At 74.4% G+C, this 54893-nt stretch carries 57 protein-coding genes (2 of these 57 cut by a window edge); 23 read left to right on the top strand and 34 right to left on the bottom strand.

Annotated features, from left to right (window positions below; translation table 11 throughout):
• A protein-coding gene (locus O2W16_RS07065) for a hypothetical protein (protein ID WP_269158101.1) crosses the window boundary here: on the top strand, nucleotides 1–955 show its 3' portion. 470 nt of this gene lie to the left of the window's left edge; only the last 955 of its 1425 coding nucleotides appear in the window; its start codon lies off the left edge, out of view; it ends in the stop codon at nucleotides 953–955.
• A 29-nt stretch (nucleotides 956–984) separates the two neighbouring features.
• Here O2W16_RS07065 and pcaC read toward each other — a convergent pair whose 3' ends face one another.
• The 5 genes from pcaC to pcaH are packed head-to-tail and all read right to left on the bottom strand — an operon-like array spanning nucleotide 985 to nucleotide 5014.
• Complete coding sequence (gene pcaC / locus O2W16_RS07060) at nucleotides 985–1401, bottom strand: 4-carboxymuconolactone decarboxylase (RefSeq protein ID WP_269158100.1); 417 nt, start codon at nucleotides 1399–1401, stop codon at nucleotides 985–987.
• Nucleotides 1398–2174, bottom strand: coding sequence for a 3-oxoadipate enol-lactonase (pcaD, locus tag O2W16_RS07055; RefSeq protein WP_269158099.1), 777 nt, complete (start codon nucleotides 2172–2174; stop codon nucleotides 1398–1400). The genes pcaC and pcaD overlap by 4 nt, the downstream gene beginning before the upstream one ends.
• Nucleotides 2171–3532, bottom strand: coding sequence for a lyase family protein (locus O2W16_RS07050; protein ID WP_269158098.1), 1362 nt, complete (start codon nucleotides 3530–3532; stop codon nucleotides 2171–2173). Before O2W16_RS07050 ends, pcaD begins: the two co-directional genes overlap by 4 nt.
• A 37-nt stretch (nucleotides 3533–3569) precedes the next feature.
• On the bottom strand, nucleotides 3570–4250 hold the full coding sequence (pcaG, locus tag O2W16_RS07045; protein WP_269158097.1) for a protocatechuate 3,4-dioxygenase subunit alpha: 681 nt from the start codon (nucleotides 4248–4250) through the stop codon (nucleotides 3570–3572).
• On the bottom strand, nucleotides 4247–5014 hold the full coding sequence (gene pcaH, locus O2W16_RS07040; RefSeq protein ID WP_269158096.1) for a protocatechuate 3,4-dioxygenase subunit beta: 768 nt from the start codon (nucleotides 5012–5014) through the stop codon (nucleotides 4247–4249). Before pcaH ends, pcaG begins: the two co-directional genes overlap by 4 nt.
• Nucleotides 5015–5117: 103 nt before the next feature.
• On the opposite strand from pcaH, the gene O2W16_RS07035 reads away from it, so the two are divergent.
• From O2W16_RS07035 to O2W16_RS07015, 5 genes are all read left to right on the top strand, one after another.
• On the top strand, nucleotides 5118–5861 hold the full coding sequence (locus O2W16_RS07035) for an IclR family transcriptional regulator (RefSeq protein ID WP_269158095.1): 744 nt from the start codon (nucleotides 5118–5120) through the stop codon (nucleotides 5859–5861).
• Nucleotides 5862–5923: 62 nt separating this feature from the next.
• Complete coding sequence (locus O2W16_RS07030; RefSeq protein ID WP_269158094.1) at nucleotides 5924–7096, top strand: 4-hydroxybenzoate 3-monooxygenase; 1173 nt, start codon at nucleotides 5924–5926, stop codon at nucleotides 7094–7096.
• 254 nt (nucleotides 7097–7350) lie between these two features.
• Nucleotides 7351–7560 carry a hypothetical protein gene (locus tag O2W16_RS07025; protein ID WP_269158093.1) on the top strand — a complete coding sequence of 70 codons (210 nt, stop codon included), beginning with the start codon at nucleotides 7351–7353 and terminating at the stop codon, nucleotides 7558–7560.
• 97 nt (nucleotides 7561–7657) lie between these two features.
• The gene (locus O2W16_RS07020) at nucleotides 7658–8278 is read left to right on the top strand and encodes a hypothetical protein (protein WP_269158092.1); all 621 of its coding nucleotides are present in this window, start codon (nucleotides 7658–7660) and stop codon (nucleotides 8276–8278) included.
• A complete protein-coding gene (locus O2W16_RS07015; RefSeq protein ID WP_269158091.1) occupies nucleotides 8278–8967 on the top strand; it encodes a hypothetical protein in 690 nt (229 codons plus the stop codon). The genes O2W16_RS07020 and O2W16_RS07015 overlap by 1 nt, the downstream gene beginning before the upstream one ends.
• Nucleotides 8968–8984: 17 nt before the next feature.
• Here the strand turns inward: O2W16_RS07015 and O2W16_RS07010 are convergent, their stop codons facing one another.
• Complete coding sequence (locus O2W16_RS07010; RefSeq protein ID WP_269158090.1) at nucleotides 8985–10601, bottom strand: GMC family oxidoreductase; 1617 nt, start codon at nucleotides 10599–10601, stop codon at nucleotides 8985–8987.
• Nucleotides 10602–10627: 26 nt separating this feature from the next.
• A complete protein-coding gene (locus O2W16_RS07005; RefSeq protein WP_269158089.1) occupies nucleotides 10628–11494 on the bottom strand; it encodes an MBL fold metallo-hydrolase in 867 nt (288 codons plus the stop codon).
• Between the two features lie 66 nt (nucleotides 11495–11560).
• On the opposite strand from O2W16_RS07005, the gene O2W16_RS07000 reads away from it, so the two are divergent.
• Nucleotides 11561–12031, top strand: coding sequence for a hypothetical protein (locus tag O2W16_RS07000; protein WP_269158088.1), 471 nt, complete (start codon nucleotides 11561–11563; stop codon nucleotides 12029–12031).
• A 75-nt stretch (nucleotides 12032–12106) separates the two neighbouring features.
• Here the strand turns inward: O2W16_RS07000 and O2W16_RS06995 are convergent, their stop codons facing one another.
• The 4 genes from O2W16_RS06995 to O2W16_RS06980 all read right to left on the bottom strand — a co-directional run bounded on the left by O2W16_RS06995 (nucleotide 12107) and on the right by O2W16_RS06980 (nucleotide 16442).
• On the bottom strand, nucleotides 12107–13426 hold the full coding sequence (locus tag O2W16_RS06995) for a M23 family metallopeptidase (RefSeq protein WP_269158087.1): 1320 nt from the start codon (nucleotides 13424–13426) through the stop codon (nucleotides 12107–12109).
• A gap of 159 nt (nucleotides 13427–13585) precedes the next feature.
• Nucleotides 13586–14404, bottom strand: coding sequence for an ATP-binding cassette domain-containing protein (locus O2W16_RS06990; protein ID WP_269158086.1), 819 nt, complete (start codon nucleotides 14402–14404; stop codon nucleotides 13586–13588).
• Nucleotides 14401–15285 (bottom strand): ABC transporter permease, encoded by an 885-nt coding sequence (locus O2W16_RS06985; RefSeq protein WP_269158085.1) that lies wholly within the window; start codon nucleotides 15283–15285, stop codon nucleotides 14401–14403. The genes O2W16_RS06990 and O2W16_RS06985 overlap by 4 nt, the downstream gene beginning before the upstream one ends.
• A gap of 173 nt (nucleotides 15286–15458) precedes the next feature.
• Nucleotides 15459–16442, bottom strand: a complete 984-nt coding sequence (locus O2W16_RS06980) for a sugar ABC transporter substrate-binding protein (protein ID WP_269158084.1) — start codon at nucleotides 16440–16442, stop codon at nucleotides 15459–15461.
• 279 nt (nucleotides 16443–16721) lie between these two features.
• Here O2W16_RS06980 and O2W16_RS06975 point away from each other — a divergent pair, with 279 nt between their 5' ends.
• Nucleotides 16722–17780 (top strand): Glu/Leu/Phe/Val family dehydrogenase, encoded by a 1059-nt coding sequence (locus tag O2W16_RS06975; RefSeq protein ID WP_269158122.1) that lies wholly within the window; start codon nucleotides 16722–16724, stop codon nucleotides 17778–17780.
• A gap of 249 nt (nucleotides 17781–18029) precedes the next feature.
• On the top strand, nucleotides 18030–18245 hold the full coding sequence (locus tag O2W16_RS06970) for a DUF3073 domain-containing protein (RefSeq protein WP_036336377.1): 216 nt from the start codon (nucleotides 18030–18032) through the stop codon (nucleotides 18243–18245).
• 162 nt (nucleotides 18246–18407) lie between these two features.
• On the opposite strand, the gene purM is transcribed toward O2W16_RS06970, so the two are convergent.
• From purM to O2W16_RS06950, 4 genes are all read right to left on the bottom strand, one after another.
• A complete protein-coding gene (gene purM, locus O2W16_RS06965) occupies nucleotides 18408–19472 on the bottom strand; it encodes a phosphoribosylformylglycinamidine cyclo-ligase (RefSeq protein WP_269158083.1) in 1065 nt (354 codons plus the stop codon).
• Nucleotides 19469–21028 carry an amidophosphoribosyltransferase gene (gene purF, locus O2W16_RS06960; protein ID WP_269158082.1) on the bottom strand — a complete coding sequence of 520 codons (1560 nt, stop codon included), beginning with the start codon at nucleotides 21026–21028 and terminating at the stop codon, nucleotides 19469–19471. Before purF ends, purM begins: the two co-directional genes overlap by 4 nt.
• Nucleotides 21029–21102: 74 nt before the next feature.
• Complete coding sequence (locus tag O2W16_RS06955; protein ID WP_269158081.1) at nucleotides 21103–21711, bottom strand: MBL fold metallo-hydrolase; 609 nt, start codon at nucleotides 21709–21711, stop codon at nucleotides 21103–21105.
• Nucleotides 21708–22808: an S-(hydroxymethyl)mycothiol dehydrogenase gene (locus O2W16_RS06950; protein WP_269158080.1), complete on the bottom strand. Its 1101-nt coding sequence runs from the start codon at nucleotides 22806–22808 to the stop codon at nucleotides 21708–21710. The genes O2W16_RS06955 and O2W16_RS06950 overlap by 4 nt, the downstream gene beginning before the upstream one ends.
• 237 nt (nucleotides 22809–23045) lie before the next feature.
• Here O2W16_RS06950 and O2W16_RS06945 point away from each other — a divergent pair, with 237 nt between their 5' ends.
• Together O2W16_RS06945 and O2W16_RS06940 are read left to right on the top strand one after the other, a co-directional pair.
• Entirely contained in the window at nucleotides 23046–24464 is a 1419-nt protein-coding gene (locus O2W16_RS06945) for an OFA family MFS transporter (protein WP_269158079.1), read from the top strand.
• The gene (locus O2W16_RS06940; RefSeq protein WP_269158078.1) at nucleotides 24461–24610 is read left to right on the top strand and encodes an MFS transporter small subunit; all 150 of its coding nucleotides are present in this window, start codon (nucleotides 24461–24463) and stop codon (nucleotides 24608–24610) included. The genes O2W16_RS06945 and O2W16_RS06940 overlap by 4 nt, the downstream gene beginning before the upstream one ends.
• Nucleotides 24611–24748: 138 nt before the next feature.
• Here the strand turns inward: O2W16_RS06940 and O2W16_RS06935 are convergent, their stop codons facing one another.
• The 4 genes from O2W16_RS06935 to purS are packed head-to-tail and all read right to left on the bottom strand — an operon-like array spanning nucleotide 24749 to nucleotide 28449.
• Entirely contained in the window at nucleotides 24749–25159 is a 411-nt protein-coding gene (locus tag O2W16_RS06935; RefSeq protein ID WP_269158077.1) for a sterol carrier family protein, read from the bottom strand.
• A 14-nt stretch (nucleotides 25160–25173) separates the two neighbouring features.
• The gene (gene purL, locus O2W16_RS06930; protein WP_269158076.1) at nucleotides 25174–27495 is read right to left on the bottom strand and encodes a phosphoribosylformylglycinamidine synthase subunit PurL; all 2322 of its coding nucleotides are present in this window, start codon (nucleotides 27493–27495) and stop codon (nucleotides 25174–25176) included.
• Nucleotides 27492–28190 (bottom strand): phosphoribosylformylglycinamidine synthase subunit PurQ, encoded by a 699-nt coding sequence (gene purQ / locus O2W16_RS06925; protein WP_269158075.1) that lies wholly within the window; start codon nucleotides 28188–28190, stop codon nucleotides 27492–27494. The genes purL and purQ overlap by 4 nt, the downstream gene beginning before the upstream one ends.
• Nucleotides 28191–28200: 10 nt before the next feature.
• The gene (gene purS, locus O2W16_RS06920) at nucleotides 28201–28449 is read right to left on the bottom strand and encodes a phosphoribosylformylglycinamidine synthase subunit PurS (protein ID WP_036336369.1); all 249 of its coding nucleotides are present in this window, start codon (nucleotides 28447–28449) and stop codon (nucleotides 28201–28203) included.
• Nucleotides 28450–28646: 197 nt separating this feature from the next.
• Between purS and O2W16_RS06915 the strand changes: the two genes are divergently transcribed.
• On the top strand, nucleotides 28647–29384 hold the full coding sequence (locus tag O2W16_RS06915; protein ID WP_269158074.1) for a PilZ domain-containing protein: 738 nt from the start codon (nucleotides 28647–28649) through the stop codon (nucleotides 29382–29384).
• A gap of 143 nt (nucleotides 29385–29527) precedes the next feature.
• Nucleotides 29528–30193, top strand: coding sequence for a PilZ domain-containing protein (locus tag O2W16_RS06910; RefSeq protein ID WP_269158073.1), 666 nt, complete (start codon nucleotides 29528–29530; stop codon nucleotides 30191–30193).
• Between the two features lie 25 nt (nucleotides 30194–30218).
• On the opposite strand, the gene O2W16_RS06905 is transcribed toward O2W16_RS06910, so the two are convergent.
• Together O2W16_RS06905 and purB are read right to left on the bottom strand one after the other, a co-directional pair.
• On the bottom strand, nucleotides 30219–31097 hold the full coding sequence (locus tag O2W16_RS06905) for a phosphoribosylaminoimidazolesuccinocarboxamide synthase (protein WP_269158072.1): 879 nt from the start codon (nucleotides 31095–31097) through the stop codon (nucleotides 30219–30221).
• Nucleotides 31094–32401: an adenylosuccinate lyase gene (purB, locus tag O2W16_RS06900; RefSeq protein WP_269158071.1), complete on the bottom strand. Its 1308-nt coding sequence runs from the start codon at nucleotides 32399–32401 to the stop codon at nucleotides 31094–31096. The genes O2W16_RS06905 and purB overlap by 4 nt, the downstream gene beginning before the upstream one ends.
• Nucleotides 32402–32494: 93 nt before the next feature.
• Between purB and O2W16_RS06895 the strand changes: the two genes are divergently transcribed.
• Nucleotides 32495–33943, top strand: a complete 1449-nt coding sequence (locus O2W16_RS06895) for an AI-2E family transporter (protein ID WP_269158070.1) — start codon at nucleotides 32495–32497, stop codon at nucleotides 33941–33943.
• A gap of 108 nt (nucleotides 33944–34051) precedes the next feature.
• On the opposite strand, the gene purD is transcribed toward O2W16_RS06895, so the two are convergent.
• On the bottom strand, nucleotides 34052–35305 hold the full coding sequence (gene purD, locus O2W16_RS06890) for a phosphoribosylamine--glycine ligase (protein WP_269158069.1): 1254 nt from the start codon (nucleotides 35303–35305) through the stop codon (nucleotides 34052–34054).
• Between the two features lie 56 nt (nucleotides 35306–35361).
• Nucleotides 35362–36384: a ribosome small subunit-dependent GTPase A gene (gene rsgA, locus O2W16_RS06885; RefSeq protein ID WP_269158068.1), complete on the bottom strand. Its 1023-nt coding sequence runs from the start codon at nucleotides 36382–36384 to the stop codon at nucleotides 35362–35364.
• A 95-nt stretch (nucleotides 36385–36479) separates the two neighbouring features.
• Between rsgA and O2W16_RS06880 the strand changes: the two genes are divergently transcribed.
• Together O2W16_RS06880 and O2W16_RS06875 are read left to right on the top strand one after the other, a co-directional pair.
• Nucleotides 36480–37526, top strand: a complete 1047-nt coding sequence (locus O2W16_RS06880) for a glycerophosphodiester phosphodiesterase family protein (RefSeq protein WP_269158067.1) — start codon at nucleotides 36480–36482, stop codon at nucleotides 37524–37526.
• Between the two features lie 72 nt (nucleotides 37527–37598).
• The gene (locus O2W16_RS06875) at nucleotides 37599–37766 is read left to right on the top strand and encodes a hypothetical protein (RefSeq protein WP_269158066.1); all 168 of its coding nucleotides are present in this window, start codon (nucleotides 37599–37601) and stop codon (nucleotides 37764–37766) included.
• Nucleotides 37767–38032: 266 nt separating this feature from the next.
• Here O2W16_RS06875 and O2W16_RS06870 read toward each other — a convergent pair whose 3' ends face one another.
• Nucleotides 38033–39319 (bottom strand): adenylosuccinate synthase, encoded by a 1287-nt coding sequence (locus O2W16_RS06870; protein WP_269158065.1) that lies wholly within the window; start codon nucleotides 39317–39319, stop codon nucleotides 38033–38035.
• Nucleotides 39320–39395: 76 nt separating this feature from the next.
• Between O2W16_RS06870 and O2W16_RS06865 the strand changes: the two genes are divergently transcribed.
• The 3 genes from O2W16_RS06865 to O2W16_RS06855 all read left to right on the top strand — a co-directional run bounded on the left by O2W16_RS06865 (nucleotide 39396) and on the right by O2W16_RS06855 (nucleotide 42029).
• Nucleotides 39396–40013 (top strand): hypothetical protein, encoded by a 618-nt coding sequence (locus O2W16_RS06865; RefSeq protein ID WP_269158064.1) that lies wholly within the window; start codon nucleotides 39396–39398, stop codon nucleotides 40011–40013.
• Between the two features lie 97 nt (nucleotides 40014–40110).
• A complete protein-coding gene (locus O2W16_RS06860; protein WP_269158063.1) occupies nucleotides 40111–41211 on the top strand; it encodes an ABC transporter permease in 1101 nt (366 codons plus the stop codon).
• Nucleotides 41208–42029, top strand: a complete 822-nt coding sequence (locus O2W16_RS06855; protein ID WP_269158062.1) for an ATP-binding cassette domain-containing protein — start codon at nucleotides 41208–41210, stop codon at nucleotides 42027–42029. Before O2W16_RS06860 ends, O2W16_RS06855 begins: the two co-directional genes overlap by 4 nt.
• Nucleotides 42030–42588: 559 nt before the next feature.
• Here O2W16_RS06855 and O2W16_RS06850 read toward each other — a convergent pair.
• The 7 genes from O2W16_RS06850 to O2W16_RS06820 all read right to left on the bottom strand — a co-directional run bounded on the left by O2W16_RS06850 (nucleotide 42589) and on the right by O2W16_RS06820 (nucleotide 48692).
• Nucleotides 42589–42735 carry a GPGG-motif small membrane protein gene (locus O2W16_RS06850; RefSeq protein WP_269158061.1) on the bottom strand — a complete coding sequence of 49 codons (147 nt, stop codon included), beginning with the start codon at nucleotides 42733–42735 and terminating at the stop codon, nucleotides 42589–42591.
• Between the two features lie 216 nt (nucleotides 42736–42951).
• Nucleotides 42952–43359, bottom strand: a complete 408-nt coding sequence (locus O2W16_RS06845) for a DUF3151 domain-containing protein (protein ID WP_269158060.1) — start codon at nucleotides 43357–43359, stop codon at nucleotides 42952–42954.
• A 3-nt stretch (nucleotides 43360–43362) separates the two neighbouring features.
• Nucleotides 43363–44397, bottom strand: coding sequence for a class II fructose-bisphosphate aldolase (gene fbaA, locus O2W16_RS06840; RefSeq protein WP_269158059.1), 1035 nt, complete (start codon nucleotides 44395–44397; stop codon nucleotides 43363–43365).
• 87 nt (nucleotides 44398–44484) lie between these two features.
• Entirely contained in the window at nucleotides 44485–45846 is a 1362-nt protein-coding gene (locus tag O2W16_RS06835; RefSeq protein ID WP_269158058.1) for an FAD-dependent oxidoreductase, read from the bottom strand.
• Nucleotides 45847–45874: 28 nt separating this feature from the next.
• Nucleotides 45875–47311, bottom strand: coding sequence for an FAD-binding oxidoreductase (locus tag O2W16_RS06830; RefSeq protein WP_269158057.1), 1437 nt, complete (start codon nucleotides 47309–47311; stop codon nucleotides 45875–45877).
• Between the two features lie 88 nt (nucleotides 47312–47399).
• Entirely contained in the window at nucleotides 47400–47957 is a 558-nt protein-coding gene (gene pyrE / locus O2W16_RS06825; protein ID WP_269158056.1) for an orotate phosphoribosyltransferase, read from the bottom strand.
• A gap of 48 nt (nucleotides 47958–48005) precedes the next feature.
• A complete protein-coding gene (locus tag O2W16_RS06820; protein ID WP_269158055.1) occupies nucleotides 48006–48692 on the bottom strand; it encodes a fasciclin domain-containing protein in 687 nt (228 codons plus the stop codon).
• A 127-nt stretch (nucleotides 48693–48819) separates the two neighbouring features.
• On the opposite strand from O2W16_RS06820, the gene O2W16_RS06815 reads away from it, so the two are divergent.
• On the top strand, nucleotides 48820–49293 hold the full coding sequence (locus O2W16_RS06815) for a hypothetical protein (RefSeq protein ID WP_269158054.1): 474 nt from the start codon (nucleotides 48820–48822) through the stop codon (nucleotides 49291–49293).
• A 6-nt stretch (nucleotides 49294–49299) separates the two neighbouring features.
• Here the strand turns inward: O2W16_RS06815 and O2W16_RS06810 are convergent, their stop codons facing one another.
• Nucleotides 49300–49941 (bottom strand): hypothetical protein, encoded by a 642-nt coding sequence (locus O2W16_RS06810; RefSeq protein WP_269158053.1) that lies wholly within the window; start codon nucleotides 49939–49941, stop codon nucleotides 49300–49302.
• Nucleotides 49942–50122: 181 nt separating this feature from the next.
• On the opposite strand from O2W16_RS06810, the gene O2W16_RS06805 reads away from it, so the two are divergent.
• Nucleotides 50123–50662 carry a DUF4190 domain-containing protein gene (locus tag O2W16_RS06805; RefSeq protein ID WP_269158052.1) on the top strand — a complete coding sequence of 180 codons (540 nt, stop codon included), beginning with the start codon at nucleotides 50123–50125 and terminating at the stop codon, nucleotides 50660–50662.
• Nucleotides 50663–50702: 40 nt separating this feature from the next.
• Here O2W16_RS06805 and clpB read toward each other — a convergent pair whose 3' ends face one another.
• A complete protein-coding gene (clpB, locus tag O2W16_RS06800) occupies nucleotides 50703–53375 on the bottom strand; it encodes an ATP-dependent chaperone ClpB (RefSeq protein ID WP_269158051.1) in 2673 nt (890 codons plus the stop codon).
• Between the two features lie 197 nt (nucleotides 53376–53572).
• Between clpB and O2W16_RS06795 the strand changes: the two genes are divergently transcribed.
• The gene (locus O2W16_RS06795) at nucleotides 53573–54034 is read left to right on the top strand and encodes a MarR family winged helix-turn-helix transcriptional regulator (protein WP_269158050.1); all 462 of its coding nucleotides are present in this window, start codon (nucleotides 53573–53575) and stop codon (nucleotides 54032–54034) included.
• A 138-nt stretch (nucleotides 54035–54172) separates the two neighbouring features.
• A complete protein-coding gene (locus tag O2W16_RS06790) occupies nucleotides 54173–54607 on the top strand; it encodes an OsmC family protein (protein WP_269158049.1) in 435 nt (144 codons plus the stop codon).
• Nucleotides 54608–54694: 87 nt separating this feature from the next.
• Here the strand turns inward: O2W16_RS06790 and O2W16_RS06785 are convergent, their stop codons facing one another.
• Nucleotides 54695–54893 carry the end of an MFS transporter gene (locus O2W16_RS06785; protein WP_269158048.1) on the bottom strand. 1475 nt of this gene lie beyond the right edge of the window, so the window shows 199 of its 1674 coding nt (coding positions 1476–1674); its start codon lies beyond the right edge, outside the window — the gene reads right to left on this strand; the stop codon is at nucleotides 54695–54697.

Below are 54893 nucleotides of genomic sequence, written 5' to 3'. Positions count from 1 at the left end.
GCCGCTGACCGACCGCGAGCTGCTCCGCCGGCCGGACCGGGAGGAGCCACCGCGGGGCACCGGCGGGCTGACCGCACCGGCGGTGCCGCAGGCCCCACCCGGCCACACCGCGGTCGGGCCGTTCCCCGACGTCACCTGGACCGAGCCGGCCGGCCCGGCCCGGCTCTCCGGTCCCGCCGCGGCGGTGACGGTGACCGGCCTGGCCCGGCCCGACCGGGTGGGCACCGGGGACGACGCCCGTCGCCCGGCCGAGGGTGAGGAGTTCCTCGCCGTGCGGTACCTGGTCGAGCAGGGCGAGGGCCGCTCCCCCACCCCGCCCGCGATCAGCTACCAGGTCCCCGGCCGGGAGCCGGTCGTCGTCGCCCCGGCGCTGACCGCCCCGGGCGCCACCGTCGAGGCGCTGCTGTCGGTGCCCGCGGACGCCGCCGTCGCCGACCTCGTGGTCGTCGACGCCGGGGTGGAGCAACGGCTGTCGCTGCTCACCGGCGCCCCCGACCCGGGCAACCTGCAGGTGCTGGCGCGCACCTCCCGGGAGGCCGACGTGGACGCCGTCCGGCAGCTGTCGGCGACGCTGAGCGCGCCCGGCCGGGTCTCCGCGTCCCTGCCGGTCACGATCGCGGTCGGCGGCGGCCGGCTCGAGTGGTTCGTCCAGGACGAGCGGCCGGCCGACCCGAGCCGCGCCCTGCTGCTGCTCGACGTGACGATGGCCCTGCCGGACGCCGCGCCCGGTGCGGTGCCGACCGGACTGCTGTCGCTGCGCCTGCCGGACGGGACCACGCTTCCGGCGCTGGACCTGGACGACTCCCCGACGCGGGTGATCACCGCGTTCGACGTGCCGGCCGGGTTCACCGAGGGGACGCTCGTCGTCGCCGGCTCCGCGAGCTTCCCCGACGGCGCCTCGGTCGACCTGGGCACCGGCCGGGCGAGCGTGCCGGTCACCGTCCCCGCCGGCTGACCCCCCCCGGGGCGTCAGCCCTGGGCGCCTCAGCCCTGGGCGCGGAGCTCGGCGAGGATCGGCTTGGCGACGGCCAGCGCGTGGTTGGCCGCCGGCACCCCGGCGTAGACCGCGGTGTGCAGGCACACCTCGGCGATCTCCTCGTCGGTCAGCCCGTTGTGCACCGCCGCCTTCACGTGCAGCGCGAACTCGTCCCAGTGCCGCAGCGACGCGGTGATCGCCAGGGTCAGCATGCTGCGCTCCCGGCGCGCCAGGCCCGGCCGCTGCCACAGGTCACCCCACGCGACCCGGGTGATGAAGTCCTGGAAGTCGGCGGTGAACGGGGTGACCTGGGCGACCGCCCGGTCCACGTGGGCGTCGCCGAGCACCTCCCGGCGCACCCGCATGCCGGCCGCCCGCCGCTGCTCGTCGGTCTCCAGCGGTCCGGTCTCCAGCGGTTCGGTCACGGCGTGCCTCCGGTGGCGTGCGCGATCAGGGCCCGGCTGACCTGCTCGGGCTGTTCCAGGTTGGCCAGGTGCGCGGCCGGGCTGAGGCTGAGCAGCCGAGCGCCGGGGACGCCGTCGGCGATCAGCTGCTGGTGCTCCGGCGGCACCGCCTGGTCCTCGGCGCCGGAGACCACCAGCGTGGGCGCGGTGATCCGGTGCAGGTCGGAGCGCTGGTCCATCGCCGCGATCGCGGCGCAACAGCCGGCGTAGCCCTCGTCGTCGGCAGCCGAGATCATCGCCTGCAGCCGGGCCACCAGCTCGGGGTGGGCGGCGGCGTACGGCGGGGTGAGCCACCGGCTGACCACCGGCTCGGCGATCGCGCCGGTGCCCTCGGCGCGCACCGTGCGCGCCCGGTCGGCCCAGCTGTCGGCGTTGCCGGTGTGCGCCGAGCTGCACAGCACCGCCAGGGTCAGCACCCGCTGCGGCTCGCGCACCGCCAGCCGCAGGCCGGTCATCCCGCCGATCGACACACCGGCGACGTGCGCCCGGGCCACCCCCAGCCGGTCCAGCAGCGCGACGACGTCGTCGGCCAGGTCGTCGATCGTGGCGTCGCCGGGACCCGACGGCGAGCGGCCGTGGCCGCGGGTGTCGTAGCGGACCACCCGGAACCGCTCGATCAGCGCCGGCACCTGCGGATCCCACATCGTCAGGTCCGAGCCGAGCGAGTTGGACAGCAGCAGCACCGGCCCATCGGCCGGGCCCTCGACGACGGCGTGCACCTCGACGGCGGTCATGCGGGTCCTCCTTCTCCTGCGGCGTGGACTGCTGCGGTGGGGTCGGACTGCACCGCGATGGTGTGGGCGGCGAGCGCGGCGTCCACCTGGGCACCGGCCTCCCCGACGTCCGGGGTGCCGTCGGCGACCAGCGCGGCGCCGTCGACGTCGGTGCGCTCGGCCACGAGGTCGGCCAGCGGGCGACCGGACGCAGCCGCCTCCCGCACCGCGGCGGCCGCGGCGTCGTGCGCCGCACCCGCGCCCAGCGCCGGGGTGAGCGCCTCGGCCAGCGCCCGGGCCAGCTGCGGATCACCGGCTGCGGCGACGGTCTGCGCCATCCGCCCGGTGTCCAGCCGCAGCGAGGACAGGCACTCGGCCAGCCAGGACGCCGCGGAGCCGACCGTGCCCAGCAGGTCGGTCAGCGTCGGCCACTCCGCGTGCCAGGTGCCCGCCCCGCGCTCGTGCTCCTGCTCCATCGCGGCGAAGAGGGTGGCGACCAGGCCGGGGGCGCGGCGGGCGCAGGCCCGGGCGGAGACCGCGGCCACCGGGTTGGCCTTGTGCGGCATGGCCGAGGAGCCGCCGCGGCCCTCGGCCACCTCGGCCACCTCGGCGACCTCGGTCTGGGTCAGCAGGACGACGTCCAGCGCGATCGTGGCCACCACCCCGGCCGCCGCACCCAGCACGCCCGCGACGTCGGCGATCGGCAGCCGCACGGTGAACCAGGGCACCTCGGTGGTGGCCAGCCCGAGCTCGGCGGCCAGCTCCCGGCGCAGGTCGACGCCGGAGCCCGAGCTGGCCGCCAGCGTGCCGACCGCCCCGCCGTACTGGACCGGCAGCGCCGCGGCGACCGCGGCGACCCGGGCGCGGGCACCGTCCAGCCCGGCCAGCCAGGTGGCGGCCTTGAGCCCGGCGGTGACCGGCAGCGCCTGCTGCAGCAGGGTGCGGCCCATCAGCACGTCGTCCCGGTGCGCCCGGGCCAGCCGGGCGCAGGTGTCCGCGGCCGCGGCGAGGTCGGTGTCGATCAGGTGCAGGCCGCGCCGGGCCAGCAGCACCGCCGCGGTGTCGACGACGTCCTGGCTGGTGGCGCCGACGTGCACCGCCCGGGCGGCGTGCGGCCCGACGGCGTCCTGCAGCGCCCGGACCAGCGGGGGCACCGGGTTGCCGGCGTCCCCGGCCCGGGCGTAGACCGCCGGCAGGTCCAGCGCGGACGGGTCAGCGCACACCCGGCTGACCTCCTCCGCGGCCGTGCCGGCCACCAGGCCGACCCGGGCGGCGGCGCGGGCCAGCGCACCCTCCACCTCCAGCAGGGCCACCAGCCACGCATCCCCGGCGGTGCCGGCCGAGACGGGGCCGCGGGCGAAGGTCGCGTCGAGGATCACGCGCCCATCCTGGCGGGTGCTCCCACGTGGCCGGTGCTCACACCGCGAAGAAGACGGTCTCGTCCATGCCCTGGGCCGCGCAGCCCTGCAGGTGGATGTCGAGCACGTAGCCGTCCTCGCTGGGCTGGGCGATCAGCGTGGCGCGCGAGGCGTCGTCCGGCAGGCTGCGCAGCACGGCGTCCTCGGTGTTGGCGGCGGCCTCGTCGGCGAAGTAGATGCGGGTGACGAGCCGGTCGAGCAGGCCGCGGGCGAAGACCGAGACGTCGACGTGCGGCGCCTGCAGCCCGCCGTCCCCGTCGGGCACCCGGCCCGGCTTGAGCGTGCGGACGGCGTAGGCACCGCCGTCGACCGTGTGCGACCGCCCCACGCCACGGAACCCGGGGGTGGTGACGGCGCCGCGCGGGTCGTCCGGGTGCGCGAAGCGGCCGTCGGGGTCGGCCTGCCAGGTCTCGATCATGCCGTCGGGCACGAGGTCGCCGTTGCCGTCGAAGACCCGGCCGCGCAGCCAGATGGCGCCGGGCGTCCCCTCGGCCACGACGTCCGGGCCGGCGGCCCAGGTCAGGCCGATCGCCAGGTACGGCCCGACCGTCGAACTGGGGGTCGTGCCCAGCCGGAAGGGCTCGGTCAGGAAGCCGGTGCCGCGTCGCGGCGTCCCCTGCCGGCGGTCGTTGGTCTCGTCGGCGGCCAGCACCAGGGGGGACAGTCGGTCGGCGCTCACGCGACATCTCCGTCGTCGTCGGTCTCGAAGGGGGTCTGCTCGCGGCCGCGCAGCACGATGTCCCACTGGAACGCCAACGCCCAGTTCGGCTGGCTGCGCTCCAGGTCGAACCGGCTGATCGCCCGGTGCCGTGCCGTGGTGGGCATGGAGTTGAAGATCGGGTCCTGCCCGAACAGCGGGTCGTCCGGGAAGTACATCTGGGTGACCAGTCGCTGGGTGAACGCCTGGCCGAAGAGGCTGAAGTGGATGTGCGCCGGCCGCCAGGCGTTGTGGTGGTTGCCCCACGGGTAGGCGCCGGGCTTGACGGTGGTGAACTCGTAGCGCCCCAGGTCGTCGGTCACCACCCGGCCCAGCCCGTCGAAGTGCGGGTCCAGCGGAGCGGGCCAGTTGTCGACCACGTGCCGGTAGCGGCCGGCGGCGTTGGCCTGCCAGATCTCCACGAGCGCGTGCGGCACCGGGCGGCCGTCGCTGTCGAGCACCCGGCCGTAGACGATGATCCGCTGGCCCTGGGCCTCGCCGCCCTCGCGCAGGGTCAGGTCGGCGTCGGCGGCGGCGACCATGTCCTCGCCGAGCACCGGGCCGGTGATCTCGGTCAGCCGGTGCGGCAGGTCGACCGGGGTGCGCAGCGGCGCCCGGGACGCCGTGCTCTTGTAGCCGGGGTAGGCCACCGGGGTGCGCCGTTCGGCGGGCTCCCGGAGGTAGCGGGGCAGCACCAGCGCACTGTCCGACGCCGGTCGCGGCTCGCGAGATGTGGTCCCGGTCATGCCCGGACCGTACGGCCCGGCAGTACGCTGCCGGAAGCAACTGCTTCCGCTGAGCAGAAGGTGGGACGACGTGGCCGGTGGTGCTGCCGCAACCGGTCGATCGGTGACCTCGCGGGCGCTCGGCGTCCTGGACGCCTTCGACGCCGCCCATCCCCGGCTCAGCCTCTCCGAGGTCGCCGAGCGCTCGGGCACCCCGTTGACCACCACCCACCGGCTGCTGGCCGAACTCGCCGCCTGGGGCGCCCTGGTCCGGCGCAGCGACGGCCGCTACGAGGTCGGCCGCAAGCTCTGGGACCTCGGGCTGCTCGCCCCGGTCGACCTGGAACTGCGCCAGGTCGCCTCCCCCTTCCTGCTCGACGTGCACACCGCCACCCGCGACACCGTGCACCTGGCGGTCCGCGAGGGCACCAAGGCGCTCTACGTCGAGCGGATCTCCGGCCGCGAGTCGGTGCCGGTGGTCAGCCAGGTCGGCAGCCGGCTGCCGCTGCACGCCACCGGGGTGGGCAAGGTGCTGCTCGCCTCCGCGCCGGACGACGTCCTGGAGCAGGTGCTCCGGCAGCCGACCCGGGAGACCCGGCACACCGTCGTCGACGCCGGGCTGCTGAGCCGGGAGCTCGCCGAGGTGCGCCGCCGCGGCTGGGCCCGGACCGCAGAGGAGATGAGCCTGGGCGCGGCCTCTGTGGCCGTCCCGGTGACCGTCGAGCGGCTGTCCGGGCCGGTGGTGGTCGCTGCGCTGGGCATCGTCGTCCCGGCCCACCGCCGCGACGTGGCCCGGCTCGCCCCGGTGCTGCAGGTGGCGGCCCGGGGCATCGGCCGGGCCCTGGCGCGCACCGAGCAGTTCCGTTGATCCTTCCGTCCAGCGGGAGGGAGGGGTCGCCCGCGGTCGGCGGCCCGGGTCACACTCGGCCGATGCGCACCCAGGTGGGGATCATCGGAGCCGGCCCGGCGGGACTGCTGCTGTCCCGCCTCCTGCAGCTGCAGGGCATCGACACCGTCGTCCTGGAGAACCGCTCCCGCGACTACGTCGAGGCCCGGATCCGCGCCGGCATCCTGGAGCAGCACACCGTCTCCACGCTGATCGACGCCGGCATGGGCGACCGGCTGCAGCGCGAGGGCCTGCCGCACGACGGCATCTTCCTGCAGTACCCGGGCACCCGGCACCACCTGGACTTCCCCGAGCTGTGCGGGCGCAAGGTCTGGGTCTACGGCCAGACCGAGGTGACCAAGGACCTCATCTCCGCCCAGCTCGCCGGCGGCCCGCCGCTGCTGTTCGAGGTCTCCGACGTGACCCCCGAGGACGTCGACACCGACCACCCGCGGATCCGGTTCACCGACGCCGACGGCGTGCCCCAGGTGCTCGAGTGCGACGCCATCGCCGGCACCGACGGCTTCCACGGCGTCTCCCGCCCGGTCGTCACCGCCGGCACCTCGGGCCGGCTGTGGGAGCGCACCTACCCCTACGCCTGGCTGGGCATCCTGGCCGACGTCGCCCCGTCGGAGGAGGAGCTGGTCTACGCCTGGCACCCCGACGGCTTCGCGCTGCTGTCGATGCGCTCGCCATCGGTGTCGCGGCTGTACCTGCAGGTCGACCCGGACGAGAAGATCGAGGACTGGTCCGACGACCGGATCTGGGACGGGCTGTCCACCCGCTTCGCCCTCGACGGCTGGGAGCTGGAGACCGGCCCGGTCACCGAGAAGTCGATCCTGCCGATGCGCTCCTTCGTCAGCGCGCCGATGCGCCGCGGCCGGCTCTTCCTGGCCGGCGACGCCGCACACATCGTCCCGCCGACCGGGGCCAAGGGCCTCAACCTCGCGGTCGCCGACGTCACCCTGCTCGCCACCGCGCTGGTCCGCCTGCTGGCCGAGGAGCAGACCGACCTGGTCGACAGCTACTCCGACCGGGCGCTCGCCCGGGTCTGGCGCTGCACCCACTTCTCCTGGTGGATGACCTCCATGCTGCACCGCGCGGGCGACGACTTCGACGCCGAGCTGCAGCTGTCCCAGCTCCGCCGGGTCTGCTCGTCGGAGGCCGCGGCCCGCGAGCTGGCCGAGAACTACACCGGCCTCCCCCTCGACACCTGAAGCCGCCCCCCGTCCGGCTCACTCCCCCCACCACCAAAATGGCCATTTTGGTGGTGGGAGTGACGGTCTGGGACGCTGGGCCGGGCTGTCGCGGGCTGGCGTGCACTGGCAGAATCTGCTGAGGCGGATCGTCCACCTCGGGTCGACAAGTCGACGTCAACTGTCAGACTTCCCGCATCGGGTGATCGACTTCGGCTACTTCTGCCCAGCGCAACGCCGGACACGGACCAGTCCCCACCACTAACTTCTCCAGCATGCTCTCGACGCTCCTGACCATCGCCGGCGTGCTCGTGGGGCTGTTCGTCCTGCTCTCCCTGATCGTGCACCTCAGTGCCCGCCCGGCCACCCGGGGCAGCACCACGGGCACCCGCGCACCGGGCTGGGTGAGCGACGCCGGGCAGCCGCACCCCGACCCGTGGGCCCCGCTCTCGACCACGAGCACCCAGATCCGCGCGGTCCGCTGAGCTGACCCACGCCTGACCCACGCCGCGACCTCGGCCGGGCCGGGCTGCCCCGCGGCGGTCCGGCGCAGGAGTTCCGGCCCCGGCTAGGCTCGCCGCGATGACCAGCGACTCGCCCGCGCTGCAGGTCTACCCGATCGGTCAGCTGATCGGTGTCCGCGCGGTCGTGGACCAGTTCGACGTCCGGGTCGGCGCGGCCCTGCACAGCCTCACCTCGGCCGAGTTCGGGGTCTGGGCGATGGCGCACGGGCCGGCCGACCACCAGCCGCGCCCGTGGACCCCCGACGCACTGGCCGCGCAGGCCGAGGCGGTGGGCCTGCCCGACTGCGCGCAGCGGCTGGCCCGACTGCAGGAGCAGGGGCTGGTCGCCCTCGCCGCGCCGGGCACCGACTCGGCCCGCGACCTGGCCCGCCGGGTCCGGATGGTGCCCCTGGTGCTGGGGCTCGGGAACAGCGCCGCCGCGCCGGACGCCTACGCGGTCGGGTTGCCCGGCCGTCCGCTCGCCGTGCTGTCGGCCGCCGCCTACGACCTGTTCGAGTGGGCGCACATGGAGACCAGCCTGTGGCGGGCCTGCGAGGGCGCCGCGGCCACCGCCGCACGGGTGGGCATCACCGACCCCTTTGCCACCGACCCGGACGCGCTGCTCACCTCGCTGCTGGAGGACCTGCACCGGCTCCTCACCCCCAACGCCGTCCACCTGGACACCTGGGCGGTGAGCTGATGGCCACCGCCGACCCGGTGCCCCCCGCGGAGGAGGCGCTCGTCTTCCCCGTCGGCCACCCCATGGGCGCCTTCCACCAGCACCGCGGGGAGCCGCCGAGCTACTGGGTGGTGCGACTGGGCTGGGACAGCCCGCTGCTGGGCGACCAGACCACCGCCGACGTGTGGACGCTGACGCACGGGGTGCCCAGCCGGGTGCAGGACGGCGTGCCGTGGACCCGCACCGCGGTCCGCCAGGCAGCCGAGGAGGCCGGGGTCCCCGACTGCGATCTCGTGCTCGACGCGCTCATCACGCGGGGGCTGGTGGCCGAGCTCGTCCCCGGCTCCGAGCCGGCCGCCGAGTTCGCCCGCACGCACCGGGTCCAGTCGCTGCTGCTCGGGCTGGGTGAGCCGCCCGGCCGGCCGGGCGTCGACGGGATCGGCCTGCTGGGCACCCCGCCATCGGCCCTGGTGGGGCCGGCCACCTACGAGTTCTGGCAGTGGGCCCACCTGTGGCCGACGCTGGCCGACGCGGCCGTCGGGCTGGCCGAGATGGCCGGCCAGGCGCCGGACCCGGACCCGGCCGACACCGACCCCGCCGCGGTGCTGGACCGGTCGTTCCGGGAGCTGCACCGGCTGCTGTCCGGCAACGCCGTCTACCTGGACCGGTCCCTGGCCGTGGCCGACGCGGCCCGCGACGCCGGCGGCTGAGCCGGCCGGGTGGTCCGTCAGCCGCCGCCGGTCATCAGCTCGGCGGCCCGCTCGCCGATCGCCACGGCCGTCGCCGCCGGACCGCGGGAGGGCACGACCGGCATCACCGAGGTGTCGACGACCCGCAGTCCCGCCACCCCTCGCACCCGCAGGTGCTGGTCGACCACCGCACCGGGGTCGGCGGCCGGCCCCATCCGGGCGCTGCCGGCCAGGTGCACCGCGGTCGCCAGGTGCGCCCGGGTCCACCGGTCCAGCTCCCGGTCGTCGGCCAGGACGTCGTCGGGCAGGCCGGTGCGCTCGGCGACCAGCGGCGCGAAGGCCGGGGTCCGCAGCAGCTCGGCGGCCAGCCGGACGCCGGCCCGCAGCTGTCGCCGGTCGGCGTCCTCGGTCAGGTAGCGGTACTGGATCCGTGGCTGCACCAGCGGGTCGGCGGTGGTCAGGCTGATCCGGCCGCGGCTCTCCTCCTGCTGCAGCGCGACGGCGAGGTAGAGGTCGTCCCGCCGGCGCGCGGAGTCCAGCAGCCGGGGCACGGAGGCCCCCCGCAGCGCCCGCAGCGTCGCCGCGGGCCGGCGCAGCACCTCGGCGACGCCGGACAGCGCCGAACCCGACGACCGCGACAGCATCACCTGCCGGAACGGCTTGAGCCAGGGCATGACCTCGAGGTGGTCGGCGGTGTTGAGCGCGGTCGCCAGCGGGAGCATCCCGCGGGGCATCGGGGTGCGCCGGGACGGCCGGTAGGTCACGTAGACGTCGGGGTGGTCGCTGAACCCCTGGCCCACCCCGGGCACGTCGGCGACGACGGCGACGCCGGCGGCCCGCAGGTGGTCGGCGGGGCCGATCCCGGACAGCAGGAGCAGGTGCGGGGAGCCGACGGCGCCGGCCGAGAGCACGACCTCCGCAGCGCGCACCGGGCCGCGGTCGGTCTGCACGCCCACCGCCCGACCGTGCTCCACCAGCACCCGGGTCGCCCGCACCCCGCCCCGCACGGTCAGCCCGGGCTGCCCCCGGCGCGGGGAGAGGTAGGCCATCGCGGTGTTGACCCGCACGCCGTCGGCGACGGTGAACGGCACCGGGCCGTGCCCGGGCGGGCCGTCGGCGTTCTTGTCCGGCTCGGCCGGGAAGCCCAGCGCGGCACAGGCGCCGGCGAAGGCATCGGTGACGGGGTGCGGCTCGTGCACCCGGGTGACCGGCAGCGGGCCGGTCGAGCCGTGCCCGGGCCGGTCGCCGTAGTCGGCGTCGCTCTCGCACCGGGCGAAGGCCGGGCGCAGCGCGTCGGCCGACCACAGGTCGTTGCCCGCGGCGGCCCAGCCGTCCAGGTCGGCGCGGGTGGCCCGGATGAAGTAGGTGCCGTTCAGCGAGCTGGACCCGCCCAGCACCCGGCCCCGCGGCACCGGCCAGCGCAGGTCGTCGGTGAGCTCACCGGTGAGCTCCCAGTTCGCGGGGTGGCCGGGCGTCGCGGCCCCCATCGTCGCGGCGTCCCGGATCGTCGCCGGGAAGTCCTCCGGCCGCGGGTGGTCGGCGCCGGCCTCCAGGACCAGCACCCGCCGTCCGGCGTCGACCAGCCGCGCCGCCAGCGCGCAGCCCGACGACCCGGCGCCGACGACCACGACGTCCCACTCCTCGGCCGGCTCCACCCCCGGAACAGTAGGACGGCGGCCGGTCAGGCCGGCCGCACCCGGTCAGCGGCGAGCTCCACCCGGCCCTCGGCGGCCAGCTTGGCCAGCGTGGCCCGGGTCGACTGGGCGGCGGCCGCCCAGACGGCCCTCGGCACGGCCGCGTAGACGACGGCGACCAGCTCCTGGACCGTCCGGGCGCCGGCCGCGAGGGCGTCGAGCAGCTGCTGCTCCCGGTACGCCCGGTGCGCCAGGTAGAACCGCAGCACCGCCCCCGGATCGGCGGTCAGCTCGGGCCCGTGGCCGCAGTACAGCGCCGAGGGCCCCAGGTCGTGCACCCGCCGCAGCGACTCGAGGTAGGCGAGCACGTCACCCTCGGGGTGGGTGACCACGGAGGTGCCCCGGCCGAGCACGTGGTCGCCGACCAGCACGGCCCCGGAGGCCAGCCGGAAGGCCAGGTGGTCGGCGGTGTGCCCGGGCGTCGGGACGACGTCCAGCGTCGTGCCCGCCAGCTCCAACCGCTCCCCCGCCCGGAGCAGCCGACCGCCCCGGCCGGCGACCTCGGGCGTGGCGGCGGCGACCGGTGCACCGAAGTGCCGACCCCAGGGCAGCGCCGCCTCGGCGTGGTCGGCGTGGTGGTGGGTGACCAGCACGGCCACCACCCGGGCGTCGCGTGCGGCCAGCGCGGCCTCGACGGCGGCCAGGTGCCCGGCGTCGTCCGGCCCGGGGTCGACGACGACGGCCTGACCCGAGCCCGGCTCGCCCACCAGGTGGGTGTTCGTGCCGTCCAGCGTCATCGGCGAGGGGTTCGGTGCCAGCACCCGCGTGACCAGCGGCTCCGGGTCCGCGACCGGGGCCATCTCCCCGGGCGCGGGCAGCGCCCAGCTGGTCCGCGGGTCGACGGGGGCGGTCACGCGGAGCACCGTAACCGGCCCGGCGGGCGCCGGTGCCCTCCGCCGGCAGCGGATACCGTCGAGGCCATGCGCGCACTCGCCACCCCCTTCCGCGCCGGTCTCGCCACCGTGGCCGTCGTCCTCCTGTCCGCGTGCGGCAGCGACGACGAGCAACCCGACGCCGCGTCGACCGCCAGCAGCCCGAGCAGCAGCGCCGCCAGTCCGGCCACCACCTCCGAGGAGGAGGTGCAGGCGTTCTGCACCGAGGCCGAGGCCGTGCTCACCGCCCCCGACGCAGCCGAGCTGACCCAGGAGGAGCTGCTCGACCAGAGCATCGCCGAGCTGGAACAGCTGGACCCGCCGGCCGAGATCAGCGCCGACTGGGACGTCCTGGTCGACACGTTCGTCGGCATCCGGGAGACCATCGGCAGCGTCGACCTGACCACCCCGGAGGGCCTGGCCAGCGCGGAGCAGTCGCTCGCCGAGATCGAGGCGCAGGCGACCGAGTCCCAGACCCGGCTGGACGCCTGGATCACGGAGAACTGCGACAACGCCTGACCCCCGACGCACCGCGGCCCGACCCCCTCCCCAGGGTGCCGGGCCGCGGTCGGCTGCAGGGTCGTCGCCCAGGGCTCAGCCGCAGCCCCGGATCGTGATGCCGCGGGCCCGCAACCACGGCACCGGGTCGACCTGGCCACTGTGCATCGCCCCGCCGGGGTGGACCTCGAAGTGCAGGTGCGGCCCGGTCGACTGACCCCGGTTGCCCACCTCGGCGATCTGCTCACCGGCCGCGACCCGCTCCCCGGCGCGGACGAAGAACCGGTTGACGTGGCCGTACACGGTGATCGCACCGTCGTCGCCGCGGAGGTAGACCGCCAGCCCGAAGCCGGTCGCCGGCCCCGCCCGCTGGACGACCCCGGCCGTCGCAGCCCGCACCGGCGTGCCGATCGGCGCGCCGATGTCGACGCCGAAGTGGGTGACCCCCCAGCGTGAGCCGTAGCAGCTGCTGGTGATGCCGACGGTCGGCCGGGCGTAGCCGGAGCCGGCGGTGTCGGCGTCCGCCACGAGGGCCTGCCGGTCGTCGGCGAGCGCCTGGGCGCGGGCCTGCTCCTCGGCCAGCCGGGCAGCGGCCTCCTCGGCCGCCTTCTGCTCCTGCCAGACCTGGTAGGCGTTCCGGGCTCCCTGCAGGGTCAGCAGCTGCACCTGGGCGTCCTGCAGCTGCTGGTCCAGCGCCGCCTTGTCCGCGGTCACCTGGGTGTACACCGACTGCTGGTTGGCCAGCTGCCGCTCGGCCTCCACCCGGGCCGCCTCGGCCGCCACCTCGGCCGCCACCTTCTCGTCCCGGGCCGCCCGCGCGGCCGCGTCGGCCTGGGCCTGCACCACCCGGGCCGCCTCCATCGCCCCCAGGACGTCGACCTGGTGATCGCCGACGTAGGACAGCATCGCGGCCTTCTGTACCAGCTCGGCCGGCCCGCCGACGTCCAGCAGCGCCATCTCGCTGGTGAGCTCGCCACCGTTCTTGTAGGTGTCCCGGGAGAACTCGGCGATCCGCGCCTGGGCGGCGGCGACGGCGTCGGCCGCGGCCTGCAGGTCCTGCGCCGTCCGTGCGGCTGCGGCCTCGGCCTGCACCCGGGCCTCCTCCGCCGCCAGGTAGACGGTGCCGGCGGCCTCGGCCAGCACCTGGACCTGCTCCAGCTGCGCCTCGGCGGCGGCCACCTGTGCGGCGATCCGGCCGACCTCGGCCGCGGCCGCGTCCTGCGCCGACTGCGCACCGGTCAGCTGCTCGTCACTGGGGTTCACCGGCTCGGCCCGCGCGATGCCGCCGCCGGCCCCGACCAGCACGGCCGCGACGGCTGCGGTGAGCGCACCGGCCAGCAGTCGGGACGGCCGGCGGCGTCCGGCGCGGACCCGGCGGACGGCCGCCGTGGCCGGGCGGCGCACGTGCTGCGTCATGGTCGCTCCCTGGGGAAGAGGGATGGACGGGTGGGCTCAGCGAGCGTCCCAGTCACACCACCAGTCACAGATGCAACACGCGCAGCGACGGCGCGTCCGTCTCAAACAGCTCGGTCACCGCCGCACCCGGTCCCCCTGTGCCCATGTCGACCCGGCAGGTCAGGGTGCGCCCGGCCGCCCCAGCTCCTCGGCGAGCCGGCTGAGCTCGTCACCCCCGGCCATCATGTCGGTCAGCTGCTCCCGGGTCACCTCGGCCTTGGCGAAGTCGCCCAGGCTGCGGCCGCGGTTGAGCAGCAGGAAGCGGTCGCCCACCGGGTGCGCATGGTGCGGGTTGTGGGTGATGAAGACGACGCCGAGCCCCTGGTCGCGCGCCTGGGCGATGTAGCGCAGCACCACGGCGGCCTGCTTGACGCCCAGCGCCGACGTCGGCTCGTCCAGGATCAGCACCCGGGCCCCGAAGTGCACCGCACGGGCGATCGCCACCGACTGCCGCTCGCCGCCGGAGAGCGTGCCGACCGGCTGGTCGGCGTCGCGGATGTCGATGCCCATCGCGGCCAGCTCGCGCCGGGTGACGTCCTTGGCCGTCGCCCGGTCGAACCGGCGGAACGGGCCCCATCCGGTCGTCGGCTCCGAGCCGAGGAAGAAGTTCCGCCAGATCGACATCAGCGGGATCATCGCCAGGTCCTGGTAGACCGTGGCGATGCCGGCGTCCAGCGCCCCGCGCGGCGCGTCGAAGTCGACCGGCTCACCGTCCAGCAGCAGCTGTCCCCGGGTCGGCCGGTGCACCCCGGAGAGCACCTTGATCAGCGTCGACTTGCCCGCCCCGTTGTCCCCCAGCACGCAGGTGACCTGCCCGGCGCGCACGCTGGTGGAGATGCCGTCGAGCGCGATGACCGAGCCGAAGTCCTTGCCGATGCCGCGCAGCTCCAGCAGCGGGGCGTCCCCGGGTACGGCCGGCCGGTCGGCTGCGGCGCTCATCGCGGAGCCGCCTCGGCGTAGCGCCGGACCAGCCGGTTGGTCAGCACCGCGAGCAGCAACATGGCCCCGAGGAAGAAGTAGAACCAGTCGGCGTCCCAGTTCAGGTAGACGATCCCCTGCTGGGTCATGCCGAAGATCAGCGCGCCCAGGGCCGCGCCGACGGCCGAGCCGTACCCGCCGGTGAGCAGGCAGCCGCCGATCACCGCCGCGACGATGTAGATCAGCTCCTGGCCGGTGCCGGTGTTGGCCTGCACGGAGGTGAGCCGGACGGCGGTGATCGAGCCGACCAGCCACGCGGCGGTCGCGGTGGTCATGAACAGCACGATCGTCGTCCGCCGCGCCGGGACCCCGACGTTGCGGCTGGCGACCTCGTCACCGCCGGTGGCGAAGACCCAGTTGCCGAACCGGGTGCGCAGGAGCACCCAGGCGGCCAGCGCCGTGACCAGCAGCCACCAGAGGACGGCGATCCGGAACGGCTGGCCGAAGACCTCCACCGTGGACGCCAGCACGAGCTCGGCCGAGTGGTAGCCGGGGGCATCGGCCAGCCCACGCACCTGGACCGTGCCGGTGAACGCCTTGGTGAGCCCCAGGTTGAGGCCCTGCAGCATCAGGAAGGTGCCCAGCGTGATGATGAAGCTGGGCAGGCCGGTGCGGGTGACCAGCCAGCCGTTGAAGGCGCCGATCCCCAGGGCCAGCACCAGCGCCGCGGCGATCGCCACCCAGATGTTCTGCTGCAGCTCCACCGCCACGACGGCCACGGTCAGCGCGGTGGTGCCGGTCATCACCCCGGCGGAGAGGTCGAAGTGCCCGCCGATCATGAGCAGCGCGACGGCGACCGCCATGATCCCCAGCACCGAGGCGACGTCCAGCCAGTTGGCCACCCCGGCCAGCGACCGGAAGACGTCGGACTGGGCGGAGAAGAACCCCAGGATGACGACGGCACCGATCAGCGACCCGAGCTCGGGCTTGACCAGCAGCCGCCGCCACGGGCTGACCCGGGCGACGCGTTCGTCGGCGCGCGCCGGCCCGTCGACGGGCGCCTCCCGGGTCGCGCTCAGCGGGTCCCCGCCGAGGCGAGGTCCGCGATCTCGTCGACGTTCTCGGCGTCGACGATCCCCGGCCCGGTCAGCACGGCCTGGCCGCCGCCGACGGTGTTGAGGTTCTCCGCGTACAGCTTGAGCATCACGATCGGCAGGTAGCCCTGCTCGTACTGCTGCTGGTCGACGGCGAAGGAGATCGTGCCGTCCTGGATCGCGGCGATGACGTCGCCGTTCAGGTCGAACGTGGCGATCTCGGCGTCGGACCCGGCGTCGGCGGCGGCGGACGCCGCCACCGGGGCCACGGCGGAGTTGAGCGTGAGCACCGCGTCGATCGAGGGGTCGCTCTGCAGCTGCGAGGTGATCGTCGACTGGGCGGACTGCAGGTCGTTGATGTCCACCTGGAGCAGCCGGACGTCGGTGCCCAGCCCCTGCGAGGCACCGGCGCAGCGCTGTTCCAGGCCGATGTTGCCGGGCTCGTGCACCACGCAGAGCACGTTCTGCGCCCCGTCGGCGGCCAGTCGCTGCCCGGCACCGATGCCCGCGATCGTCTCGTCCTGGCCGACGTGCCCGATGGCACCGAACTCGGCCGACCGGTCTCCCCCGGAGTTGATCGTGATGACCGGGATGCCGGCGTCCGCCGCGGCCCCGATCGAGTCCTCGAGCGCGTCCGGGTTCGCCATCGAGACGACGATCCCGTCGACGTCCTGGTTCACCGCGGCCTCGATCAGCTGGGACTGGCGCTGCGGGTCACCGTCGCTCTGGTAGTCGACGCCCACGCCCAGGTCCTCGCCGGCCGCCTCGGCGCCGTTCTGCACCACGTCCCAGAAGGCGTCACCGGCCGACCCGTGGGTGACGACGGCGAACTCGAGGTCGCCGGAGGCGGTCGCACCGCCGCTGTCCCCGCCCTCGTCGCCCCCGCCGGAGTTCTCCGTGGAGCAGGCGCTCAGCAACAGGGGTGCCGCCAGGGCGAGTGCGAGCAGCCGCTTGGGTCGAGCCATCGTGTGCGTGTCCTCCTGTGTGGCGGCGCAGCGATGCCCCGCTGATGTCCTCCGCCGGTCGGGCCTCGACTCGGCCCACCCGGAGGAGTGTGCGGCACCGGGATCGGCCGGCGCCTGTCGTCAGCCCCCGATCATGCCCGCCCGGGAGACCGGACACGGCACGGACCTCCACACCGAGACCCGGTCGTTGCCGTCGCCCGCCACCCGGCGCCCCGCCCGGAGGCGGACGGAGGCAGGCGCAGTGACCCGCCGCTGCCTAGGCTGCCGGTCGTGGACGTGATGGGCTCCGGGCACGAACAGGTCGTCTTCTGCTCCGACCCCGGGTCGGGGCTGCGCGCGGTGATCGCGGTGTACTCCACCGCGCTCGGGCCGGCGCTCGGCGGCACCCGGTTCTTCCCCTACGCCTCCGAGGAGGCCGCGGTGGCCGACGCGCTGGCGCTGTCGAAGGCGATGGCCTACAAGAACAGCCTGGCCGGCCTCGACCTGGGCGGCGGCAAGGCGGTGATCATCGGCGACCCGCGCACCGACAAGACCGAGGCCCTGCTGCGCGCCTACGGCCGCTTCGTCGAGAGCCTCGGCGGGCGTTACCTCACCGCCTGCGACGTCGGCACCTACAACGCCGACCTCGACGTCGTCGCCCGGGAGACCCGCTTCGCGCACGGCCGGTCCGAGGCCTTCGGCGGCTGCGGCGACTCCTCGGTGCTCACCGCCTTCGGGGTCTTCCAGGGCATGCGGGCCGCGGCCCAGCACCGCTGGGGCGCCCCGACCCTGGCCGGGCGCACCGTCGCCGTGGCCGGCGTGGGCAAGGTCGGCAGCTGGCTGGTCGACCGGCTGGTCGCCGACGGCGCGTCCGTCGTGGTCACCGACGTCGACCCGGCCGCGGTCGCCCGGGTCCGGGCCCGACACCCGCAGGTCTCCGCCGTTGCCGACACCGCCGCCCTGGTGCGCACGCCGCACGACGTCTACGCCCCCTGCGCCCTCGGTGGCGCCCTGGACGACGAGACCGTGGCCGCCCTGCCCGCCCAGATCGTCTGTGGCGGGGCGAACAACCAGCTGGCCCACGAGGGCACCGCCGAGCTGCTGCGCGCCCGGGGCGTCCTCTACGCGCCCGACTACCTGGTGAACGCCGGTGGCGTGATCCAGGTCGAGGACGAGCGACACGGGTTCTCCTTCGCCCGTGCCGAGTCCAAGGCCACCTCGATCTTCGACGTCGCGCTGCGGGTGTTCGCCGCGGCCGACGCCGAGGGCGTCTCCCCGGCCGTGGCCGCCGATCGGCTCGCCGAGGAGCGGATGAGCTCGGTGGGGCGGCTGGCGACCATCCGACTGCCCCGCTGCTGAAGGACCCCCTCGCCCCCCACCGCTCGTACCTCGCGGCGGGCCCCTGCGAGGGGGCCGGGGCGGCCGGATCGGGTGAGACCCCGGTCACATCCAGCCTCGGATGAGGGGGCTGGGGGGTGCGCTGCGTGCCCGTGACCGATCCGTGTCGTAAGCTCGGCCAAGGACACAGTCACTCAGTCGGGGTCGCCACACGGGCCGTCCAGCCCAGTGCTGGAGACGACCCGCACTCCGTCACGAGGGGGTCGAGCCATGGGGCGCGGCCGAGCGAAGGCCAAGCAGACACGCGTGGCCCGTGAGCTCAAGTACAGCTCACCCAACACCGACCTCACTGCCCTCCAGCGAGAACTGGCTGGACAGCCGTCGTCGTTCCCCTCCCGGGGGCCGAAGGACGACGACGAGGACGACACGCACGTCGGGAGCTGGTCGCAGGACGACGAGGACGACGACTGGGCTGCCAGTCGTTGACCCGCTGAGTCCGCGACCCAGCCCCTGAGACAGGGCAGCACCGCTTCTCCTCCGGGAGAAGCGGTGCTGTCGTGCGTCCTGGGCCGGGCTGTCGTGGGTCCTGGGCCGGGCTGTCGTGGGTCCTGGGCCGGCCGGCTCCACGGTGACCGGCCGGTGGCCGGCTCAGCGGTAGGAGCCGACCAGCCGGGCCGAGGCCTCTCCGCCGTGTGCTCCGACCGTGCCGGCCACCCAGGCCGGGACGCCCCGGGCGAGGAGCAGTTCGACCGCCCGGTCCGCGTGCTCGGGGGCGACCGCGGCCACCATGCCGACGCCGCAGTTGAACGCCCGCTCGGACTCCGCGCGCGGCACGCCGTGCTCCTCCAGCAACCGGACGACCGCGGGCAGCGCCCAGGTGCTCCGGTCCAGCACCGCCTCCAGCCCGGCCGGGACGACACGGACGGTGTTGCCGGCCAGCCCGCCCCCGGTGATGTGGGCGAAGGCGTGCACCGTCTCCACGCCCAGCTGCTCGACCAGCGCCAGGCAGTCGCGGGCGTAGATGCGGGTGGGCTCGAGCAGTTCGTCCCCGAGGGGACGCCCCAGGCCGGCCGGGGTGCCGGTCAGGTCCAACCCGGCCCGGTCGACGACCCGGCGCACCAGCGAGTAGCCGTTGGAGTGCAGCCCGGAGGAGGCCATGGCGACGATGAGGTCACCGGGGCGCACCCGCTCCGGCCCGAGGACGGCGTCGGCCTCCACGACCCCGACCGCGGTGGCGGCCAGGTCGTAGTCGTCCGCGCCCATCAGGTCGCCGTGCTCGGCGGTCTCCCCACCCACCAGTGCGGCACCGGCCTGCGTGCACCCCTCGGCGATCCCGGTGACGATGGCGGCGATCCGCTCCGGCACGACCCGACCGCAGGCGACGTAGTCCTGCAGGAACAGCGGCTCCGCCCCGCAGGCGACCAGGTCGTCGACGACCATGGCGACCAGGTCGATCCCGACGGTGTCGTGCCGGTCCAGCGCCCGGGCCAACGCGATCTTGGTGCCCACGCCATCGGTCGAGGAGGCGAGCAGCGGCTTGCGGTACTTGGCGGTGTCCAGGGCGAACAGCCCGGCGAACCCGCCCAGCCCACCGACGACCTCCGGGCGGTTGGTCTTCTCCACCGCCGCCCGCATCAGGGTGACGGCCCGTTCGCCGGCGTCGATGTCCACGCCGGAGGCGGCGTAGGTCAGCTCGCCCTCGTGGGTCGTCACGGCCGGCTCAGCGCCTCGTCGGCCCCACCGGGGACCGTCGGGCTGCCGGCCTGCTGGCCGGTCCACCCGGTGACCGCGGAGGCCTCCTCGGTCAGCGCCCGGCGGCCGATGCCCTCGAGGAGGTGCTTGCCCAGCACCTCCGGCTGGCCCAGCGCGATCGGGTACTCGCCGGTGAAGCAGGCCGTGCACAGCCGGTTGGCCGGCTGCTCCGTGGCCGCGATCAGCCCCTGCTCGGAGACGTAGCCCAGCGAGTCGGCGTTGATCGAGGCCCGGACGCCGTCGACGTCCAGCCCGTTCGCGACCAGCTCGGCCCGGCTGGCGAAGTCGATGCCGTAGAAGCACGGCCACTTCACCGGGGGTGAGGCGATCCGGACGTGCACCTCGAGGGCACCGGCTTCCCGGAGCATCCGGATCAGCGCCCGCTGGGTGTTGCCGCGCACGATCGAGTCGTCGACGACCACCAGGCGCTTGCCGCGGATGACGTCGCGCAGCGGGTTGAGCTTCAGCCGGATGCCCAGCTGCCGGATCGTCTGGCTGGGCTGGATGAACGTGCGCCCGACGTAGGAGTTCTTGACCAGGCCCAGGCCGTAGGGGATCCCGGAGGCCTCGGCGTAGCCGACCGCGGCCGGCGTGCCCGACTCGGGCACCGGGATGACCAGGTCGGCCTCGACCGGGTGCTCCTTGGCCAGCCGGCGGCCGATCTCCACCCGGGCCGCGTGCACGCCGCGGCCGGAGATCGTGGTGTCCGGCCGGGCGAGGTAGACGTACTCGAAGACGCAGCCCTTGGGGTCGGCGACGGCGAAGTGCTGGCTGCGCAGCCCGTCCTCGTCGATGGCGATCAGCTCACCGGGCTCGACCTCGCGGACGAACGAGGCGCCGCAGATGTCCAGCGCCGCCGTCTCGCTGGCGACGACCCAGCCCCGCTCCAGCCGGCCGAGGACCAGCGGCCGCACGCCCTGCGGGTCACGCGCGGCGTAGAGGGTGTCCTCGTCCATGAAGGTGAAGCTGAACGCCCCCCGCAGGCGCGGGAGCACCTCCATCGCCGCCGCCTCGACCGACATGTCGGGCTTGGCCGCGATCAGCGAGGTGACCAGGTCGGAGTCGTTGGTGGCGACGAACGCCCCGGCCACACCCTCGTCGGCCGCGGCGCTGGCGAGCTCGGCGGTGTTCACCAGGTTGCCGTTGTGGCACAGCGCCAGTCCGGTGCCGGCACCGGTGGTGCGGAAGGTCGGCTGGGCGTTCTCCCAGGTGGAGGCCCCGGTGGTGGAGTACCGGGCGTGGCCGACGGCGATGTGGCCGCGCAGGCTGCCCAGCGTCGGCTCGTCGAACACCTGGCTGACCAGGCCGAGGTCCTTGTAGACCACGACGGAGGAGCCGTCGGACACCGCGATGCCGGCCGCCTCCTGACCGCGGTGCTGGAGGGCGTACAGGCCGAAATAGGTCAGCTTCGCGACCTCTTCCCCCGGGGCCCAGACCCCGAAGACGCCACAGGCGTCCTGGGGACCAGGGTCATGGGGGTCGAGGTCGTGCGTCAGCCGTCCGTCACCGCGAGGCACGGGTGCGAGCGTACCGGCTGAGCCGCCCTCCCCCGGGTGGGACCGCTCACTCGGGGGAGGGCGACCGCGCTCGCTCAGGCGATGTTGCCCAGCTCGGCGTTGACCGTGGTGTCGTCGCCGTGACCGGTCTTTACCACCGTGTCACCGTGCAGCGTCATCAGCCGGTCGTTGATCGACCGCAGGATCGTCGGCTTGTCGCTGAACGACCGGCCGGTGGCTCCGGGACCACCGCAGAACAGCGTGTCCCCGGTGAAGACGGTGGCCAGGTCGGGGGCGTGCAGGCAGGTGCTCCCCGGGGAGTGCCCGGGGGTGTGCAGCGCGTGCAGCTGCACACCCGCCACGGTGAGGCGGGTGCCCTCGACCAGGTCCTCGTCGGGTGCGGTGTCCGGGTGGACGACGTCCCAGAGCATTCGGTCGGCGGGGTTGAACCAGATCGGTGCCCCGGTGGCCTCGCGCAGGGCCACCGCCGCGGTGATGTGGTCGTTGTGCCCGTGGGTGAGCACGATCGCGGTCACCCGGCGCCCGGCGATCGCCTCGATGATCGGGGCGGCGTCGTGCGGGGCGTCGATGACGACCACCTCGTCGTCGTCCCCGACCAGCCAGACGTTGTTGTCGACGTCGAAGTCCTGCCCGTCGAGGCTGAACACCCCGCTGACGACGGCCTGCTCGATCCGGGCGCTCACTTCTCGGCCCCCTCGAACACGACCACGGAGCGCAGCACGTCACCGGCGTGCATCTTGTCGAACGCCGCCTCGACGTCCTCCAGCCCGATCGTCTCGCTGACGAAGGCGTCCAGGTCGAACCGGCCCTGCAGGTACAGGTCGATGAGCATCGGGAAGTCGCGGCTGGGCAGGCAGTCGCCGTACCAGGAGGACTTCAGCGCGCCGCCGCGGCCGAAGACCTCGAGCAGCGGCAGCTCGATCTTCGAGGCCGGGTTGGGCACGCCGACCAGGACGACGGTGCCGGCCAGGTCGCGGGCGTTGAACGCCTGCTCGTAGACCGCCGGGTGCCCGACGGCGTCGATCGCCACGTCGACCCCGAAGCCGCCGGTGAGGGCCTTGATCGCCTCGACCGGGTCGGTCTCGGCGGAGTTGACCGTGTGGGTGGCGCCCATGCCCTTGGCCCACTCGAGCTTCTTGTCGTCGATGTCGACGGCGATGATCGTGCCCGCACCGGCCAGCCGGGAGCCGGCGATCGCCGCGTCCCCGACGCCGCCGCAGCCGAAGACGGCGACGGAGTCGCCGCGGCCCACGCCGCCGGTGTTGATCGCGGCACCGACGCCGGCCATCACGCCGCACCCCAGCAGCCCGGCCGCGGTGGGCTTGGCCGCCGGGTCGACCTTCGTGCACTGGCCGGAGTGGACCAGGGTCTTCTCGGCGAACGCGCCGATCCCCAGCGCCGGGGACAGCTCGGTGCCGTCGGCCAGCGTCATCTTCTGCGCGGCGTTGTGGGTGTTGAAGCAGTACCAGGGCTTGCCCTTGGTGCAGGCCCGGCACTCGCCGCAGACCGCGCGCCAGTTCAGCACCACGTAGTCACCGACCGCCACGTTCGTGACGCCCTCGCCGACCGCGGAGACCACGCCGGCCGCCTCGTGGCCCAGCAGGAACGGGAACTCGTCGTTGATCCCGCCCTCCCGGTAGTGCAGGTCGGTGTGGCAGACCCCGCACGCCTGGACGTCGACCACCGCCTCACCCGGGCCCGGGTCGGGGACGATGATCGTCTCGATGGTGACCGGAGCACCCTTGCTCAGGGCGACGACGCCCTTGACCTCGTACGACATGCCGCCAGCGTAGGGAACAGGACGGCCGTCCGCGCCCCGCTCCCGCACCGTGGAAGCGACGGTTGTGCGTGCAACGAATTGGTCTCAGCCTCACCCGGCTGGGGCTCACCGTGCAGCCGGAATCGTCACAGCGTCGTACGGTGCCCTTCGGCCGCGACCTGTGTCACACCTGTGTACGGGCCGCGATCGGGTTGCGTCCGTCCGGGCGCACCGTTCCCGCACCTCGGAGGTCGTTCCGTGGCAGTACCCAGCTTCCTGGCCCGGGAGCGCATCATCGCTCGCCCGGGCTTCAACCGCTGGCTCATCCCGCCAGCCGCGCTCGCCGTGCACCTGTGCATCGGCCAGGCCTACGCGACCAGCGTCTACAAGGCCGCGCTCGTCTCGCACTTCGAGTCCAGCCTGACCGCCATCGGGATCATCTTCTCGATCGCGATCGTCATGCTGGGCCTGTCGGCCGCCGTCTTCGGCACCTGGGTGGACAAGAACGGGCCGCGCGCGGCCATGTTCACCGCCGCCTGCTTCTGGTCGGCCGGCTTCCTGGTCGGGGCGCTGGGCATCTCCACCGAGCAGCTGTGGCTGGTCTACTTCGGCTACGGCGTCCTCGGCGGCATCGGGCTGGGCATCGGCTACATCTCCCCGGTGTCCACCCTCATCAAGTGGTTCCCCGACCGCCCGGGCCTGGCCACCGGCATGGCGATCATGGGCTTCGGTGGCGGTGCGCTCATCGCCTCGCCGCTGTCCCGCCAGCTGATGAACTGGTACGACCCCACCTACGACGGCACGATCGGCACCACCCCCACGGGTGCGGCGGTCGCGCAGCTGTTCGTCACGCTGGGCCTGGTCTACCTGGTCTTCATGATGTTCGGCGCCTTCATCGTCCGGGTCCCCGCGCCCGACTGGCGCCCCGACGGCTTCGACCCGTCGCAGGTCAAGGCCAAGTCGCTGGTGACGACGGAGAACGTCTCGGCCAACAACGCCATCAAGACCCCGCAGTTCTGGCTGCTCTGGACGGTGCTGTTCTGCAACGTCACCGCCGGCATCGGCATCCTCGAGCAGGCCGCGCCGATGATCCAGGACTTCTTCCGGAACGGGGAGACCTCCACGGTCCTCGCCGCGACGGCCGCCGGCTTCGTCGGGCTGCTCTCGCTGTTCAACATGGCCGGTCGGTTCGTGTGGTCCTCCACCTCGGACTACATCGGCCGCAAGCCGATCTACATGGTCTACCTGGGCGTCGGCCTGGTGCTGTACGTCCTGCTGGCCACCGTCGGCAGCACCGCCACCTGGATCTTCGTCATCCTGGCCGCGATCATCATCAGCTTCTACGGTGGTGGCTTCGCGACCGTCCCGGCCTACCTGCGGGACCTGTTCGGGACCTACCAGGTCGGCGCCATCCACGGCCGGCTGCTGACCGCCTGGGCGGCCGCGGGCATCGCCGGCCCGCTGATCATCAACGGCGTCCTCGACGCACGTGGCACGCCGGGTGAGCTGACCGCCGGCGACTACCGGCCGGCCCTGTTCATCATGGTCGGCCTGCTGGCCGTCGGCTTCGTCGCGAACCTGATGATCAAGCCGGTCGCCGAGAAGTGGTTCGAGCCGAAGAACACCGACGTCCCCACCGCCGCATCCACCACCGGAGATCGGAACCTGACGCGATGAGCACCCCACGCCACGCCGGCGACCAGCAGGCCACGACGAACACCCCGACCGCCCTCGTCGCCTTCGCCTGGGCACTGGTCGGTGTCCCCTTGGCCTACGGGCTCTACAACACGGTGAAGGCAGCCAGCGCGCTGTTCGGCGGCTGAGCCACCCGCACCCCCACCGCAGAACGCCCCGTCCGCTCACCGAGCGGGCGGGGCGTTCTGCTGTTCGCCCTCCACCCGCAGTCGATCATCGGCGAACGGCGGCGCCCACCGGCGTGGCGGGCAGCCGTTCGCCGATGATCAACTCGAAGAGGGGGGTGGCCCGGCGGGTCGGACGGGGCGCAACGGCAGCTCGGCGGAGAGGTCGGCGCGGTTGCCGCTGGCGCTGACCGCGCCCTCGCCGACCGCGTCGGCCCAGGACAGCGCGCCGGTCGCCAGCCGCAGCCAGGTCGCGGCGTCGGTCTCGACCACGTTGGGCGGGGTGCCGCGGGTGTGCCGCGGCCCGGGCACGCACTGCACCGCCACGAACGGCGGCACCCGCAGCTCCACCGAGCGCCCGGGCACGTGCTGGGCGAGCCAGCGGGCCGAGGTCTTCACCGCCGCGCCCAGGACCGCCCGCGGCGGCTGCTCGGCCTCCCCGGCGAGCCAGCCGACCGTGGGGGCGAGCGCCGCCCGCAGGTCCTCCGCGGAGATCGGTGCGACGCCGGCCATCACGAGCGGACCCGTCAGCTCGTCGGGACGGCGCCCGCCGGGATCGACCCGACCGTGGCCTCCGGGCTGCCGAACAGCGCCGGCAGGGTCGCCGTCCACGCCGCCCGCAGCTCGGCCAGGGGCAGCTCGAGGAGACCGTCCAGGACCAGGGCGTCGCCGCCCGTCGTCCCGAGCTCGGTGACCGGCGCCCCGGCCGCCTCGGCCGCGGCGCGCACCGCAGCCGGATCGGCGGTGGTGACGACGACGCGGGCGACCGACTCACCGAACAGCGATGCCGTCGGGTCGCCGGGCACGCTCAACCGGGCGCCCGTGCCGTACCGCAGCGCCGACTCGGTCAGCGCCTGCGCCAGCCCGCCGTCGGCCAGGTCGTGCGCGGAGCTGACCAGCCCGTCGGCCGACAGGGAGGCCAGCAGCTCACCCAGGGCGCGCTCGGCGGCCAGGTCCAGCCGGGGCGGCAGCCCGCCCAGGTGGCCGTGGACGACCGCGGCCCAGGCCGAGCCACCGAACTCCGGCCGGGACTCGCCCAGCAGCAGCACGGACTCACCTGCAGCCCGCCAGCCGGTGGGGACCCGGCGGGTGACGTCGGCGTGCACGCCCAGCACCCCGATCACCGGGGTGGGGTTGATGGCGACGTCGCCGGTCTGGTTGTAGAGGCTCACGTTGCCGCCGGTGACCGGCAGACCGAGCTCGCGGCAGCCGTCGGCCAGGCCGCGGACGGCCTCGGCGAACTGCCACATCACCTCGGGGTTCTCCGGGGAGCCGAAGTTCAGGCAGTTGGTCACCGCCAGCGGCTTCGCGCCGGAGACGGCGACGTTGCGGTAGGCCTCGGCCAGGTTCAGCTGGGCGCCGGTGTAGGGGTCCAGCCGGGCGAAGCGCGCGTTGCCGTCCAGCGACAGCGCGATGCCCAGGTTGCTGGACTCGTCGATCCGCAGGACGCCGGCGTCCTCGGGCTGGGCGAGCACGGTGTTGCCCCGCACGTAGCGGTCGTACTGCTCGGTGACCCAGCTCTTGTCCGCGCCGTCCGGGCTGGAGACGACGGCGAGCCAGTCGGCCCGCAGGTCGGCCGAGGTCGACGGCGGGGCGTCGGCCTGCAGCGCGTCCAGGTCGGCCGGGCGGGCCATCGGACGCTCGTAGCGCGGGCCCTCCAGGGCGACCGTGCGCGGCGGGACGTCGACGATCCGCTCGCCGTGCCAGTCGATGGTCAGCCGGTCGCCGTCGGTGACCTCACCGATGACGGTGGCCAGCACGTCCCACTTGGCGCAGACGGCGAGGAACGCCTCGACCTTGCCCGGCTCGACGATGGCGCACATCCGCTCCTGGGACTCGCTCATCAGGATCTCGGCGGGGGTGAGCGTGGAGTCGCGCAGCGGGACGGCGTCCAGGTCGATCGCCATGCCGCCGGAGCCGGCCGCGGCCAGCTCGCTGGTGGCGCAGGAGATGCCGGCGCCACCGAGGTCCTGGATGCCGGTGACCAGGCCGGCGGCGAAGATCTCCAGGCAGGCCTCGATCAGCAGCTTCTCGGTGAACGGGTCGCCGACCTGCACGGCCGGGCGCTTGGCCGGGCCCTCGGCGTCGAAGGTCTCCGATGCGAGCACCGAGACCCCGCCGATGCCGTCGCCACCGGTGCGGGCCCCGAAGAGCACGACCTTGTTGCCGGTGCCCTCGGCCTTGGCCAGCTGCAGCTCCTCGTGCCGCAGCACGCCGACGCAGAGGGCGTTGACCAGCGGGTTGCCCGCGTAGGTCTCGTCGAAGAGCAGCTCTCCGCCGATGTTGGGCAGGCCCAGGCAGTTGCCGTAGCCGCCCACCCCGGCGACCACACCGGGCAGCACCCGGGCGGTGTCGGGTGCGTCGGCGGCACCGAAGCGCAGCGAGTCCATGACCGCGATCGGCCGGGCGCCCATGGTGAGGATGTCGCGGACGATGCCGCCGACCCCGGTGGCCGCGCCCTGGTAGGGCTCGACGTAGCTGGGGTGGTTGTGCGACTCCACCTTGAAGGTGACCGCCCAGCCCTCGCCGACGTCGACGACGCCGGCGTTCTCGCCCATGCCGACCAGCAGCGCGTCGCTCTTCGGCAGGTCGGCGAACCGGCGCAGGTGCACCTTCGAGGACTTGTAGGAGCAGTGCTCGCTCCACATCACCGAGTACATCGCCAGCTCGGCGGTGGTCGGTCGGCGACCGAGGATCTCCCGGATCCGGGCGTACTCCTCCGCGCGCAGCCCCAGCTCGGCGTAGGGCTGCTCGTCGTCGGGGTGCCGGGTGGCCAGCTCGACGGTGTCCAGCCGGCTCGTCCGGCCCGGGGCGGTGTCGAGCTCGGACAGGCCCTCGGTGGCGCTCACGCGGCCACCACCAGGGCGGAGAGGACCGAGGTGAAGAAGCCCAGGCCGTCGGTGCTCGGGCCGGTGAGGTCCTCGACCGCGTGCTCCGGGTGCGGCATGAGCCCGACCACCCGGCCGTCGGCGCTGGTGACCCCGGCGATGTCCCGGGAGCTGCCGTTGGGGTTGGCGTCCACGCCGGACCCGGGCGTCGTGCTGACGTAGCGCACGACCACCCGGCCCTCGCCCTCCAGCCGGTCCAGGTCGGCGTCGGCGGCCACGTAGCGGCCCTCGCCGTTCTTCACCGGGACGACGATCCGCTGCCCCGGCTGGAACGACGTCGTCCAGGCGGTGTCGGCGCGTTCGACGAGCAGCCCCTGGTCACGGTTGCGGAAGTGCAGGTGGCTGTTGCGGGTCAGCGCCCCGGGCAGCAGCCCGGCCTCGCACAGCACCTGGAAGCCGTTGCAGATGCCCAGCACCGGCAGGCCGCCGTGCGCCGCGGCCACGACGTCCTGCATGAGCGGCGAGCGCGCCGCGATCGCCCCGGCGCGCAGGTAGTCGCCGTAGGAGAACCCGCCGGGCAGGACGACGGCGTCGACGTCCTTCAGGTCGTGGTCGCCGTGCCAGAGGGACACGGGCTCGGCGCCGGCGAGCCGCACGGCGCGTGCGGCGTCGACGTCGTCCAGGGAACCCGGGAAGGTGATGACACCGATGCGCACTGGGTCTCTCTCAGTCGGTGGTGCGAGCGGGGAGGTGCAGCTCGACGTCCTCGATGACGGGGTTGGCCAGCAGCGTCTCGGCGATCTGCCGGAGCTCGGCCTCGTCGGGTTCGCCGTCGACCTCGAGCACGAAGTGCTTGCCCTGGCGGACGCTGCGCACCCCGGTGTGGCCGAGGCGCCCGAGGGCGCCGAGCACCGCCTGCCCCTGCGGGTCGGAGATCTCTGGCTTCAGGACGACGTCGACGACCACCTGGGACACGCCGATGAGGGTACCTGGGCGGCCAGGAGCACCTCGACGACCGATCGGCCGGGCACGACACGCCGCGTTCGCGCTCACCTCCCGAACGGAACGGGTCTGGACCGATACACCATGCGCGAGTCGCCCGGGTCAGCCGCAGAGCTGGCCCGGACACCGGCTGGGATGGGTCAAACAGCGGCACATCGAGGAGACACGGCATGACAGCAGGCGGAGTTCCGGGCGAGGACCACCCTGAGGAGCGGGGGCTCGTCGAGCTCCTGCTCAGCGACCGGGGGGTCGTCCTGGTCAGCTGGGTGGAGCGGCTCGAGGGCAAGGAGATGGTGGTCACCGCCGGGCGGGACCGGAACCAGCGGTCCGTCCGGCTGGACGTCGGCGACCGGGTCGAGGTGGTCTGGAAGGGGGCCGGCGAGCTGCGTGCCCTGCCCACCCGGCTGGTGGCCGTCGAGGGTGCGGGGAGCGGGACCTGCTGGCGGCTGGTCGCCACCGGGCCGGCCGGCCGGGGGCAGCGGCGGGCGGCCGTCCGCGCCGCCATCGCACTGCCGGTGACGGCCACCCACGGCGGCACCACCCTGACCGGGACGACGGTGGACATCAGCGAGGGCGGCATGCGGGCCGCCTTCCGGCCACCGGCAGCCGGCGGTACCCGGCTGCGCGCGGTCACCCGGTCGGACGGCCTGCCGGCCGCGCCCGGGGACGGCGACGCCCCCGCCGCGGGAGTGCGCGCCTTCGGCGTCGGGGACGTCCTGGACGTCGTCGTCCAGCTGGGTGCCGGGCAGCTGGCGGCCCAGGTCGAGACCATCCGCGTCCACCGGCGCGAGGACGAGTGCTCCGAGCTGTCCGTCCGGTTCATCGGGCTGTCCGAGAAGGACCAGGACGCCGTCCGCGCCCGGGTGTTCGCCGGGCTGCGCGAGCTGCGTCAACGCGGGCTGCTCTGACCGGCGGCAGGCGCGGCCGGCGGACCGACGCCTGACCCGAACGGGTGCGACCGACCGCCGCGGGCCTGCCCGGACCCGGTCGTGCGGGCGAGGATCCCTCCACGAGAGCACTGCTCCACGTGGAGGAAGGGGAACTGTCAGGCATGGTCGCGGGACAGCCAGGCGTCGACCACCCGGCCACCTGGACGGGGCTCAGCGTCCTGCCCCTGGGACAGGACGAGGCGCTCACCGCCCGGGTCCGCCGGGAGAGCGAGTCGTTCCTCCACCTCAGTCCACCGCGCAACGCGCTCGGGGAGATCGTGCCCTTCGTCGAGCGCGACATGCTGGAACTGTCCTGGCAGGCCGACGACGGGCTCCGGTCCGTCCCGGCCGATGCGGTCGCGGTCGCCGCCGACGGCCTGTGGAAGGTCAGGGTCACCGGCCCGGCCAGCAGGATCCAGCGCCGGGACGCCGTCCGCGCCCCCATCGGGCTGTCGGCGGCCCTCTCCTGGGACCGCGCGACGCTGGTCGGGAGCACCGTCGACCTGAGCGAGGGCGGCCTGCTCGCCGTCTTCCGCCCGCACGGCGACCTCGGCGTCAGCATCCCCTTCCCGACGAAGAGCCAGCCCCTGCTCCTCACGCTCGACCTGTACTCCGACGAACTCGTCACCGAGGTGGCGGTGGTCCGCCGCCGGCCCCGCCAGGACAACCTGCACGAGTGGTCGCTGCGCTTCGTCGACCTGCCCGAGCGGGCCGCCGACCTGATCCGCTCGCACGTCTTCACCGCGCTGCGCAACGCCCGCGCCCGCGGCATCGCCGCGCTCTACTGAGCCACCGAGATGGCCGATCTGTGCCTCACCGCCAGGGGAGGCCGGTGAGCTGCTCGTAGGCCTTGACGTAGCGGTCCCGGGTGGCGGCGACGACGTCCGCGGGCAGCTCCGGCGGCGGGGACACCCGGTCCCAGCCGGAGGTGGTCAGCCAGTCCCGCACGTACTGCTTGTCGAAGGAGGGCTGCGGAGCCCCCGGCGACCAGGTCATGGCCGGCCAGAACCGCGAGGAGTCGGGGGTGAGCACCTCGTCGCCGAGCACCAGGGTCTCCCCCGACGTCCCGAACTCGAACTTGGTGTCGGCCAGCACGAGCCCGGCCTGCTCGGCGATCTCCGCCCCGCGGCGGTAGAGCGCCACGGTGAGCGACCGGAGCGCCTCGGCCCGGTCGGCGCCGACGGCCTCGACGACCTGGGCGAACCCGATCGCCTCGTCGTGCTCGCCGACCTCGGCCTTGGTCGAGGGGGTGAAGACCGGCTCGGGCAGCCGGGAGCCCTCGACCAGGCCGGCCGGCAGCGGGACGTCGACGATCGCGCCCGTGCGCTGGTACAGATGCGTGCCCGACCCGGACAGGTAGCCGCGGGCCACGCACTCCACCGGCAGCATCTCCAGCCGGCGGACCAGCATCGACCGGCCGGTCAGCTCGGCCGGCACGCCCACGGCGAGCAGCTCGTCGCCGGACGCCAGCAGGTGGTGCTCCGCGCCGTGCTCGGCCAGCACCGGCGCCAGCTGCTCGAACCACCACACCGACAGCGCGGTGAGCACCCGGCCCTTGTCCGGGATCGGCGTGGGGAGCACGTGGTCGTAGGCGGAGACCCGGTCGCTGGCGACCAGCAGCAGCCGGTCGTCGTCGACCGCGTGGACCTCGCGGACCTTGCCGCGGGCGACGAGCTCGAAGGGGAGGCTCACGACAGCGCGGCCAGCCGGTCGAACAACGGGCCCAGGTTCGCCACGTACTGCTCGGGCCGGCAGATCTCGTCCAGCCGGGCCTCGTCGAGGGCGACGCCGTCGGCCGCGGCCCGCTCGCGCAGCGTCTGCCGGAACGGGGTGCCGTCCTGCCAGGTCCGCATCGCCGCGGACTGGACGAGCGCGTAGGCCTGCTCGCGGCCCATCCCGCCCTCGACCAGCTCCAGCAGCACCGACGAGGTGTAGATGAGCCCGCCGGTGGACTCCAGGTTGGCGCGCATCCGGTCGGCGTCGACGACCAGGTTCTCCACCAGCCCGGCGGTCAGGTCCAGCAGGTAGTCGGTGGTGATCGCCGCGTCGGGCAGGAACACCCGCTCGGTCGAGGAGTGCGAGATGTCCCGCTCGTGCCAGAGCGGGATGCCCTCCATCACCGGGACGATCGCCGCGCGCACGACCCGGGCCAGCCCGGCGATCCGCTCGGAGCGGATCGGGTTCTTCTTGTGCGGCATGGCGCTGGAGCCCTTCTGCCCCGCGCCGAACGCCTCGCTCAGCTCGCGCACCTCGGTGCGCTGACCGTGCCGGACCTCCAGGGCGATCGCCTCGCACACCGTGGCGATGATCCCCAGCGCGGAGACCCACTCGCTGATCCCGTCACGCAGCACGACCTGGGTGGAGGCGTCGGCCGCGCGCAGGTCCAGCGCCTGGGCCACGGTCACCTCGACCGAGGGGTCGATGAGGGAGTAGGTGCCGACGGCGCCGGAGATCGCCACCACGCCGACGGCCTCGCGGGCCCGGCGCAGCCGGTCCCGGGACCGGGCCATCGCGAAGGCCAGGTCGGCGACCCGGTGGCCCCAGACGTCGGGCTCGGCGTGCACGCCGTGGGTGCGGCCGACCTTGATCGTGCCCCGGTGGGCCAGGCCGTGGTCGCGCAGCGCGACCACCAGCCGGTCGGCCTTGGCCAGCAGCACGTCGGTGGCGTCGGTGAGCTGGACGGCGAGCGCGGTGTCCAGCAGGTCCGAGGAGGTCATGCCGTGGTGCACGTAGGCCGCGGCCGACCGCGGCTCGGTGTTGTCGGCCCAGGCGGTCAGGAAGGCGATGACGTCGTGCTGCGTCGTCTCCTCGATCTCCGCGACCCGCTCAGGGGTCGGCGGGGGCGCGTTGCGCACCGGCTCGACGACGTCGGCGGGCACCCGCCCGGCGGCCGCGTGCGCCTCCAGCACCAGCGTCTCGACCCGGCACCACAGCTCGTACTTGTGCTGGTCACTCCAGACCCGGCCCATCTCGGGCAGGGTGTACCTGTCGATCATGCGAGTACCGCTTCGGTCTGCTCAGCTCGGCGCACCACGGGCCCATCCTCTCGCACCGCTGCGGGCGGGCCCCCATCAGCTCGGAGGAGAAGGATGTTGCAGCGGGCCAGACACGTCGTCGACCGGGCCCGGGAGCGCATCCGGGCCGCCGCCGAGCACGACCCGCACGCCTGGCCCGACGGCACCGTGCTCGTCCTCCAGGACGGCAGCCGCGCCGTCGTGGACCACGTGGAGGAACCGCACCAGGACGACGGCCACCACGCCACCGCCGCACCCCGCCACGACGCCGCCCCCCTCGCCCCCGGCAGCCCGCACCCGGACGCCCCGGACGTCGACGTCCCCGGCGGGGTCAGCGGCCCCCCGGCACCCGGTGGTGCCCCGCCGGCGCCCGGCCGGGACCGGACCCGGGGCAGCCTGCTGGCCCCCGATGCCGGGCTCCGGGCCGCCGAGCGGGACGTCCCCAACGGGCTGCGGATCGCCGCGGCCTGGTCGTGGCGGACGGTGGCCGTGGTCGCCGCGCTGTACCTGCTGCTGCGCGCGGCCGGCTACGTCGCCGTCGTCATCGTGCCGGTCATCGTGGCGCTGCTGCTGGCCGCGCTGCTCCAGCCGGGTGCGGCCTTCCTGCGGCGCAGCGGCTGGCCGACCTCGCTGGCCGCGCTGACGATGCTCGTCGTCGGCGTCGGCGTGGTCGCGGGGATCGTGACCCTCGTGGTCGAGGAGTTCGTCGCCGGCTACGCCGACCTCGTGTCCCAGGTCGACGAGGGGCTCACCCAGGTGCAGGACTTCATCACCCGCACCTTCCCGGTCACCGACGGCCAGATCACCGACGCGCTCGAGAGCGCGAGCCAGTCCATCACGGACAACCGGGACGCGCTCACCTCCGGCGCGCTCACCACGGCCGCGACCGTGGGCGAGGTGCTCACCGGAGCGCTGCTGACCCTGTTCACCCTCTTCTTCTTCCTGCTCGACGGCCGGCAGATCTGGCTGTGGGTGGTCGGGCTGACGCCGGTGAACTCGCAGGCCTACCTGGACGAGGCGGCCCGGCGGTCCTGGCGGACGCTGATCTCCTACGTGCGCGCCACCGTCGGGGTCGCCGCCTTCGACGCCGTCTTCATCGGCATCGGCCTGGTCTTCCTCGGGACGCCGCTGGTCGTGCCGCTCGCCGCGCTGGTGTTCCTCGGCGCGTTCATCCCGATCATCGGGTCGTTCCTGGCCGGCACGGTCTCGGTGCTGGTCACCCTGGTCGCCGTCGGGCCGGTCCGGGCACTGGTCGCGCTGGGGATCATCGTGCTGATCATGCAGCTGGAGAGCCACGTGCTGCAGCCGCTGCTGCTGGGCCGCGCGGTCTCGGTGCACCCGCTGGCCGTCGTCCTCGGCATCGCCGCCGGGCTGCTGATCGGCGGGGTCTTCGGCGCGCTGATCGCCGTCCCGGTCATCGCCTGCGGCAACGTGGCGGGCACCTACCTGTCCCGGCGGCACGAGGGCCCCCGCCCCCCGCAACCGGACACCCGCCGCGCCCGCCGGCCGGTCACCGCCCGCTGACGCCAGCGGGCCGACCCGCCCAGGACGGCGTGGAGCCGCGGCAGCACGCGGCTCACCCCCTGCCGGCGCGGGTCGAGCCGCACGCGCGGAGGCCGGCCGGCCGGACGATCAGACGGTGATGCGGCCCTCGACGGCGGCCAGCGCGATGTCGGTGCGCCAGTGCGCGTCGGCCAGCCGGACCGCGGCCAGCCGCTCGTAGACGGTCTGCCGCGCCGCGGCCAGGTCGTCGCCGACCGCGGTGACCGAGAGCACCCGGCCACCGGCCGAGTGCACCAGGCCGTCGGCACCCAGCGCCGTCCCGGCGTGCAGCACGCCCTCGCCGTCGGCGCCGGTGATCGGATCGCCGACGCGCGGCCGCTCGGGGTAGCCCGAGGCGGCGACGACGACGGTGACCGCCGCGCCGTCCCGCCAGCGCAGCGGTGGCTGCTCGGCCAGCGTGCCGGTGGCCGCGGCGTACAGCAGCCCGGCCAGCGGGGTCTCCAGCAGCGGCAGCACGACCTGGGTCTCCGGGTCGCCGAACCGGGCGTTGAACTCCACCACCCGCACGCCGCGGGAGGTCAGCGCCAGCCCGGCGTAGAGCAGGCCGCTGAACGGCTCCCCACGGCGGGCCATCTCGTCGATCGTGGGCTGCAGGACGGTGGTGCGGACCTCCTCGACCAGACCCTCGGGCGCCCAGGGCAGCGGAGCGTAGGCGCCCATCCCGCCGGTGTTGGGGCCGCCGTCGCCGTCGTCCCGGCGCTTGTGGTCCTGGGCGGGCAGCAGCGGCACCACCGTCGTCCCGTCCGACAGCGCGAACAGCGACACCTCCGGGCCGTCGAGGAACTCCTCGATGACGACGGAGTGCCCCGCGCCGAGCACGGCCTGCCCGTGTGCGACGGCGGCCGCGCGGTCGGTGGTGACCAGCACGCCCTTGCCGGCCGCCAGCCCGTCGTCCTTGACGACGTAGGGGGCGCCCGCCTCGTCCAGCGCGGTCTCCAGCTCGGCCGCGCCACCGACGGCCCAGAACTGTGCCGTCGGCACCCCGGCGGCGGTCATCACGTGCTTGGCGAAGGCCTTGGAGCCCTCGATCTGGGCGGCCTGGGCCGACGGGCCGAAACAGGCGATGCCCGCCTCGCGCACCGCGTCGGCGGCGCCGGCGACCAGGGGCACCTCCGGGCCGACCACGACCAGGTCGGCCTGCCACTCGACGGCGAGGGCGCTGACCGCGGCCGGGTCGGCGGCGTCGAGGGGGAACGCCTGGGCCAGGGTGACGGTGCCGGCGTTCCCCGGCGCACAGGCCAGCGCCGTGACGGCGGGGTCGGACTGCAGAGCCACGCACAGGGCGTGCTCCCGGGCACCGGAACCGATCACGAGGACGCGCACCGGGCGAACCTACCCACCCCGGCCGCCGGGGCAGAACCGGCCGTTCCCGCCCGCGGTCAGCGGCCGGTGCGGGCGCGCCGCTGCCGGTGCACCGCCCGCAGCCGGGCCGACTCGGCCGCGCGGGCCCGGGCGTCGGCGCGCAGCTCCTGCCGGTGCGCCTCGGCCTGGAGCTTGCGCCAGCCGAGGAACCGCGCCGGGTCCAGCTCGCCGCGGTCGATCGCCGCCGCCACCGCGCAGCCTGGCTCGGTGCGGTGCGCACAGTCGCGGAAGCGGCACCCGGTCGCCCAGTCGGCCACGTCGGCGTAGGTCGCCGCCAGCCCGTCGCCGTCGGCCAGCGCCAGCTCGCGCATCCCGGGGGTGTCGATCAGCAGGCCGCCGCCGGGGAGCAGGTGCAGCTCCCGTGCCGTGGTCGTGTGCCGCCCGCGCCCGTCGCCGCGGATCCCGGCGACCGCCGTCACCGACCGGCCGGCCAGGGCGTTGACCAGGCTGGACTTGCCCACGCCGGAGGGTCCGACCATCGCCGCGGTGCACCCGGCCGGGACCAGGTCCCGCACGGCGACGAGCCCGCTGCCGGTGACCGCGCTGACCGGCAGCACGTCGACGCCGACGGCGTCCTCGGCCACCTCGGCGACCGCCGCCGGGACGTCCGGGCACAGGTCTGCCTTGGTGAGGACGACGATCGGCGTCGCCCCGCTGGCCCAGGCCACGGCGAGGTACCGCTCGATCCGCCGCAGCCGCGCCGCCGCCCCCAGGGCGTCGACCACGAACACGACGTCCACGTTCGCCGCGACCACCTGGGGGGCCGAGCCGCGGCCGGCGGCCGTGCGCACGAAGGCGGTGCGCCGCGGCAGCAGCCGCACCGCCTGCTCGCCGCGCAGCGTGACCCAGTCCCCGACCGCAGGGGCCGTCTCGGCGTGCAGCCCGCCGGCACAGCTCACCCGGCGCTCGCCCCCGGCGGTGAGCACGGTGAGCAGGCCCCGGTCGACCCGGGCCACCCGCGCCACCTCGCCGTCGTCGTGGGCCGCGTGCAGCGGCACGTCCTGGTGTCGGCCGGCTGAGAGATCACTCACAGGGGTCATGCTTCTCTCCAGGTGAGCGGCCTGTCCCCCGATTTGTCCCCATGAAGTCGGCGCGCGTTCAGACCCCGGACAGGGAACTGGGTTTCCCTGGAGCCATGCAGGAGACCGGCCTGAAGGCCGTTCACTCGCCCCGCCGAGAGCGCTCACCGCGCATCATCGGGCACCGAGGTGCACCCAGCTACCGGCCCGAGCACACCGTGGCCAGCTACGAGCTGGCCATCGACCTCGGCGCCGACCTGATCGAGCCCGACGTCGTGGTGACCCGCGACGGCCAGCTCGTGGCCCGCCACGAGAACGAGCTGTCCCGGTCGACCGACGTGGCCCGGCACCCCGAGTTCGCCGACCGCCGCCGCACCCAGGAGGTGGACGGCGAGGAGCTCACCGGCTGGTTCAGCGAGGACTTCACCCTCGCCGAGCTGCGCACCCTGCGCGCCGTCGAGCGGCTGCCCGGGATGCGGCCGATGAACACCGCCTACGACGGCCGGTTCGGCATCCTCACCCTGGCCGAGGTGGTCGAGGTGGCCCGCCGCCGCTCCACCTCCGGCCACCAGGTGCGGGTGCAGGCGGAGCTGAAGTGCCCGTCCTGGTTCGCCGCGCAGGGGCTGCCGATGACCGAGCTGGTCGCCGCGGAACTGCGCCGGCTGGACGCCGCCCGGGTCGACGGCTCCGTCGTCGTCATGGCGTTCGAGCAGCAGGCGCTGCGCGAGCTGCGGGCCGACCTCGGCAGCAACGGCCCCCGGCTGGTGCAGCTGATCGAGGAGGAGGGCATGCAGGACGCCCTGGTCACCCCGTCGGGCCTGCGCGAGGTGTCCACCTACGCCGACGGGATCGCCCCGCACAAGGGCCGGATCCTGCTGCACGGCGCCGACGGCGGCCTGGTCGGCGTCTCCGACCTGGTCACCCAGGCACACCGCGCGGGGCTCACCGTCGAGCCGTGGACGCTGCGGCCGGAGAACGTCTTCCTCCCCAGCCACCTGCGCCGCGGGGGCGACCCCCTCGGGCTGGGGGATGCCCAGACCGAGGCCCGGCTGCTCTTCGCCCTCGGGGTCGACAGCGTGATCACCGACGCCCCGGAGACCGCCCACCGGGCCCGGGCGGAGCTCTCCGCCGCCGCCATGGCCCCGGTGCGCCCCCGGGTCTGACCGGCCGGGTCAGGCCCGCCGGGCCCGACCCGGTCGATGGCGGCGGCGATCATGCGCTGGTTGACTCGCGGCATGACGTCGATCCCGGAGCCCGACTCCCCCCTCGACCCGGACCAGCCCGTGCCGGACGACGCCGGCGAGCTCCTGCCGGACACCCCGGAGACACTGCCGCCCGCCCCGATCGAGTCGACGCCCGACGACCCCGGCGGCGACCCCGGCAGCGTCCCCGAACCCGCCTGAGACCAGGCAGCGTCCCCTGACCTGCCTGAGACCAGCCACGCAACGAGCCAGCCACGCAACGAGCCAGGTCGAGCGAGCCGACGACGCAATCCGGGAACGGCTCGGGTGAGCCGACGCCGGAACGGGCAACGGCGTCGCCGCGAGGCGACTGTGGGATGAGGTCGCGGGGGCCGGAGGCTCCCCGACCTCATCCCACGAAACGGCTCAACGTCCGCCGGGCACCCCTCCTGGCCGCGGTGCGGCCCGGAGGGGCGCCATCAGCTCAGTCAGATCAGATCGTGCAGGACCACGTTCTCGTCCCGCCCGGGGCCCACGCCGATGACGCTGACCCGGGCACCGGAGAGCTCCTCGAGCCGGCGCACGTAGGCCTGCGCGTTGGCCGGCAGGTCCTCGAAGCGGCGGCAGGCGGTGATGTCCTCGAACCAGCCGGGCATCTCCTCGTAGATCGGCTTCGCGTGGTGGAAGTCGGTCTGCGTCATCGGCATCTCGTCGTGCCGCACGCCGTCGACGTCGTAGGCGACGCAGATCGGCACCGTCTCCAGCCCGGAGAGGACGTCGAGCTTGGTGAGGAAGTAGTCGGTGATGCCGTTGACCCGGCTGGCGTAGCGGGCGACGACGGCATCGAACCAGCCGCAGCGCCGGTCGCGGCCGGTGGTCACGCCGACCTCGCCGCCGTGCTTGCGGAGGTACTCGCCCCACTGGTCGTGCAGCTCGGTCGGGAAGGGGCCGGAGCCGACCCGGGTCGTGTAGGCCTTCAGGATGCCGACGACCCGCTCGATCCGGGTGGGGCCGACGCCGGCGCCGACGGCCGCACCGCCGGCGGTCGGGTTGGACGACGTCACGAACGGATAGGTGCCGTGGTCGACGTCGAGCAGGGTGCCCTGCGAGCCCTCCAGCAGCACCCACTCCCCGGCGTCCAGCGCCTTGCCCAGCAGCAGCCGGGTGTCGACGATCCGGTGCTTCAGCTGCTCGGCGTACGCGGCGTACTCCTCGACCACCTCGTCGACGTCGATGGCCTTGCGGTTGTAGACCTTGACCAGGATCTGGTTCTTCTCCTGCAGCGTGCCCTCGAGCTTCTGCCGGAGGATCGACAGGTCGAGCAGGTCCTGCACCCGGATGCCGTTGCGGGCGACCTTGTCGCCGTAGGCCGGGCCGATGCCGCGACCGGTGGTGCCGATCTTGCGCTGGCCGAGGAAGCGCTCGGTGACCCGGTCCAGGGCGCGGTGGTGCGGCATGATCAGGTGCGCGTCGGAGGAGATCACCAGGCGCGAGGTGTCCACCCCGCGCTCCTCCAGGCCGGCGAGCTCGCCGATGAGCACCTCGGGGTCGATGACCACGCCGTTGCCGATGACCGGCGTGCAGCCCGGGGTGAGGATCCCGCTGGGGATCAGGTGCAGCGCGTACTTCTCGCCGTCGGGCGTGATCACGGTGTGCCCGGCGTTGTTGCCGCCCTGGTAGCGGACGACGTACGGGACGCGGCCGCCCAGCAGGTCGGTCGCCTTGCCCTTGCCCTCGTCGCCCCACTGGGCGCCGATCAGCACGACTGCCGGCATCGGGGGGTTCTCCTCGTTCGTCGCGTCTGCCCAAGACACCGGCGGTTCCCGGCTGGCCAGGTGGCAGGGTATCGGCATGCCCGCGACTCAGCTCGACCTGCGCGGCCTGGCGGCGGTCCAACCGCCGTCGCGCCGGCACGTCGCCTCGGTGGTGGACGGCGCCGATGCGGTGCACGTGCTGGGCCCGGTGCCTGCGCTCTCCGCCGTGCTGACCCGGTTGTGGAAGACCGAGCGGCTGCCCGCGGTGCCGGTGAGCTGGCAGCCCGCCGACGACCCGGCGTCCACCGGTCTGGCCCGTTCGCTGGGCGTCGGCACCGGGGTCGAGCGCGAGCTGCCGCTGGTCCGCGACGACCACGGCGGGGTGCTGCTGCACACCGGCCTGGTGACCGCGCACGGTGCGCCCCGCCGGGCGCTGGCCCGCCGGTTCGGCGCCCGCGCGTACTGCGACGAGCACCAGGTCGCCGACGGTTCGATCACCCGGATCGACGTGCGACCGGACTGGACGGCGGTGGACCGGATCAGCGTGGCGGTGGTGACCCTGCCGCTGCGCCCGGTGCGCCGAGCGCACGGTCGGGCCCTGCAGATGGCGTCGGACCCGGCTCAGGTCAGCCGGGACGGCGTGCCCTTCGACCGCCAGGTCACCAAGTGGACCTGGTACGCCGACGACCGGGTGCGCTGGCGCCTGCGCCCCTGACGGGCACTGGCGCCTGCACCCTGACGGGCGACGGTCCGGCCGCCGGCGATCGTGGACACTGGGGTCTCCGCCCCGCTCGAGGAGGTCTCGCGTCGCCGTGCCACCCCTCCACCCCTTCTCGGCCGCGCCGCCGTCGACCAGCGAGCGACTGCCCGGCTTCGGCCCGGTGACGCCCGCCGCTCCCCGCTCGGCCGGTCGCCGGGTGCTGGACCGGCTGCTCGCCCGCCCCGGCGTGGGCGCGCTGTTCGGGGTGCTGGTGCTCGCCGTCTTCTTCGGGCTGCAGGCACCGGAGCTGATCAGCTCCGGTGGCCTGGCCACCGTGCTGGACATCGCGGCCCCGCTGGGGATCGGCGGCGTCGCGGTCGCGCTGCTGCTGGTCGCCGGCCAGTTCGACCTGTCGATCGGGGTCGTCGCGGTGGGCAGCAGCCTGGTCACCGCCCTGCTCGTGACCCAGCTGGGCCTCGGCATCTGGCCGGCCCTGCTGGTGTCCCTGCTCGCCGCCCTGCTGGTCGGGGCGGCCAACGGGCTGCTCGTGGTGACCACCGGGTTGCCCAGCTTCCTGGTGACGCTGGCGACCTTCCTCGTGCTGCAGGGCGCCTCGCTCGCCGGGGCAGCCGCGATCGCGGGCTCCTCGCGGGTCACCGGCCTGGCGGACGCGCCGGGCTGGGAGTCGGCGCTGGCGGTGTTCGGGTCCACCGCGCAGCTGGGTGACGGACGGTTCCGCATCTCGCTGCTGTGGTGGGTGCTGGCCACCCTGCTGACCACCTGGCTGCTGTGGCGCACCCGCTTCGGCAACGCCGTCTTCGCCAGCGGCGGCGCCAGCCGGGCGGCCCAGGAGCTCGGCGTCCCGGTGGCGCGCACGACGGTCCTGCTGTTCCTCGGCACCGCCGCTGCCGGCTGGCTGATCGGCACGCTGGCCCTGGTCCGGCTCGGTGGCGTCCAGGTGGACCCGGCGCTGGGCGACGAGATCGAGTTCATCGTGGTGGCGGTGATCGGCGGCTGCCTGCTCACCGGCGGGTACGGCTCGACCGTGGGCGCGGCGCTGGGGGCGCTGCTCTACGCCGTGGCCAGGGAGGGCCTCTCGCTGGCCGACTGGGACCCGCGCTGGTTCCAGGCCTTCCTCGGCCTGTTGCTGCTGGTCGCGCTGCTGGTCAACGGCGTGGTCCGCCGCCGGCTGCGCACGGTGCCCCGCTCGTGAGCACGGCTGCCCACCTGTCCCCGCACGGTTCCCCGCCGCCGGTGCTGGAGCTGCGGGGGGTGACGGTGCGCTTCGGCAGCGTGCCGGCGCTGTCCCGGGTGTCGCTGGCCCTGCGGGCCGGGGAGGTGGTCTGCGTGCTCGGGGAGAACGGCTCGGGCAAGTCGACGCTGGTCGCCGTCCTCTCCGGCCTGCAGCAGCCGGCCGAGGGCGAGCTGCTGGTCGACGGCCGGCCGGAGCGCTTCCGGTCCCCGCAGCGGGCCCGTGCCTGCGGGATCGCCACGGTGTGGCAGGACCTGGCGATCGCGCCGCTGATGTCGGTCTGGCGGAACTTCTTCCTGGGCGCCGAACCGACCCGCGGGGTGTGGCCGTTCCGGCGGCTGGACGTCGGACGGGCCGAGGAGATCACCACCCGGGCGATGGCCCGGGTGGGCGTGCCGGGGCTCGACCCCGGCCAGGCCGCGAGCGCGCTGCAAGCCGGGGAGCGGCAGAGCCTGGCGATCGCCCGCGCCCTGCACTTCGGCGCCCGGGCCCTGGTCATCGACGAGCCGACCGCGCCGATGACGGTGGCCCAGCGGGCACTGGTGCTGCAGTCGGTGGTGGCCGCCCGCGACGCGGGGCTCGCCGTGCTGTTCGTGACGCACAGCCCGCAGCACGCCCACCTGGTCGGCGACCGCTTCCTGCTGCTCGGCGGGGGCCGGGTGGCCGGTGACCTGACCCGGGAGGACGTCGACGTGCACGACCTCACCCGGCTGGTCGCCGGCGGGGACGAGCTCTCCCGGCTGACCGACTCGCTGCGGGCTGCCGAGCACGACCGCTGAGCGGACGGGGGCGGGGCGGGCCGGCTACACGGTGATCCGGTACTGGGCGATCTTGCGGCAGAGCGTGGCCCGGGACAGGCCCAGCTCGGTGGCGGGTGCACCACCGTCGTCCCCGGACGGCTCAGGCAGCGCACGATCTCGTCCCGCTCGAGCTGCTCCAGCCGGCTCAGCGTCCGGCTGCCGTCGGACAGCACCCCCGGCGGCAGGTGGGCCACGTCGACCAGGTCGGTGCGGGCGGCTCGACGAAGGAGGGCCTGGCCATGACCCGGCGGGCCGGGGACCACCTGGTGGTCGGGTACGGGGAGAACGTCGACGTCCCGACGATCGACCTGGTCTCCGCGGAGATCAACGTGCTGGGCAACCTGGTCGGCTCCTACGACGACCTGGTCGACCTGATGGCGCTGGCGGGGCAGCGGAAGGTCACGCTGCACACCGCGAAGTACGCGCTGGAGGACTTCCGATCGACGACCTCGACGCCGGCCGGGTCCGCGGTCCCGCCATCCTCGTGCCGCGAGACCCCCGGTGGGGCCGAGAGACCTCTGGGCCCCACCGGGGCAGCTCAGGCGAAGATGCTGACGCCTCCCGGGCCGACCAACAGCCCCAGGACGATCAACACGATCCCCCAGACGATCTGCTTGCGGACGATCGCGACGACCCCCGCGACCACCAGCACCACAGCGAGGATCCAGAGCAGGGTGGCGATCATCGTTCCTGCCTCTCCTGTCGAGGCGGCACCCCGTGGCGCCGACTGGATCTTGACGCTAACGAGACCGCCGAGTCTCGGCATCAGGACGATCGTGATCCGTATCTCGTCCGGGACGCCCGGCCCCGGGCCGCCGACTGAGCAGTTGCGGTCGCCGACTCGCGCGGACACGCCGCGGGGGACGACCGGAACTGCTCAGTCAGCAGCGGGGTGCTGGGGTCAGGGCGCCAGCGTGGGGTCGCAGTCGCGCAGCAGCTGGGTGCAGCGCTCCTGCTCGTCGACCTCGCCGATCCGCCCGGCCGCCGTGGCCAGCACGGTGACGCAGCGCAGGAAGCCGCGGTTCGGCTCGTGCGACCACGGCACGGGGCCGTAGCCCTTCCAGCCGTTGCGGCGCAGCGCGTCCAGCCCGCGGTGGTACCCGGTCCGGGCGTAGGCGTAGGCCTCGACGGTCCGGCCGGCGTCCAGTGCGGTCTCGGCCAGGGTGGCCCAGGCGGCGCTGGAGGTGGGGTTCCCGGCGGCGACCTCGGCCGGGTCGGCGCCGGCGGCCAGCGCGTCGTCGGCCTCCGGGATGCCCGGCAGCAGGGTGGGCGCCGGCTCGCCCAGCAGGTTGCGGTGTGCGTGGGTCATGGCTCAGGCCGCCTGCGACTGGCCGGCGGAGAGCAGGTGCTCGCAGGCCTCCACGATCCGGTCGGCCATGCTCACCTCGGCCAGCTTCATGTAGGTGCGCGGGTCGTAGGTCTTCTTGACCCCGACCTCGCCGTCGACCTTGAGGACGCCGTCGTAGTTGCTGAACATGTGGCCGGCGATCGCGCGGGTCAGCGCGTACTGGGTGTCGGTGTCGACGTTCATCTTCACCACGCCGTACGACAGGGCCTCGCGGATCTCCTCGAGCGCAGAACCCGAACCGCCGTGGAACACCAGGTTGAACGGCTTGGCGCCCTCGCCGAGGCCGAACTGCTCCGCGACGACCGCCTGGCCACGCTCGAGCACGTCGGGGCGGAGCTTCACGTTGCCCGGCTTGTAGACCCCGTGCACGTTCCCGAAGGTGGCGGCCAGCAGGTAGACGCCCTTCTCCCCGAGCCCCAGGGCCTCGGCGGTGCGGACGAAGTCACCGTCGGCGGTGTAGAGCTTCTCGTTGATCTCGTGGGCGACGCCGTCCTCCTCGCCGCCGACGACGCCGATCTCCACCTCGAGCACGATCTTGGCCGCCGCGCACTTCTCGATGAGCTCCTGGGCGATCTGCAGGTTCTCGGTGAGCTCGATGGCCGAGCCGTCCCACATGTGCGACTGGAACAGCGGCTCCTGGCCGGCGTCGACCCGGTCCTTCGAGATCGCGATCAGCGGGCGGACGTAGCTGTCCAGCTTGTCCGCGGGGCAGTGGTCGGTGTGCAGGGCGACGTTGACCGGGTACTTCTCGGCGACCACGTGGGCGAACTCGGCCAGCGCCACCGCACCGGTCACCATGTCCTTGACCCGGGTGCCCGAGCCGAACTCGGCGCCCCCGGTGGAGAACTGGATGATCCCGTCACTGCCGGCGTCGGCGAAGCCGCGCAGCGCGGCGTTGATCGTCTCGGACGAGGTGCAGTTGATCGCCGGGTAGGCGAACCCCCCCTCCTTCGCCCGGGTGATCATGTCGGCGTAGACCTCGGGGGTCGCGATGGGCATGCGGTGCTCTCCTGACGTCGGGACCGGCGGCTCTGCTCGCGGTCAGTATCGCGCCGGGTGGTCGCCGGTGGGGCGCCCGGCCCCCGGTCAGCCCTGCTCGATGCGGCTGACGGCGCGGGCGGCGACCACCACCGGGTCGTAGGTGGGCGAGAACGGCGGGGCGTAGGAGAGGTCGCTGCCGGCGAGCTCCTCGGCGGTCATCCCCGCCCAGATCGCCGTGGCCAGCACGTCGATCCGCTTGGCCGACCCCGGCCCGCCGACCACCTGCGCACCCAGCAGCTGCCCGGAGCCGGCCTCGGTGACCAGCTTGACCGCGATCTCCTCCGCGCCCGGGAAGTACCCGGCCCGGGTGGTCGCCTCGATGACGTCGGTGCGGTACGCGAACCCGGCCTCCTCGGCCTGGGTGGTGCACAGCCCGGTCCGGCCGATCTCCAGCTCCCCCACCTTGGTCACCGCCGTGCCCAGCACCCCGGCGAAGCGGGCCGGTCGGCCACCGATCACCGAGCCGGCGACCCGGCCCTGCTTGTTGGCGTGCGTGCCCAGCGCCACGTGCGCGACCTCGCCGGTGACCCGGTGGAACGTCTGCGCGCAGTCGCCGGCGGCGAAGACCTCCGGGTGGTCCCGGCAGCGCTGGCTGCGGTCGACGGCGACCGCACCGGTCGGCCCGATCGCCAGCCCGGCCTCAGCGGCCAGCCGCGCCTCGGGCCCCATGCCCAGCCCGAGGACGACCAGGTCGGCCTCGTAGCTCCCGACGTCGGTGCGCACCCCGCAGGCCCGGCCGTCCGCGTCCAGGAGCACCTCGCGCACCGCCTGGTCGGTGTGCACGGTCATGCCCATCGCCTCCATGCCGTCGCAGACACGCTGGGCCATGTCGGCGTCGAGCAGCTGCATCGGCAGCGGGTCGGCGAGGACGACGGTGACCTCCAGCCCCCGGCACTGCAGGGCCTCGGCCATCTCCAACCCGATGTAGCCGCCCCCGAGGACCAGCCCGCGACGTGGCCGATCGGTGGGCAGCCGGTCGATCGCCGCCCGGACGGCCGCGCCGTCGTCCAGCCGGTGCACGCCGAACACCCCGGGGGCGTCCAGGTGGGGGATCGGGGGCCGGGTGGGCCGCCCGCCGGTGGCCACGACCAGCCGGTCGTAGCCGAACCGGGCGCCCCCGCGGGCGTGCACCACCCCGGCGTCCAGGTCGATCGCCTCGACCCGCGTGCCGGTGTGCACGGTGATGTCGCTGGCGGCGAACTGGGCCGGTGTCCGGGCGATCAGGTCGTCCCGGTCGCCCACCTGCCCGGCGACCCAGTAGGGGATGCCGCAGGCGGAGTAGGAGACGACGTCGCTCTGCTCCAGGACGACGATCTCCAGTTCGGCCGCCGTGCGCAGGCGCCGGGCCTGGGCGGCCGCCGACATCCCGGCCGCGTCGCCGCCGACCACCACCAGTCGCTCGGTCATGCCCTGGAGCCTCCCACCGCCGGGCGCCTCAGGCGCCGATGAGGCCCGAGACGGCGGCCAGGTCGCCGCCGGCGGCCCGGCGGAACATCTTCCCGGGGTTGAGCAGCCCCGCCGGGTCGAGCGCGTGCTTGATCGCCTGGTGGACGGAGAGGGACACCGGCCCGATCTCGCGCTCCAGCCAGTCGGCCTTGATCGTGCCGACGCCGTGCTCGCCGGTGATGGTGCCGCCGAGGGACAGCCCGAGCTCCAGGATGGCGTCGAAGGCGGCGTAGGCCCGGGTGCACTGGTCGGGGTCGGCGCCGTCGAAGACGACGGTCGGGTGCATGTTCCCGTCGCCGGCGTGTCCGACGACCCCGATCACCAGCCCGGCGGTGGCGGCGATGGCGTCGCAGCCGTCGATGAAGGTGGCCACCCGGGACCGCGGGACGGCGACGTCGTCGAGCAGCAGGCTGCTGCCCAGCCGCTCCAGCGCCGGCAGCGCCATCCGCCGGGCGGTCATCAGCAGGTCGCCCTCGGCCGGGTCGTCCGTGGAGTGCACGAAGTCGGCACCGGCCTCCTCGCACAGCCGGGTCAGCGCGGCGATCTCGGCGAGGGCCACGTCGCCGCCGCTGTCGGACTGGGCCAGCAGCAGCGCCGCCGCATCGCGGTCCAGGTCGGCCTTCATCAGGTCGTCGACCGCGCGGATGCAGGTGCGGTCCATCACCTCGAGCATGCTCGGCACCAGGCCGCTGGTGACCACCCGCTCGACCACCTGGCCGGTCTGCGCGCTGGTGCCGAAGCTGGCGACCAGGGTGACCGGCGGCTGCGGGGCGGGGCGCAGCGCCAGCGTCGCCTCGGTGATCACGCCCAGGGTGCCCTCGGAACCGACGAACAGCCGGGCCAGGTCGTAGCCGGCGACGCCCTTCACCGTGCGCCGTCCGGTGCGCAGCACCCGGCCGTCGGCGAGCACGACCTCCAGGCCGAGCACGTAGTCGGTGGTGACCCCGTACTTGACGCAGCACAGCCCGCCGGAGTTCATCGCCAGGTTGCCGCCGAGGGTGCACCAGTCGTAGCTGGCCGGGTCCGGCGGGTAGAACAGCCCGTGCTGCCGGACGGCGTCGCGCAGCGTCTTGTTCACCACGCCGGCCTGGACGACGGCGAGCCGGTCGGCCGGCGCGACCTCCAGGACGGCGTCCATCCGGGTCAGCGCCAGGGTGATGCACCCGTCGACCGCGTTGGCCGCACCGACCAGCCCGGAGCCGGCACCCCGCGGCACCACGGGGACCCCGTGCCGGCTGGCGAGCCGCAGCACAGCCGACACCTCCTCGGTGCTGCGCGGCAGCGCCACCGCAGCCGGGAGACCGGCCTCGGCGAGCATCGCCTGGTCGCGCGCGTAGGCGGCGGTGACGTCGGGGTCGATGAGCACGCTGTCCGGGCCCAGGGCGTCCTGGAGCTCGCGGACCCACGTCGTCGTGAGGGCGGTCACTCCGTCACCGTACGTCGCCACCGCCCCCGTCGGCCCCCGTCAGGGTCCCGTCCTGAGGGTGCGGAGGGTGGCGGGAGGGGGCCCTCCGTCAGGAGAGGCCGAGGTCGGCGAGCTCGAACGCCGCGCGGTACTCCAGGCCGGCCGCCTCGACGGCCGCGCGGGCGCCGCGGTCGACGATGACGGCCACGCCCAGCACCTCGGCGCCGGCCTCCTGCAGCGCCTCGACGGCGGTGAGCGGGCTGCCGCCGGTGGTGGAGACGTCCTCGACCACCAGCACGGTGCGGCCGGCGACGTCGGGCCCCTCGATCCGCCGCTGCATCCCGTGCGTCTTGGTCGCCTTGCGCACCACGCAGGCGTCCAGGAACCCCTCGCCGGCCGAGGCGGCGTGCAGCATCGCGGTGGCGACCGGGTCGGCGCCCAGGGTCAGCCCACCGACCACGTCGTAGCGCAGGTCGCCGGTGAGCTGGCGCATCACCCGGCCCACCAGCGGGGCGGCCTCGTGGTGCAGCGTCACCCGGCGCAGGTCGATGTACCAGTCGGCCTCCTGGCCGGAGGAGAGCGTCACCTTCCCGTGCACGACGGCGAGGTCGACGATGAGCTCGAGCAGCCGGTCACGGTCGGGGTGCGCCGGAGCGGGGGCGTTCATGGCGGGAACCCTACTGAGGCCGGCGGACGGGGACGCCGTCCGCACAGGTCAGCCGGCCGGGGCGAGCACCTGGTCGATGACGTAGACGGTGGCGTTCGCCGTCGGGACGTCGCCGCAGACCACGGTCGCCGGGGCGGCGCCGGCGAGGGTGCCCTCCGCGGCGATGGTCGGCGCCTCGGGGGGCCCGGCCACGGTGATCGGGTCGCCGTTGAGCGTGACGTGCTCGCCGACGAGTTCGGCCGGCGCCAGCCGACCGGGCAGCACGTGGTGGGTCAGCAGTGAGGTCAGCCGCGGGCCGTCCCCGAGCAGCGCGGGCAGTGCATCGGGGCCCAGCGCGTCGAAGGCGGCGTTGGTCGGCGCCAGCACCGTGACCTCCTCGCGGGCGTTGAGCACATCGACGAGGTTGGCCGCGCCCACGGCCGCGGTGAGCGTGCTCAGCTGCGGGTTGGCGCCCACCGCCGCGCTCACCGGCTGGGCTGTCAGGTCCACCGGCGCCCCGTCGGCCGCGGCGGGGAAGACCAGGTCGCACCCGGGTCCGATCGGTCCGGTGGGCGCCGCGACCGCCTCCGTCGTCGGTGCCGCGCTGGTCTCGGTGGCCGTGGCGCTGGGGGTGGCGCGGGCGGTCGGTTCGTCGTCGGACCCGCTGCAGCCGGCGATCCCGGCCAGGAGGACGGGGACGGCGAGGAGCCCGCCGATGCGGGACGGGACGGCGGCTCGGGTCTGCCGGGGGGCCATCACTGCGGCTGTCCTCCTGGTGTCGGTCACCGGCCGCCCACGGTGGTGTGGTGTGTCGGCCGCCGCCAGCATCGCATCCGGCGCGGCAGCCGACCGGGGTCCCGCCCCGGCGTGCCACCCTGACGCGGTGAGCAGCAGCCGCACGCCCCCCGGCCCGCCCCGCCCGGAGACCCCCGTGTCGGTCAAGGTCTCGATCGGCGTGCTCGCCGCCCTGGCCCTGTTGCTCCTGCTGAACGCGCTGCTCACCTTCGCCGTCCGGGACACCGTGGTCGACACCCTCGCCGAGGCGCAGCCGGGTTCGCCGCGCTCCGACGCCGAGCGGGCCGTGCTGCTGAACCTGACCCAGGCCGTGGTGTTCGGGCTGCTGGCCGCCGTCTCCGCGGTGTTCCTCGCCCGCGGGCGGGCGTGGGCGCGGTGGACCGGCATGGCCGTCAGCGTGCCGCTGGGGCTGCTGACCCTCGGCGCGACCTTCCTGACCGGTGGCGTGGCGGCCTCGTCGCTGCTGGTGCTGGTGCTCTGTGCGGCCGCCGGGACCAGCCTGCTGGCCCGGACGACGACTGCGTGGGCCTCGTCCGGCCCACGCAGCCGCAGCCGCAGCTGACCGGTCTCAGAACTGGTTGCGCCGCCGGGTCTCCGCCCGGTACCACTCGCTGGAGGGCTTGAGCGCCAGCAGCACGATCCCGGCGATGGTGAGCAGCAGACCCAGCACGCCGAGGAACCCGAGGGCCGACGCGCCCAGCAGGCTGAACAGCACACTCAGGCCGCCCAGCACCCACAGGACGATGCGCGCCCAGTTGTGGCCCTTCCAGGCGAAGAACAGCACCAGCAGGTAGGCCGCCGTCAGGATGAGGCCGATGACCGCACCGATGGTGAGCGCCGCCGACGCCTCGTCGCGGGTGAGCGCCTGGTCGACGACCAGGTCGTCGATCTGCGAGTCGAGGCTGGTGAAGGTGATGATCGAGGCGATCAGCCCGAGGAGCGTGTTCGCCAGGAACGCACCGATCCCGGCCTTGACCGTGGTCGGTCGCTCCGTCGGGGCAGCAGGGGCGCCGCCGTACTGGGCGCCGGGTGCGGCGGGGTAGGCGGGCGGCCCGGGCTGCTCCGGCCCGCCCTGCCCCCACGGGGACTGCGCGCCGTACTGCGGCCCGCCCTGCCCGTACTGGGGGTCCTGCCCGTACTGGGGCGGCCCGCCCTGCGGCGACTGCTGCCCGTGCCCGCCGTGCTGTGGGTCCTGCGGTCCTGACGTCATGACGGCTCCTCGGGTGACCTCGGCGGATGGACCTCGAAGATCATCGCGCATCCGCACCTCGCCGTCACCGGATCCGACCCGGTGAGACCCTGCCGTCACCCGCCCGGGGCACGCCCCTCCGGGGACCGAGGGCGGGTGGCTGCGGGTGCCGCCTCCTGACCGACGCCATACGCTCCGGGGGGTGACGACGCCCCCAGCACCGCCGCCCGACCCCTCCCGTCCCGGCGACGACCGCCCGGGGCAGGGGGGCGCCCACGGCTACGGCCAGCCCGGACCACCTGCCTACGGTGAGCCCGCTGCCTACGGGCAGGCGGCCGCGTACGGGCAGCCGATCCAGTACGGCCAGCCGGACCCCTACGGGCAGCAGCCGGGCGGTTACGGCGCACCCCAGAAGTCCAACGGACTCGGGATCGCCTCCCTGGTCCTGGGCCTCCTGTCCCTGCCGGGGGCCTTCTTCCTCGGCGTCCCCGGCGTCGTGCTGGGGTCACTGGCGATCATCCTGGGCATCGTCGCGCTGCGCCGGGTCAAGGCCCGGCGGGCCGACAACCGCGGCATGCCGATCGCCGGGATCGTGACCGGGGCCATCGGCCTGGTGCTCGGGGCGATCATCCTGGCCGCGACGGTCTTCTTCGTGACCACCGCCGAGAGCTGCACCGACGAGTTCAGCCAGACCGGTGACCAGGTCGCCTTCGAGGAGTGCCTCCAGGACGCCACCGGCTGACCCGACCGTGCCCGCCGTCGTCGACGGCGGGCACGGCGCCTCACTCGCCGGAGCCCGGACCGAGCGCCCGCGGAGCCGGCGCCGTCGTCGGACCGGCTTCGGCGGTCGGCTCCCCAGGCACCGACCCGCGGGTGACGGTGAGCCCGGCGTCGCCGTCGGCCACGTCCGCCGCCCAGTCGACGACGACGTCGTCACCGTCGCGGACCTCCCCGGCGAGCAGGGCCCGGGCGAGCTGGTCACCGATCGCCGACTGCACCAGCCGGCGCAGCGGCCGGGCCCCGTAGACCGGGTCGAAGCCGTTCAACGCCAGCCACTCCCGGGCGGCGTCGGTCACCCGCAGGGAGAGCCGGCGGGCGGCCAGCCGGCGGGCGAGCACCTCGACCTGGATGTCGACGATCCCGACCAGCTCCTCGGAGCCGAGCGCGCGGAACGTGACCACGTCGTCCAGCCGGTTGAGGAACTCCGGCTTGAAGTGCGACCGCACCACGTCCTGCACGGCCTGCCGCTTCTGCGCATCGGGGATCGACTGGTCGGCGATCACCTGCGAGCCGAGGTTCGACGTCAGGACGAGCAGCGTGCTGCGGAAGTCGACCGTGCGGCCCTGCCCGTCGGTGAGCCGGCCGTCGTCGAGGACCTGCAGCAGCACGTCGAAGACGTCGGGGTGGGCCTTCTCCACCTCGTCGAGCAGCACCACCGTGTACGGGCGGCGCCGCACCGCCTCGGTGAGCTGACCGCCCGCCTCGTAGCCGACGTACCCGGGCGGGGAGCCGACCAGCCGGGCCACCGAGTGCTTCTCGGAGTACTCGCTCATGTCGATCCGGACCATCGCCCGCTCGTCGTCGAACAGGAACTCCGCCAGCGCCTTGGCCAGCTCCGTCTTGCCGACGCCGGTCGGCCCGAGGAACAGGAACGAACCGGTCGGCCGGTCCGGGTCGGCGACGCCGGACCGCGCCCGGCGGACGGCGTCGGAGACGGCCCGGACGGCTTCGGGCTGGCCGACGACCCGATGGGCGAGCTCCTCCTCCATCCGGAGCAGCTTCTGCGTCTCGCCCTCCAGCAGCCGGCCGGCCGGGATCCCGGTCCAGGCCTGCACGACCTCGGCGATGTCGTCGGCGCCGACCTCCTCCTTCAGCATCGAGTCGCTGGCCGCGACCGACGCCTCGGCCTCGGCCAGGGCCCGCTCCAGCGCGGGCATGCGGCCGTAGCGCAGCTCGGCGACCCGGGCCAGGTCGCCGTCCCGCTCGGCGCGCTCGGCCTCCAGCCGTACCCCCTCCAGCTCCTCCTTGGTGTGCTGGATCCGGTCGATCGCCGTCTTGTCCTGCTGCCAGCGCGCGGTCAGCTCGCCCAGCGCCTCCCGACGGTCGGCGAGCTCCGAGCGCAGCGTCTCCAGCCGCTGGAGGGACGCCGGGTCGTCCTCCTTGGCCAGCGCCATCTCCTCGATCTCCAGCCGGCGCACGACCCGCTCGACCTCGTCGACCTCGACCGGCCGGCTGTCGATCTCCATCCGGAGCCGGCTGGCGGCCTCGTCGACGAGGTCGATCGCCTTGTCGGGGAGGAAGCGGGCGGTGACGTAGCGGTCGGACAGGGTCGCGGCCGCCACGATGGCCCCGTCGGTGATCCGGACCCCGTGGTGCACCTCGTAGCGCTCCTTGAGGCCACGCAGGATCCCGATGGTGTCCTCGACCGACGGCTCCCCGACGTAGACCTGCTGGAACCTGCGCTCCAGCGCCGGGTCCTTCTCGATGTGCTCGCGGAACTCGTCGAGCGTGGTCGCGCCGACCATCCGCAGCTCACCACGGGCCAGCATCGGCTTGATCATGTTGCCGGCGTCCATCGCCGAGTCGCCGCTGGCGCCGGCGCCGACGATGGTGTGCAGCTCGTCGATGAAGGTGACGACCTGCCCCTCGGCCTCGGTGATCTCCTGGAGGACGGCCTTGAGCCGCTCCTCGAACTCACCCCGGTACTTGGCCCCGGCGACCATGGCGCTGAGGTCGAGCGCCATCAGCCGCTTGCCCTTGAGGCTCTCCGGCACGTCACCGGCGACGATCCGCTGCGCCAGGCCCTCGACGATCGCGGTCTTCCCGACGCCGGGCTCGCCGATCAGGACGGGGTTGTTCTTGGTGCGCCGGGAGAGCACCTGCACCACCCGGCGGATCTCCGTGTCGCGGCCGATGACCGGGTCCATCCGGCCCTCCCGGGCCCGGGCGGTCAGGTCCACGGCGTACTTCTCCAGCGCCTGGAACGTGTTCTCCGGGTCCGGGCTGGTGACCTTGCGGTTGCCCCGGACCGTGCGGAACGCCGCGACCAGGGCCTCCCGCGTGGCACCGGCACCGGTCAGGACGGCGCCGGCCTCGCCCTCGGTGGTGGCCAGGCCGACCAGCAGGTGCTCGGTGGAGACGTACTCGTCGCCGAGCGCACTGGCCTGCTCGCCGGCGGCGTTGATCGCCCGGAGCAGCTCCCGGGACGGCGCGGGGGCGGCCACGGTGGAGCCGCTGACGCTCGGCATCCGGCGCACCGCGGCGTCGGCCTTGGCCCGGACGTCGGCCGGGTCGGCGCCGGTGGCCTGCAGGAGCGGCCCGGCGATGCCGTCGGTCTGCTCGAGCAGGGCGACCAGCAGGTGCAGGGGCTCGAGGGCCGCCTGGCCCCGGTCGACCGCCAGCCGCTGAGCGGCGGCGAAGGCCTCCTGCGAACGGGTGGTGAGCTTGCTCTGCATGGCGGGTGGGTCTGTCCTCTCCTGCGGCACGGGACGGTCTCGTCGAGCTCAACGGAGCAGGACTTGAGTCTGTTCCGCTCAACCTGGCGGCGTCCAGGGCCGTCCGACGGACTCCCACGGCGTCCGACCCTGGCAGAAAACGCGACGACTTGGGACACACGGCTGCCTACAGCCGGATCGCGCCCTACTCTTGCCCCATGACAGACACCCCGTCGCCGAGCGTCGCTCTCGACGATCAGCTCTGTTTCGCGCTCTACGCGGCCTCACGCGCGGTCACCGCCCGGTACCGCCCCATGCTGGACGAGCTGGGGGTCACCTATCCCCAGTACCTCGTCCTCATGCTGCTGTGGGAGGAGGACGGGCAGAGCGTCGGGCAGCTGGGCACCCGCCTGGCACTCGACTCCGGCACCCTGTCCCCCCTGCTCAAGCGGCTCACCGCTGCGGGGCTGGTGACCCGGCACCGCCGGGCCGACGACGAGCGGTCGGTCTCCGTCCGGCTGACCGACGCCGGCCGGGCGCTGCAGGGCCCAGCCTGTTCGATCTCCGCGGAGATGATCGACGCCCTGGCCCTGAACCAGTCGCAGTTCGACGAGTTGAAGGCCCAGCTGCGGCTGATCACCGAGCGGGTGGCCGAGACCCGCGCGATCACCACCGTCTGAGGAAGGGCCCCGGGCAGGGGCCGGACGCGTCCCGGTGGCGGGAACACCGCCGGCCGGGAACGGTTGACCCCGTCAGAACCGGTGTCCGGCCGCAGCGCAGCCCTGCGTCGCGGCCGTCACCGACGAAGAGGAGGTCCGATGCCCACCCGTACCGCACGCACTGCCTGGAACGGCTCCCTGCAGGAGGGCTCCGGCCAGGTCGAGCTCTCCAGCTCGAAGGTCGGCACGTTCGACGTCAGCTTCCCCAAGCGGGCCGCTGACGAGGCCGGGGGCACCACCAGCCCCGAGGAGCTCATCGCCGCCGCCCACTCGTCCTGCTACGCCATGGCGCTCTCCAGCGAGATCGGCAAGGCCGGTGGCACGACGCAGTCGCTCGAGGTGAGCGCGGACGTGACCCTCGGCCAGCAGGACGGCGCCCCGACGATCACCGCGATCGCGCTGACCGTGCGCGGCGAGGTCGACGGGCTCGACGCCGCCGGCTTCGACAAGGCCGCCCAGGCCGCCAAGGCCGGCTGCCCGGTGAGCAAGGCGCTGGCCGCCGTGGACATCACCCTGGACGCCAGCCTCCTCTGAGGCAGCACCTCCGGCTCGCCGGGGGCCTGGACCGCACAGAGGCCCGTCTCCCCTCGTGGGGAGACGGGCCTCTGCACGTCCCGGTGGTCAGCCGCGCCGCCCGGCCAACTGTGCGTCGACGTCGGCGGTCGTGTTGCCGGAGGTGCCGCGCTCGGCCTGCAGCCGCTCGTCACCGGTCTCGGTGCGCAGCGCGACCTCCCGGATGAGCAGGACGGCCACGATCGTGATGAGCGACAGCACCGCCGCGATGAGGAAGACCCGCCCGGTCGCGTCGCCGTAGGAGACC

The sequence above is a fragment of the Modestobacter sp. VKM Ac-2984 genome, from assembly GCF_026967985.1.
GTDB lineage: Bacteria > Actinomycetota > Actinomycetes > Mycobacteriales > Geodermatophilaceae > Modestobacter.
This window is presented reverse-complemented; position numbering and strand designations above follow the sequence as displayed.

Coding starts and splice junctions, on each gene's coding strand:
- pcaD (WP_269158099.1), bottom strand. CDS start 2,174: ATGACCGCCGTCGAGGTGCACGCCGTCGTCGAGGGCCCGGCCGATGGG.
- pcaH (WP_269158096.1), bottom strand. CDS start 5,014: ATGACCGGGACCACATCTCGCGAGCCGCGACCGGCGTCGGACAGTGCG.
- O2W16_RS07030 (WP_269158094.1), top strand. CDS start 5,924: ATGCGCACCCAGGTGGGGATCATCGGAGCCGGCCCGGCGGGACTGCTG.
- O2W16_RS07025 (WP_269158093.1), top strand. CDS start 7,351: ATGCTCTCGACGCTCCTGACCATCGCCGGCGTGCTCGTGGGGCTGTTC.
- O2W16_RS07020 (WP_269158092.1), top strand. CDS start 7,658: ATGACCAGCGACTCGCCCGCGCTGCAGGTCTACCCGATCGGTCAGCTG.
- O2W16_RS07015 (WP_269158091.1), top strand. CDS start 8,278: ATGGCCACCGCCGACCCGGTGCCCCCCGCGGAGGAGGCGCTCGTCTTC.
- O2W16_RS07000 (WP_269158088.1), top strand. CDS start 11,561: ATGCGCGCACTCGCCACCCCCTTCCGCGCCGGTCTCGCCACCGTGGCC.
- O2W16_RS06995 (WP_269158087.1), bottom strand. CDS start 13,426: ATGACGCAGCACGTGCGCCGCCCGGCCACGGCGGCCGTCCGCCGGGTC.
- O2W16_RS06990 (WP_269158086.1), bottom strand. CDS start 14,404: ATGAGCGCCGCAGCCGACCGGCCGGCCGTACCCGGGGACGCCCCGCTG.
- O2W16_RS06980 (WP_269158084.1), bottom strand. CDS start 16,442: ATGGCTCGACCCAAGCGGCTGCTCGCACTCGCCCTGGCGGCACCCCTG.
- O2W16_RS06975 (WP_269158122.1), top strand. CDS start 16,722: ATGGGCTCCGGGCACGAACAGGTCGTCTTCTGCTCCGACCCCGGGTCG.
- O2W16_RS06970 (WP_036336377.1), top strand. CDS start 18,030: ATGGGGCGCGGCCGAGCGAAGGCCAAGCAGACACGCGTGGCCCGTGAG.
- O2W16_RS06950 (WP_269158080.1), bottom strand. CDS start 22,808: ATGTCGTACGAGGTCAAGGGCGTCGTCGCCCTGAGCAAGGGTGCTCCG.
- O2W16_RS06940 (WP_269158078.1), top strand. CDS start 24,461: ATGAGCACCCCACGCCACGCCGGCGACCAGCAGGCCACGACGAACACC.
- O2W16_RS06935 (WP_269158077.1), bottom strand. CDS start 25,159: ATGGCCGGCGTCGCACCGATCTCCGCGGAGGACCTGCGGGCGGCGCTC.
- O2W16_RS06915 (WP_269158074.1), top strand. CDS start 28,647: ATGACAGCAGGCGGAGTTCCGGGCGAGGACCACCCTGAGGAGCGGGGG.
- O2W16_RS06910 (WP_269158073.1), top strand. CDS start 29,528: ATGGTCGCGGGACAGCCAGGCGTCGACCACCCGGCCACCTGGACGGGG.
- purB (WP_269158071.1), bottom strand. CDS start 32,401: ATGATCGACAGGTACACCCTGCCCGAGATGGGCCGGGTCTGGAGTGAC.
- O2W16_RS06895 (WP_269158070.1), top strand. CDS start 32,495: ATGTTGCAGCGGGCCAGACACGTCGTCGACCGGGCCCGGGAGCGCATC.
- rsgA (WP_269158068.1), bottom strand. CDS start 36,384: ATGACCCCTGTGAGTGATCTCTCAGCCGGCCGACACCAGGACGTGCCG.
- O2W16_RS06880 (WP_269158067.1), top strand. CDS start 36,480: ATGCAGGAGACCGGCCTGAAGGCCGTTCACTCGCCCCGCCGAGAGCGC.
- O2W16_RS06875 (WP_269158066.1), top strand. CDS start 37,599: ATGACGTCGATCCCGGAGCCCGACTCCCCCCTCGACCCGGACCAGCCC.
- O2W16_RS06870 (WP_269158065.1), bottom strand. CDS start 39,319: ATGCCGGCAGTCGTGCTGATCGGCGCCCAGTGGGGCGACGAGGGCAAG.
- O2W16_RS06865 (WP_269158064.1), top strand. CDS start 39,396: ATGCCCGCGACTCAGCTCGACCTGCGCGGCCTGGCGGCGGTCCAACCG.
- O2W16_RS06850 (WP_269158061.1), bottom strand. CDS start 42,735: ATGATCGCCACCCTGCTCTGGATCCTCGCTGTGGTGCTGGTGGTCGCG.
- O2W16_RS06845 (WP_269158060.1), bottom strand. CDS start 43,359: ATGACCCACGCACACCGCAACCTGCTGGGCGAGCCGGCGCCCACCCTG.
- fbaA (WP_269158059.1), bottom strand. CDS start 44,397: ATGCCCATCGCGACCCCCGAGGTCTACGCCGACATGATCACCCGGGCG.
- O2W16_RS06835 (WP_269158058.1), bottom strand. CDS start 45,846: ATGACCGAGCGACTGGTGGTGGTCGGCGGCGACGCGGCCGGGATGTCG.
- pyrE (WP_269158056.1), bottom strand. CDS start 47,957: ATGAACGCCCCCGCTCCGGCGCACCCCGACCGTGACCGGCTGCTCGAG.
- O2W16_RS06820 (WP_269158055.1), bottom strand. CDS start 48,692: ATGGCCCCCCGGCAGACCCGAGCCGCCGTCCCGTCCCGCATCGGCGGG.
- O2W16_RS06810 (WP_269158053.1), bottom strand. CDS start 49,941: ATGACGTCAGGACCGCAGGACCCACAGCACGGCGGGCACGGGCAGCAG.
- clpB (WP_269158051.1), bottom strand. CDS start 53,375: ATGCAGAGCAAGCTCACCACCCGTTCGCAGGAGGCCTTCGCCGCCGCT.
- O2W16_RS06795 (WP_269158050.1), top strand. CDS start 53,573: ATGACAGACACCCCGTCGCCGAGCGTCGCTCTCGACGATCAGCTCTGT.
- O2W16_RS06790 (WP_269158049.1), top strand. CDS start 54,173: ATGCCCACCCGTACCGCACGCACTGCCTGGAACGGCTCCCTGCAGGAG.